The sequence below is a fragment of the Collinsella sp. AF33-16 genome, from assembly GCF_003475325.1.
Classification (GTDB): Bacteria; Actinomycetota; Coriobacteriia; order Coriobacteriales; family Coriobacteriaceae; genus Collinsella.
In genome coordinates, this window is record NZ_QRQC01000019.1 from 1 (window position 1) to 46,219 (window position 46,219).

Sequence of the window (46,219 nt, forward strand, 5' to 3'; positions counted from 1 at the left end):
CCGGGCTCAATATCGCCGGTGTCAAAGAGGGCGATTACTCAGGTTTAGCTATCTTTCCTTCCGGGGGACCGACAGTACGATTGTGGGCTGGAAAGAGGACTTTAACATGGCGTTCCGGTGTCCTGTGCCGGCCCAGGAATCCGCGGCGCGTTATGTAGACGAGGCGGCGGACGCGATTGACGGGCCGCTTTTGTGCGGAGGTCATTCCAAGGGTGGAAACCTTGCGGTGTACGGTGCGGCGATGTGCTCCGATGTCGCCCGTGAGCGAATCGAACGGGTGTATTCCCATGATGGTCCTGGCTTCGTCGAGGAGTTCCTGAACGGCAACGCCTTTGCCGATCTTTCCGGCCGCATCGATAAGACGCTACCTCGGTCGTCGATCTTTGGCATGATGTTCGAGACACAGGAGGACTATGCCATCGTTGAGAGCACCGAGTTCAGCCTGCTGCAGCACAATCCCTTTAGCTGGGTGGTTGATGGTCGCGACTTCGTGTACTGTGAGCGCCTGTCCGCCGGTGCTCGATACGTTGATGGCTCCATTCGCGAGATGCTGCTTGCAGTGGGGCCTGCCGAGCGCGAGCGTTTTGTAGATGCATTGTTCTCCGTGTTTGAGGCTACGGGTGCTGAGCGGTTTGCGGATATCGCTGGGAATCTGCGCGAGAGCCTGCCCGTGATGCTCCAGGCTGCGCAAGGTTTCGACAAGGATACGCGACGCTTTGTCTCGCAGACCATCGTGGCAATCCTTAAATGCGCGCTGCTGCCCAAACGACCCCAGATCGACATGTCCACTGCCGGTAAGAGTCTGGCAGAACAGCTCGAGGCTTGGCAGTCCGAGCTTCTGCGCTAGCCATTGGTGCAAAGCAACCTGTCCCCGATGCACCAATCTTCGATGCGCTCGGGAGGGCTCGACCGCTATACTGGTTCGTGCCGAAATCGATCTAGAACGGAATGCCGTATATGAAAATCAATCACGCGATTCTGCATATCCTGGACTTTGACTCTGCCGTCAACGTTATGAGCCAGCGCGAGCTCGATATCGAGAGTCGTACCGTGCGCAACTTCGTGACCACGCATCTGCGCCGCGCACGTACCTCGGCCGACAATAAACGCGCCACGTTTGCCGAGAACTCTGCGTTTGGCGGCGAGCTCAAGGGCTATTTCTTTGGCGAGCGCGAGTTCGTGGACCTGTCGCAGCAGATTGCGGAGTTTATCTCCTCCGAGCTCACCAAAGCCGAGAAAGCCGAGTCCACCGACGTGCTCGTGGCCGATTTTGACGACGATGAGGATGCCCGCTGGTTTGCCGTGATGCTGCTGGGCTCCAAGCAGGCTTTTATGCACGAAGTGGGCCGCGAGGAGGGAGAGGTGCGCAACGACATCGCGCGCCACTACGCCATTCTGCCGAACCCCTCGCAAAAGGTGCCGAGCTATGCCATCGTGCGTGCGAGCACCATGGAGATCGGTTACGTGGACAAGAAGCGCAAGATTGCCGGTGAGGACCGTATGCTTATCCCCGATGGCCTGCTGCAGTGCGACACGGGCGTATCAGGCAAGGAGGTCATCGACACCGTGACGCGTGTGGTCGAGGAAGTCGCCGAGGAGCACGGTGCCAATACGGCCGTGGCGCTCGCCAAGGTTAAGGCTGCCGTCGCCGAGAAAGTCGAGGATGACGAGGAGCTGCCGCCCTGGGATATCGTCGATGAGGTCTTTGAGGACGAACCGGTTATCAAGGAGAGCGTGCGCGCGGCACTGACTGAGGAGAAGGTGCCTGAGCGTGTGCCCGTGGAGCGCAAGCAGGTCGAACGCGCGGCCGTGCGCAACCACAAGATTCGTACCGATACGGGCATCGAGATCAGCTTTCCGGCCGAGATGGGCTCGAACTCCGAGTACATCGAGTTCGTCAACGAACCCAACGGCCTCATCTCCATCGAGCTCAAGAATATCGGCAGCATCGAGAATCGATAGCGGCTCGAGTAGATTGACCGTAACGAAAAGGCCAAAGCCCTTTGGGGCTTCGGCCTTCTTGGTAAAACCGCGTAACTATTAAAGCTGACGTAGTCCCTCTTCGAGGCCGGTCTTGCTGTCGGTTTTCTCATCGCGCATCTTGATGACGCGGGCGGGGACACCGGCCACGACGGCGCCGGCGGGGACGTCCTCGACGCATACGGCGCCGGCGGCAACGACAGCACCCTTGCCCACGCGCACGCCCTCCAGGACCACGGCGTTGGCGCCAATCATGACATCATCTTCGATGATGACGGGCGTGGCGCTCGCAGGCTCAACGACGCCTGCCAGTACGGTGCCGGCGCCGATATGGCAGTTCTTGCCCACGGTTGCGCGGCCGCCCAGGACGGCGCCCATATCAATCATAGAGCCCTCGCCGATAACGGAGCCGATGTTGATGATGGTGCCCATCATGATGACGGCGCGGTCGCCGATCTCGACGCGGTCGCGGATGATTGCGCCCGGCTCGATGCGGGCATTGATGCCCTTAAGGTCGAGCATGGGGACGGCGGAGTTGCGGCAGTCATTCTCGACGTCGTAGTAGTCGATGGAGTCGGCATTGGCATCGAGGATGACCTTGAGCTCATCCCAGTCACCAAAGACGGTCTTGCCACGACGACCGCCGTAGACGTGCGCATTGCCCCACTGGACCTTCATGCCCGGCTTTTCGCGCACGTACAGTTTGACGGGCGTTTTCTTGGGCGCGGTGGCGATGTAGTCGATAATCTCCTGTGCATCCATCTCGGCTGCGTTGCTCATTTGCTATCTCTCCTTTGGGCGGATTCGGTTGATACCTGGTTAGGCAAACATGACCTGGTCGAACGTATAGAAGCCGGGTTCACGGGCGACGAGCTTCTGCGCGGCTGCCAGGGCGCCGTTGACAAAGATCTGACGGCTCGTGGCGCGGTGGGTGAGCGTGACTTCCTCGTCCTGGCCAAAGAAACCCACCTCGTGCACACCGGCTACGGTGCCGCCGCGCAGCGAGTGCATGCCGATTTCCTTGGGGTCGCGCGCTCCGCACATGCCCTCGCGGCCATAGACGGGGTGGTAGCCTGCCTCGGGCTCGGCTTCGACGACGGCGTCGAGCAGCAGCTTTGCGGTGCCGCTGGGGGCATCGACTTTTTGGTTATGGTGCGTCTCGACGATTTCGCAGTCAAAGCCGGGCAGCTCGCGCGTGGCCTGTGCTACCAGATGACGCAGGGCTGCGATGCCGATGGAGTAATTGCCCGAGTGCATAACGCGGGCGTTCTGGCCCAGCTCACGCAGGCGGTCCATCTGCTCGGGGGTGTAGCCTGTGGTGCCCGAGACTAACGCCGCGCCCGTGCGCTCGACATAGGCGACGACGGCATCGAAGGTCACGACGTTCGAGAAGTCGATGATGACGTCGGCTGCCGGGGTGCTCTCGAGCTCGGACAGGTCAAAACCGATCTGGGCCACGATATCAAAAACGGGCTCTCCAGCGGCGTTGACAATGCCCTCGGCGGTAGTGTGGATGAGCGAGCCCATGCGGCCCGTTCCCATAATGACGGTCTTAATCAAGCAGACCAGCTCCCTTCAGAGCATCGGTAAGTGCGGCGCGCGTGTTATCGGCCATGGGGCACAGCGGCATGCGGTAGTTGGCTTCGATCATGCCCATCTGGGCGAGTGCCTCCTTGACGGGGATGGGGTTGACCTCGCTAAAGAGGGCATTGATGAGCGGCTGGCCGGCAATTTGGATATCGCGGGCGCGCTCCACGTCGCCGTCCAGATAGGCGCGGCACATGTCGTGCACGAGCTGCGGCTGAACATCGGCCCACACGCTGATGGTGCCCGAGGCGCCCAGGCTCATGAGCGGCACGGTGAGCGTGTCTTCGCCCGAGTACATACGGAAGTCGTCGGACAGCAGGTGGGCGATCTTGGCCGCGTAGGCGACGTTGCCCGAGGCTTCCTTAATACCCATGATGTTGGGGTGCGCGGCCAAGCGCTCTACGTTGCGCTCGCTGATGCCGCAGCCGCAGCGGCCGGGGATGTTGTACAGGATGCAGGGGATATCTACGGCATCGGCAACGGTCTTAAAGTGCTGGTAGATGCCCTCTTCATTAGACTTGTTGTAGTAGGGGGTAATGAGCAGCAGGCCGTCGGCGCCCAGGCCCTGATAGGTGAGCGACTTGGTGAGCATGGTTTGCGTGGAGTTGGAGCCCGAGCCGGCGATGACGGGGACGCGGCCTGCAACCTGCTTGACCACGGCGGCGACGACGGAGTTGTCCTCGTCATCGGTCATCGTGGCGCTCTCGCCGGTGGTGCCCAGGGTGAGGATGGCGTCGGTGCCATTTTGCAGGTGGAAATCGATAAGGCGCTCGAGTGCGTCAAAGTCGACGCTGCCGTCCTTTTTAAACGGCGTAACAAGGGCGACGATCGAGCCCTCGAGGTTGCGGATATCCATGTTCTTCTCCTTCGCTTCCGCGATCTGGATGCGTTTGTTCCATTGGACGGCGACGGCCAGGCGCTCGTCCTGAGCGCGACGACGAGCGCTTTCGGCGCGCGACTTGGCCAGCAGCTCTCGGCCGCTCGGCAACACGTCGAGCGTGGCAAAATAATCGCCCGGGCGCTCGGCGCGGCGGATAAGGTCGGCCGAGCCGTCGGGGCGCAGCAGCACCTCGGCGGAGCGCAGACGGCCGTTGTAGTTGTAGCCCATGGAGTAACCATGCGCGCCGGTATCGTGGATCACGAGCACATCACCCATGTCGACCCGCGGTAGCTCGCGGTCGATGGCGAACTTGTCGTTGTTCTCGCACAGATTGCCCGTAATGTCGTACGTGTTTGTGACAGGCGCCGCGGTCTTGTCGGAGCCACCCGGCTGGCCCATCACCGTAATGTGGTGGTAGGCGCCATACATGGCAGGGCGGATCAGATCGACGGCGCTTGCGTCGACACCGATATAGTCCTTGTAGATTTGCTTCTCGTGGATGGCCTTGGTGACCAGGCAGCCGTAGGGGCCCATCATAAAGCGGCCCATCTCGGTGCAGATTGCCACATCGCCCATGCCGGCGGGAACCAGAATCTCGTCGTAGGCCGCATGCACTCCTTCGCCGATGGCATGGATATCGTTGGCCTGCTGCTCGGGCAGGTAGGGGATGCCGACGCCGCCGGACAGATTGATAAAGGCGACGTGTGCGCCGGTCTCGCGCTCCAGGCGCACGGCAAGCTCAAAGAGGATGCGCGCGAGCTTGGGGTAGTAGTCGTTGGTGACGGTGTTGCTGGCAAGGAATGCGTGGATGCCAAAGTTTTCGGCGCCCTTGGCCTTGAGCGTGCGAAAGGCCTCGAAGAGCTGCTCGGTGGTCATGCCGTATTTGGAGTCGCCGGGGTTGTCCATGATGCCGTTGGAGAGCTGGAACAGACCGCCCGGATTAAAGCGGCAGCTGACCGTCTTGGGGATGGGGCCTGCGACGCGCTCAAAGAACTCGATGTGGCTGATGTCGTCAAAGTTGACGATGGCGCCCAGCTTGTCGGCGAGCTCAAAGTCCGCTGCCGGCGTGTCGTTGGATGAGAACATGATGTCGTGTCCCGTGATACCCAGCGAGCGGGCGATCATGAGCTCGGTATAGCTCGAGCAATCGCAGCCGCAGCCGTATTCGTTGAGAATGGAGATGAGCGCCGGGTTGGGATTGGCCTTGACGGCAAAGTATTCCTTAAAGCCCGGGTTCCATGCGAAGGCGTCGCGCACCTCTTGCATGTTGCGTCGGATGCCCGCCTCGTCATATAGATGAAATGGCGTGGGGAACTGCTCGACGATATGCTCGAGCGTCTTCTTGTCCACAAACGGCTGCTTGGCCGCATATGCCTCGTTGGGGGTTAATGCCATGTCCCGTAAACCTCGCTATCCAGACGGCGCCATCTGCGCATCGAATCCGCATAGCGTGGACCCAATGTCCGGATAGCGCTCCCGCATTGCTGCAGACAGTCCTGCGGGTGTTTCCCGCAGGCCCACCAGGTTGTTCGTGCCCGAAAAGCCCAGTTCGGCGGGTTTCGCCTCCCCACGGGGTCAAAGCCTGCCGGCTCACCCGCGGTTCTTCGTGCCCGCGCCTCTATCAAGTGGTAACGACCCTACCACGTTGCACTTTACCAAACAAGAGTATTCGTATATAACGTTTAAAAAATGCAGGGATATGCTGGAAATAAGGGTGTAGCAATCTTGCGGCACAATAGATAGCAGCCGACGCGCACCTACGAAAGGAACCAATATGGCCGAGCTCCAAGAACTCCGTCGCTACCGCCGCGACTTGCACAGGATCCCGGAGCTCGACTTCGATCTTCCGCAGACGATCGCCTATATCGAGGGCGTGTTGGCACCGCTCACCTGCGAGGTGACCCATCCGTGCCCCGGCTGCGTCTGCGCTTTCTTCGACGCTGGCGTTGGCGCCGCGCATGCCACGGCGATTCGCGCCGATATGGATGCGCTGCCCATTGCCGAGGCAACGGGGGCAGCGTTCGCTTCGACCCATCCCGGCAAGATGCATGCTTGCGGGCACGATGGACACATGGCCATGGCGCTTTCGGCGGCAACCTTTGTCGACCGTACGATCCGTGAGCAGCCGGGCGCCATTAAGCGCAATGTGCTCTTTGTGTTTCAGCCGGCCGAGGAGACGACTGGTGGTGCCAAGACGGTGTGCGAGAGCGGCGTGTTCGAGCGCTACGGGGTGGATCGCATCTTCGGCTTCCACGTGTGGCCCGATCTGCCCGCCGGCACGTTGGCGAGCTGCTCCGGTCCGTTGCTGGCGCGTTCGAGTGAGACACACATTCATATCCATGGCACGAGCATCCATATCGCTAAGACCTATGGCGTTCCGGTCGAGGAGTCGCACGATGCGGCGCTGGCGGCTGCCAAGTTCTTGGTTTCCGAGCGCGAGCTCATGGACGAGTTGGGTGTCGACGAGCCCTGCATTGGTAAGTTCGGCCTGCTGCAGGCCGGCACCGTCTGCAATGCGGTGGCGGGGGAGGCCCATGTTGCCGGCAGCCTACGTGTGTTTACGGACGACATGTTCGACCGTGCGCGTGAGGGCGTGCGCCGCGTGTTGGACGAGGCCTGCGCCGCAACAGGCTGTACGTACGACCTCGACTTTGCCGAGGGCTATCCGCCGGTCGATAACGACCCCGTGCTGTTCGCCCACATTGCGCCTGTCTTGTCCGAGCTGCAACTCGTGGATGAGCCTTTGCTGATTGCCGAGGACTTCGCTTTCTATCAGCGCCATCTGCCAGGTGTGTTCTTCCTCCTGGGTACGGGCGTGCCGGAGGGACAAGATAATCCGATCGATTCGGATGGCTGTCCCGCCTATGCCACGAGCGCCCTGCATACCGATACCATGCTCTTTGACGAGGAAATCCTACTCAAGGGCCTCGATGTCTACAAACGATTGCTTGTGATGGAGTGACGATGAGGCGACGTCGGCAATCTGCCGTATATAGTCCGGGTGGATGCGGGTGTGGTTTGCTGCTACTTCCGGTCATTGCTGTGAGCATTGGCGTGATGTTTGTGCTTGCTGGGCTGGCTGCGGCGGCACTCGTACTGTTTATCACTGCCATCGGCGTGACGATTTGGCTCTGCCGCAATCGCGGGCAACGCCGTGCCGACGGTAAAACCAATGTCGGCTGGGTCGTATTCCTGATCATTGCGTACCCGCTGAGTGTCAGCTACCTGGTGTTCTTTGCCCTGTTGATGATCAGTGCCTTTACCGGGAAATCCGTCACGGTGGGTTGATGCGCTGCCAGCAGACGGTCACGCAAAGTGCGTTTGCTCGGCGTCTGGATAGCTGCATTGGCCGTTTACCGCAACCTTAGCTCTCAGCTAATGAATTCAAATTCAATCCTTCCTACGATGTGCTGTGTGCCGGCACGGTAGCCGGATCGTAGGAAGGATGAATAATGGCAAAAGAGGGAAAGAAGCCGATCGGCAAGATTGTCCTAGGCGTCATCGTGGTGCTGGTTATCGTCGGTGCCGTGGGCTCTATGGGTGGCAATTCAACCGATTCGTCTGCGAGCGATTCGGCAAAATCTGCCGAGACGACACAGCAGGCTGAGGAGCAAAAAGAACCGCAAGAACCGTATACCATTGCTGACGAGGCTGAAGACACCTCCAATCAGTTTGCCTATAAGATCACGGGCACGCTGACCAATAACACGGACAAGGAAAAGAGCTACATTCAGATTGAGTATGTTCTGTATGATGCCGATGGCAACCAGGTTGGAACGGCTCTTGCAAACACCAATCTTCTGAAGGCGGGCGGCTCCTGGAAGTTCGAGGCGCTGGGTACGGTGTCTCCCGACCAGGTTGCTAGCTGGGAGCGTTCGGACGTAAGCGGTTTCTAGCATGTTGCATGCACTGGGGGAGGTGAAGTCGTATGCCCGATAAAAAGCTGACCGAGGAGTTGCTCAATGAGCTTCTCGATGCGCCGAACATCGATGGCTATATCAGGGAGCACGACTTTGCCGCCCCGTCGCTTTCGGACTACCTGAAGCAGCTGCTGCAGGAAAAGGGCTTGGAGCGTTCGCGCGTGGTGCGTATGGCCGACCTCAACGAGACCTTTGGCTATCAGATCTTTACTGGTTCGCGCAATCCGAGTCGCAATAAGGTGCTGCAGATTGCCTTTGCGATGGCGCTGACGCTCAAAGAGGCCAACCGTGCACTGACGGCTGCCGGGGTAAGCGTCCTCAACTGCAAGGATCGCCGTGATGCGATTATCATCTTTTGCATCGATCGCGGGTGCAGCCTCCAAAAGGTCAACGAGGAGCTGTATCGCTTTGGCGAGGAGACGGTGAGTTAGCGGCTGATATCTGAGCCGGCGGAGCTGCCGAACAACGATGCAAGCGAACGGGGCGCGGATGCCATGGGGTGTCTGCGCCCTGCGCTATGATGGAGGCTATGGATACTCAGACCACAACATATTCCGATGACGAGCTGACCGCAGCGCTTGCCGAACATCTGGCGTCGCTCGATCGCGACGACAGCTATCGCGTGGAGCGTGTACTTAAGCGCTCGTCCGTTGAAACAACCGAGCTCGTGTACTTTGAAGGAACCGGCGGTGGTTCGCTCGGCCCCTTTGTCCGTAAACGCATCGATGCTTCGGCTCAAATCGGCGGGGCATACGAGCGTCTGTTTGCCGCCCAGCGGGCAGGCAGGCGTTTTGAGCACCTGCCCAGAATCGTCGATTGTCGTCGTGTGGGCGACGAGCTCAACGTGGTTATGGAATACATCGAAGGGGAGACGCTCGGGGTGCTGGTGGACCGTCTGGGAGCCACCCCCGATTATGCGCGTGAATTGTATCCTGCCCTATGCGATGCCGTGGGCGAGCTCCACGCCGGTTTTGCAATGGCGGGGGAGACGTCGGCGCCGGTGATCCATCGCGACCTCAAACCGTCGAATATCATCGTGACGGGTGCGAACTGTACGCTCGATGAGGGCCTGACGTTTTCATCGCTGGTGATTATCGACTTGGGGATCGCGCGCGTATGGCGCGATGGCGCCGATGCCGACACCGTCAAGTTTGGCACGCGACCCTATGCGCCGCCCGAGCAGTATGGGTTTGGGCAGACGAGTGTGCGCAGCGACGTCTACGCACTTGGCGCCCTGTTGTTCTTCTGCTTGACGGGAATCGACCCTAAACCAGGGCTCGACATGCGCGAGCAATGCGAGGCGCGTGGCATTCCCACTCCACTTTCCGATGTCATCTGCATGTCGATGGCGCTCGACCCGGCTAAGCGTTTTGCGAGTGCGGAAGCGTTGGGACGGGCTACGCGCGCGGCATACGATCTGAGTCGCCCCGTGCGGCCTCCTGCGCCTGCGCCTGTCCGTACTCCGGCCTCGGAGACGGTGTTGACGCCCCAAGGGCTCCAGAACCCCGCAGGGCTTCCTAGGCCTGCCGCCTCCGCTGCATGCGGTCTGCTCTCTCGCGTTCCGGAGTCTCTGGGGCGCATTTGGAATACGCTTGTCTGCTTCTCGCTACTTGTGTTCTTTGCCGGAAGTCACTTTGCCGTCTTTCACCCCACGGGAGCAAACCAAGGCTACCCGACGTGGCTTCTCATAATCGAGTATTTTTTCTTTGTTGATGGCCTTATGGTGCTTATGCATTTTGCGCTGCTCGATAAGCGCCGTCTTCGTCGGCGATTCGTACTGCTCGACAGCTATCGCGGCAAGAAACTCGCGAAACTCTGGCTCAAGGCATTGGGTGTGCTGCTCCTATGCATGATCGTCATAGTCGCGGTTGCCAATGCGACCGGCGTCGTCGATACCTCCGCTACCTAAAAGAAAAGGGCCCCATTGGGGCCCTTTGCAGTTGCACCTAGATGCGGTTCATCTGAGTGGCGACTTTGTTGTACCAGTCCTGCCACGTGGGCGGGCAGTACTTTTTGGCCGCTGCCGGGGTAAGGGTGGAGCCGTAGTTGGCGCCCAGATAGGCAACGTGAGCGGAGATGCCCTCGCTCCAGCTGCCAAAGCTGCGCCAACCGCCGCCACGGGCACTCCAGCCCCAGGCGTTGTAAGAATTGGCGCAATAAGCACCCTTGGTGCTCTCGATGCAGGCGATGGCGGGGGACCAACGGGGGTCGACACCGGTATTCCAAGCGGCGACGGCAAAGTTATAGCCCTGGCCTGCCATGGGGGAGCCGGCGAGATAATTGTCGATGCGGCTCGTCCACTCATTAATGAACGAATCGTAATCGGAACTACCGGTATTGGAGTTGTTCACCGTGGTGTCTATGGTGGTGTTGGTGTTGGTGGCCTGGCTGCTGGAATTGCCGCCGCTTACGCCCTCGCCCGAGAGCTTCTCGGCGGCAGCGGCCTTATCGGCCTCAAGCTTGGCAAGCTCGGCGGCATTTTCCTGCTCGGCTTTTGCCTGTGCCTCGCTGCGGAGCTGCTGGGCCTGCGCCAGCGCATCCTCGGCGTTTTTCTGCTCTGCCTCAAGCTGTGACTTGGCCTGCTGGAGCTCGGCCTTGTTCTGCTCGAGTTCGGTTTGCATATTATTGAGCTCTTCGATCTCGTCGACGCTCGAGCTCGTGATCTGGTTGGTGTATTTGCAGGTCGTGATGAACTCACCCAGGCTCTGCGCATTGACCAGGAAGCTCACGATGGGATTGGTGCCTTTCTGATACTTGTACAGATCGCGCATGGCGGAGCTTGCCTTGGCCTGCTGCTCGGGAAGTTTAGCCTCGATTTCCTCGATGCTTGCCTCATTGGAGTCAATCTGCTTTTGCAGGTCATCGAGTTTGGTGCGGGCGTCGTTGTAGGCGCTCGTGGCGGCTTCGATCTTCTGCTGGGCTGCGGAAAGCTGGTCCTGCGTTGCCTGCGAGGCGGCATACGCCGCAACGGGGGAGAGCATCGGCGTGGCCGTCAGCGCAACGGCGAGCGCGGCGCTCGTGATGATACGAGCCGGCTTCGACGCAATGAGCGCTGCGGTGCGATGATTCGAATGCTGCATCCAGTCCCTCTGCAATCAATCGTAGGTTATGGTTCGAACGGTATTCTACTACTGCTTTCGACCTCAACTTGAACCTTAAAGGTTCCAAAGGGTCAAGTTGAACTTGAGGCTTTGGCTTTGACCTGCAGTTATGATGAATTGTTGAGAAACCATAGAGTTCAACTTTAACGTTACGGAACCCTGTCGAGAGGGTTTTTTTATCAAAAGTCGCCTCATGTGGGGTTTTGCAACTACAGGGTCCCATCACGGCGAGGGCGGATTTCATGCTGGACGATTACGTCGATTGCCATAGATACGGTGGAGCTTTGGGCGCCGGCGGCTTGGCACGCTAGAATAAATCAGTTGCGCAAAGACCGCCCCGTTGTGTGGGCAGTTCATGATAGGAAGTTTCCATGGCATTGCAGTTTACAGAGCGCGAGTTCATTCCCGTGCTGCTCGGTGGCGACATCAACGCCTATTCGGTGGCGCGCGCCTTCTATGAGGAGTACCAGGTCAAGAGTCTGGTCTTTGGCAAGTATCAGACGGGTCCCGCGTACCGCAGCCAGATTATCGACTACACGCCCAACGTGGATATCGATACCATGTCCGTGATGCTCAGGACCGTCAACGGCATTGCCCAAGCGCATGCCGATAAGACGATTGTCCTTGTGGGCTGTGGCGATAACTATGTTGCCCTCGTGGCTCAGGCCAAGGATGCCCATGAGTTGGCGGATAACATCGTCGCGCCTTACGCTCCCTATAGCATGCTTGAGCAGTGTCAGAAGAAGGAGATCTTCTACGAGCTGTGCGAGAAGCATGGCGTGCCCTATCCGCATACCTTTACCTTCACCATGGCGATGCTGAACGCCCAAGGCGAGGCGCCTGCCGAAGTGCTCGACCAGATCGATTTTCCCTACCCGATGATTCTGAAGCCTTCTGACGGCATCATGTGGTGGCAGCACGAGTTCGAGGGCCAGAAAAAGGCCTATGAGATTGCCGACCGTGCCGAGCTGGAACAGGTCATTCGTGACTCGTATGCCAGCGGCTACACCGACGACCTGATCTTGCAGGATCGCGTGCCCGGCAATGACGAGTACATGCGCGTGCTCACCAGTTATTCCGACCGCAACGGCAAGGTGCGCATGATGTGCCTGGGTCACGTGCTGCTCGAGGAGCATCAGCCTCACGGTGTCGGCAACCACGCCTGTATCATCACCGAGCCCAATGACGAGCTCATGGGCGGCGTGCGCAAGTTGCTCGAGGACCTTCACTTTGTGGGCTATTCCAACTTTGACGTTAAGTACGACGAGCGCGACGGCTCGTTTAAGTTCTTCGATTTCAACACGCGCCAAGGTCGCAGCAACTACTACGTCACTAACAGCGGCTTTAACGTTGCCAAGTATGTGGTGGACGAGTATGTGTTCAACCGCCCGTTTGAGCCGGAGTTTGTGACGGCGCAGGACGAGGCGCTGTGGATGGTCGTTCCCATGGGGGTCGTCGACAAGTACGTCAAGGATCCCGAGCTGCGCGCTAAGGTGCATCGCCTGGACAAGGAAGGCAAGGGCGCCGACCCTTCGTTTATGAAGGGCGACTTTGTCTTTAACCGCTGGCTGCGCATGTGGCACACCAAGCTGCGCCACTTTAAGCTGTTCAAGACGTATTACAAGTAGATGAGTGCGGCGCCCGTCCGGTTTACATCGGGCGGGCGCGGGTATGATACGCGCAATTGCGCAAGCGTCACCAAGGAGGCGGCGATGGAAAAGCTGGGAGTTATCGGCGGCATGGGCGCCGAGGCCACGTCGTATTACTACGACCAGGTGGTGCGCCATACGGCTGCTGCCTGCGATCAGGAACATATCGACATGGTGGTGCTCTCCAAGTCGACCATGCCCGACCGCACGCTTGCCATTAAGACCGGCGAGCATGCCAAGCTGCTGGCGACCATGAAAGAGTGTGCCCAGGCACTCGAGTCGCTGGGCTGTGCGCACATTGCCATTCCCTGCAACACGTCGCACTACTTCTACGACCAGATCCAGTCGTTTACGAAGGTGCCGATTATCCACATGCCGCGTGAGTCGGTGCGCTATGCCCTTGCGGGTGCGGTGATGGGGGAGTGCGAGTTCGACCCCAACCTGAGTATGCCGGCCGAGCCGGTGCACAAGATTGGCATTATGGGCACCGACGGAACCGTGGGCGCGGGCGTCTACGGCCGCGAATGCGAGGCTGCGGGTGTTGAGGTCGTCTATCCCAGCGAGAAACGTCAGAACGATGTGATGTCGCTTATCTACGATGATGTGAAGGCCGGACGTGAGCCCGATATGGATAAGTTCGACCGCGTGATGTGGGAGTTCGCCCGTAGCGGCTGCGACCGTGTCATTCTGGCCTGCACCGAGCTATCGGTGCTGCAGAAGTATCGAGAGATGCCCGAGATCACCCTCGATGCCATGGATGTCCTGGTGCGCGAATCCATCATCCGCAGCGGCGCTCCCTACCGCCTCTAGCTTCCGACCTGCCAAAAAAGGGACAGGTTAATTTTGGTAGATTTTATCTGGTGAAACAGTAAAGGCCTCGGCTCGTTTGGTGCGAGCCGAGGCCTTTTGCGTTGGGTGGTTGCTGTCGGTGGTGAACTAGAACAGGAAGCCGATGGCGATGAGGGCGATGCTGACGATGAGCACGGCGATGTCCAGGCCCTTGATGGGGTAGCGCTTGTACGAGCTGGCGCGTGTACGCAGATAGAAGCCGCGCTGTTCTGCCGCCAAGGCTGTGGCATCGGTCTTGCCCACGCTCGAGATGAGCAGTGGCACGCACAGTGGCAGCATGAGCTTAAGCTTCTTGATGGGGTTCTTGGTGTCGTACTCGACGCCGCGTGCGGTCTGCGCTTCCATGATGGCGTTCATCTCCTGACCAAACACCGGCACAAAGCGTAGCGCCGTGGTAAAGGTGAAGGCATAGCGATACGGCACGTGCAGCACCTCGACGCAGGCGTTGGCAAGGTCGTTGAGCTTGGTCACCATGAGCATGAGGATGAGTGGTAACGCCACGCCCAGCAGGCGCAGGCAGGCCTTCGATCCCGTGATGAGGCCCGTGTCGGTGATAAAGCCCCACACCACGTTGCCATCGCGCATAAAGGCTAGCTGGAGCACCAGCATGATAAGCGCGAGCGGAATCAGCAACTTGAGCAACGAGAACAGACGGTCGACGACACCGGCATAGGCGCCCAGTGCGAGGGTGAGTGCCAAAAAGCCCAACAGCGCCACGTAGGTGTCGGACAGGAAGATGCCGATGATGATGGCGGCGGCAAGGCCCAGTTTGACGACCGGGTTCAAGCGGTGCAGCAGTGTGTCGCCCGGCATGTAGTCGATGACGTTAACCACGGCGGACCATCTCCTTGGTAATGCGAACGACATCGGTGACCTCGCTCACCTGCGCAAAAGCGGGCGAGACGGAAGATGCCAGACGGCGCGAGAGTTCAATAACCTGGGGCGGCTCAACATAGGCACGCTGCATGAGATCGATGTTCGAGAATAGCTCGTGCGTGCGGCCGCGGTCGAGGATGCGACCGTCGGCCATTACCACAATGCGCTCGGCAAAATCCGAGACGACTTCCATATCGTGGCAGACCATGATAACGGCGCAGCCGCGCTCGGCCATGGTGCGCACCGTTTCCATGACGGTCATGCACTCGCGGTAATCAAGGCCGCTCGTGGGCTCGTCGAGCACGACGATCTTGGGCTCAACCACTACGACGGAGGCAAGCGCCACCATTTGTCGCTGGCCGCGCGAAAGCGAGAAAGGTGCCTCATCGGCAGGCAGGCCAAAGCGGTCGATAACGAGTCGAGCGCGACGCAGAGCCTCGGCACGGTCGATGCCGGCAAGCTCCAGGCCAAAAGCGACCTCGTCGAGTACGGTATCCTTGCAGATCTGGCGGTCGGGGTTTTGGAAGAGGGTTGCGACTTCGCGGGCGATGCGGCTCGTGGGAACGGCCGCGGTATCCAGTCCCGTGACGCGCACGCTGCCCGAGGCGGGCTTGAGCAGGCCTGTGAGCAGCTTGGTGAGCGTGGTCTTGCCGGCACCGTTTTGGCCGACGATGCCCACGAGCTCGCCGGGATAGAGCGTCAGGCTAAGGTCGTGTACGGCGGCGCCGCCATTGGGATAGGCAAACTCAACATGGTCGAAGGTGAGTACGGGTTCGGCGTCCTTGGCATGAGGGCGCAACGACGGTGCGTGCGGTGAGCCGGCGGGCGCCTGGGCTTCGCTGGCCGCGTGTGCGGGGTCGACGATGCCCGAAATCAGGCGCTCGGCCTCATCGACATCCAAGCAAGGGGTACCGCTTACCAGGCCATCGGCCTCGAGGCTATTGAAGATACGCGTGACGCGAGGGCAGTCGACGCCGATGGCACGGAGCTCGTCGGTATGCGCGAAGACCTCGTGTGGTTCGCCCTGCAGCGCGATTTCGCCATGGTTGAGCACGAGCACGCGGTTGCAGTACTCCGAGAGCAGGGCGACCTTTTGCTCAACGACGACGATGGTGATTCCAAGTGTGCGGTTTGCCTCACGCAGCGTCTCGAAGACCAACGTGGAGCTGGCGGGGTCGAGTGCCGCGGTGGGCTCGTCGAGAACCAAGACGCGCGGACGCATGGCGAGGATGGCGGCGATGGCTACCTTTTGCTTCTGTCCGCCCGAGAGGGTGGCGATCTCGCGGTCGCGCAGGTCGCTGATGCCGACGGTCTCGAGCGTTTCGCTCACGCGCTGCTCGATCTGGTCGTGGGGAACGCCAAAGTTCTCGAGGCCAAAGAGCATCTCGTCCTCGACGACCGAGGCGACCATCTGCGTGTCGATATCCTGCAGCACGCTGCCGACGATTTGCGACACGTCGGTGAGCGAGGCTTCGCAGGTGTCGTGGCCGTTAACCATGACGGACCCAAAGAACGTGCCGGTGTAGTGGTGGGGCACGGCACCCGACAGGCAAGCGGCAAGCGTGGACTTGCCGGCGCCCGAGGGCCCGATGATGCCGATGAAATCTCCCTTGTTCACGCTGAGCGAGATGTGGCTGAGCGCCTGCTCGGTCTGCGTGCCATAGGAGAACGAGACATCGTCGACGTTGATGATCGTTTCCATGGATACCTTTCATAGTCATTGGGGACGTTCTTTAATGACTGGTCGTTTAAGAACGTCCCCAAGAGCTAGTTGTTTGGGACAGTCTTTGTTGGTGGAGTGCGGAGACGGCTTTACGAGGGGCCCCAGGTTGGCGCGAAAGAGGAGCGAAGCGTACTTGGGTACGCGAGCGACGAATGAACGCCAAGATGGGGTGGCTCGTAAAGCCGAGCGGGTTAATTGAGCCTAAGGGCCTTCTGGATGGGCAAGTAGAGGGCACCGACCAGAATGGCGTTAAAGACGGCGGTCATGGCGACGACGGGCAGCATAGCGGCGGCGAGCTCGCCCACCACGCCGAGCATGGCCATCTTGATGACCATGAAGATGACGCCGGAGACAAAGGTGGTCAGGAAGGTTGCGACAATGGCGATCGCGGGCTTGACCTGACCGTTCTTGCCGGCGGCGTTGACGATGCCGGCCATGAGCATGGCGGCGATGCCCTCGGCGGCAAAATCGACGAACGGCGAAGTGGTGGTGATCTGGATCACGGCAGCCGAGATGAGGCCAATGACGAGCGCCTGGCCGATGTTGGGGCGAATGACCAGGATGGTGAGGCAGAAGGCCGAGATGATAAACTCGGGGCTGATCATGCCGCCCGAGATGCCCGAGATGGCCTTGCCGACGGTGAAGTTGAGGATGAAGCCGGCGGCGAGCAGGATGGCGAGCAGGACGAGGGCGCGGACATCGAGTTTGCCGCGGTCGGCGGTCTGGACGGTGCGGGGTTGGGCGGCGGTGGTGTTCTGAGACATGGTGAAAATCCTTTCGGAATGGGAGTGCAAGAGAAAAGCGGAGGCGCGTGATGCGAATGCGATCGGGCTCGAGATAGAAAAAGGCCCCCGGTCGAAACCGGAGGCCTTCCAATCACCTAGAGCGCAAAAACAGGCGTGAGGGACTCACTGTCGACCGATCGTATTCGCATCACGCCACCACCAGTTGTTGAGAGACTTCATCGTGTTCTTCATGTTGGTGGCTCCTTTCGTGATGCCGTGGCGCGGTCGCACCTAGTTGCTGTTGCGCTGCACTATAGCACAGCGAAGTGTGTGCGGGGAAATCTTTTTTAAAAAGATTTCAGGCGGGTTTCCCGCCGGTCAAAAGAGCGGGCTGAGCGGGCGAGGCTGCCATTGCTGCCTTGCCCGCTCAGCTAAGACGTTACTCCTTATTGCGACGGTAGAGGAAGTAACCGCCCGCGGAGATGACGGCAACGCCAGTGATGGCGAATGCAGCCACCACGCGGCCATCAAAACGATCACCGGTGGTGGGCAGGCCGCCCTTGGTGTTCGTCTTGTTGGTGGTTACCGTGGTCGTGGTGTCCGACTTGCCAGGCTTCTCGGGCTTGGTGGTGGGCTGCTCGGGCTTAGCGGGCTGCTCGGGGGTACCGGGCTGCTCGGGAGTGCCGGGCTGATCCGGGGTGACCGGGTCGGTGGCAAGGGCGTCCTTGGCGTAGGTGATGGACTCCTTGAGGCCGTTGGTCTCGGTATTCAGGTCGCTCGGGGTGAAGGGCTGGTCAAAGTTTCCTGCCTTCTGATAGGCGCGCATCTCCTGGAGCAGAGCCTTGCACTTCTTGTAGGTGTTCTCGGTAGCAGCATTGCCGGCCTTGTTGGCCAGGGCGGTGCGGCCCTCGGTGGTCGTTTCGGCCAGCATGGCGGCGTCAACTTCCTTGTTCTGCTCGATGAGCTCATTCTGGAGCGCGTCGAGGTAGGCGCGGACACCGACGCCAAGGGTGTCAGGGTTTTCAAAGCAGAGAGTGCTGATGTCCATGAGGACGTAGTTGATGGAGTTCTCCGGCTCCTCGTTGTTTACGATGTCTGCCTCATCGCAGTGATCGAAGGAGACGGTCTGATCGCTGAAGTACGGGCTGACCTCAGTCATCAGAGCGGAGTAGAAGGGGATGGCGACGGAGTACGCGGCGCGGGAGAGCATCTCCCACTGGATGGTAGCGACTTCGGGATCAAGGCCGCGACGAATCTGGAAGAGGTTGATCTCGGTGTTGGTTTCGGTGCCGATGGCGTAGGCGCCGTCGGTGTTTGCGTTGAGGCCGGGAACCTTCTCGCCACGGTTGCCAAACGCGCGAATCATCTCAAAGGTGTTCCAGTTGGACTTACCGGGTTGGAAGAATAGCGGCTGCATTTCATTTACCATAGCGCCAACTTTAGCGCGCGGTTTTTTACTGGTGTCCTTTTTGATTTCATAGTCGGTGCCCTCGGCAAGCGGTGCGTCGAAGTAGGCACGGCCCTGGACATAGCGTGTCCAAGAATGCATGGCCTTTTCGCTAATTTCTTCACCATAGGTCTGGGCAACGTCGAACTGGCCATCGTCAAAGTACTTAGCAAAGCCCTTTTCCACGGGCATGGACTCGATGCCCTCGGAGTGGAGGCAGTTTGCACCGTCGTTGAGATTGACCTTGTAGTTGAGGTTGCCGATGTTGGGGTTGAGCGACGCGACGTCATCGGTGAGCTTCATGGCTATCCACTGGTGGCCGGAAAGCGCGGCGAACAGCCAGGTCTCGTTGTTATCGGCGATGATGAGCTGATCGTTGCCGCAGGCGCCCTGCTCGTCGATGATTTTGCCGAGGAGCTCGACACCCTCACGTGCCGTAGCGCTTTCGCCCAAGATGACGCTGCCGTAGCTATACTCGCCAATGCCAGTGTCGGTAAGGGGATCAGCCGCCTTAGCGTCTGCATTCATGTATGTGGTCAGCGTGGCGGAGCAGGATACACCTTTCTCATTGATGCCCGCTTCGGAGTAGGCATCCCAGCGTCCGTGCCACTGCGAAGGATGGTCGCGCACGTAACTATAGCGATACGTGGTATTGGGCGAGGTGTATGCGAATTCGGACTCGTCTGAGCCGTAGATATGGCCGGGACCATGTGAGGGTTCGATGCCGAAGTGCTTGAGATAGCGCTTGCCAAAGTCCTCGGCGCGGCCGTAGTACGTGTTGCCGTCGGCTGTTAGGTCTTTGCCCATGTACATCTGCGTGCAGGCGAGCGCAGAGGTCGGCATGGACATGATGGTTGCAGCTCCAAAGGCGAGGCCTATGCCTAGCTTCTTGAGCGCGTTGACGGGGTGAGTTTTCCTCATTTTCCCTCCCAGCGTGCGAAAGCCCTCTGTCGCCAGAGGGCTTCAGCCAATAAAGACACCCCATTAGCGTAACGAATTGGAAACAATATTCATCTATGAAAGAAACCTACTCGATAAGCGTGATGAAATATGCGATGAGCGGTTAATTGTACTCAGTTTGTAGCTTTACTTTAATAAAGACGCCCTGCAATTACTGTAGACGAATAAAGTAGCTGGGAATGCCCGAAATGAAAATCCCCCGCTGTTTGGCAAATGCATAAACAGCGGGAGAGTCGATAACTGGATGAATATCATACCAATGTGGATTTACTTCTTTCGGCGGTGAATCACGTTGATGGCGTAACCGACGAGCATGGCCAAGACGATGACAATAAAGCCGATCAGGGGATTGTCGTTCATAGGGTCCTCCTATTTTCCGAGCGGGGAGAATTCGTCGACGATGAGGTCGAGGCATTGCGGAAGCGCGCGGGCTCCAAAGACGCCCGAATTGCTGGAGATAATCTCGCCATCGAACTGCATGCCCAGTGACGGGGTGCAGGTGATCTTGGCTTCCTTGGTCTGGATGATCTTGAACTGTGGGCGCCCGAGTACCTTACCGGCGGGGTCAAGCGCAGCGGTGATCACAGTAGGCAGCAGCTGAACGGTGCGCACGGGTTCGATGACCGCGATGTCGACCATGCCGTCGTTCATGCGGCAATCGGGGAACAGGTTGATGTCGTTTTGGATGACCGAGGTGTTGCCGGCCATGCAGCAGATGCCATCGAGCTCCTCGACAATGCCGTCATGCTCGATGGTAAAGTGCGCCACCGTGGGGTTGGGCGTGGCGAGCGCGGAGAGGAAGTAGGCGATCTCGCCGATGTCGTTTTTGGTGGGGGCGGCCTTCATCATGATCTCGGCGTCGAAGCCCGAGCCGGCGATGATGATAAAGCCGTGGCGCTTCTCGTTGCCGTTCTCGTCGAGCCAAAAGAGCTCGCCCATGTCCACTTTGACCGTGCGACCGGCGCGGCAGGCCTTGGCAAGTGCCGCTGCCTCGGGGGCATTACCGATGTTGTTAAAGAACAGGCAGGCTGTGCCGGAGGGGAAGACGAGCGTGGGGACGCCGCATCCGCGCATTTGGTCGAGTACGTTGGAGACGGTGCCGTCGCCGCCCGAAATCACCACGCGATCAAACTCGCGCACGTCTGCCACGGCGTCTTCGGGTTCCATGCCATCGCCGATAAAACGCATCACGACCTCGTCGCCGCCCTGCGCGAGGGCGTGCGTGAATGCGTAGATTTCATCTGAGCTGGGGCCCGATGCCGGGTTGTGGATGATAAGGCAGCGCATACTTACGTTCCCGTTCTGTGACTAACCGAGTATAGTTGTAAGGCAATGCCGATATCCTACCCGTGTTTTTCGGGCCTAACCTTATTCGATGGGTTGATATGTACATTTCCACACATCAGGCTCTACTCGACTTTTGTCAGCGCGCCCGTGAGTTTGACACGATTGCCGTCGATACCGAGTTTTTGCGCGAGCGCACGTTCCATCCGCGCCTGTGCCTGGTCCAGATTGCCACTCCTGCCGAGAGCGTCGCGGTTGATCCGCTGGTGATCGACGACCTGTCTCCCTTGGCCGAACTCATGGCCGACGAGAGCGTGACCAAGGTGTTCCATGCTTGCTCGCAGGACATGGAAGTTATGCTTCATACCGTAGGCGTGTTGCCGCGTCCGATTTTTGACACGCAGGTGGCCGCCGCCTTTTTAGGCGAGCGCCAGCAGATTTCCTACGGCGCGCTCGTGCAGACGTTTTGCGGCGTCTCGCTGCCCAAGACTGAGTCGCTGACCGACTGGTCGCGTCGCCCGCTGACCGATAAGCAGATTGAGTACGCGATCGATGACGTCAAGTACCTGATCGTCGCCTATACCGAGATGATGAGCCGTCTGCGCGAGCTGGGCCGCGTGGACTGGGTACTCGACGAGTTGCGCCCGCTGGCTGACGAGTCGCACTATCGCGCCGATCGCCACGAGGCGTTCCGCAAGGTCAAGCGCATCAATTCGTGCAGCCGTCACCAGCTGGGTATCGCGCGCGAGCTCGCCGCCTGGCGCGAGGACCGCGCCGAGCGCCGTAACATCCCGCGCAAGTGGGTCATGTCCGACGACACGCTGCTTGCGCTCGTTAAGCGCAATCCCGTCCGCGTTGAGGAGTTCCGTAGCATTCGCGGTACCGACCAGCTGGGGGAGCGCGACGTGGACGGTGCGCTCATGGCCATCAAGCGCGGCGCGAGCTGCCCGCACGATCGCCTGCCGCTCATGGTGCGCGGACACCGTCAGATCTCGCCGGAGCTGGAGAGCGTGACGGACCTGATGTATGCGCTCATCCGCCTGGTTGCCGAGCGCTCGGGGGTGGCGACCTCGGTCATTGCCTCGCGCGATGACCTGGCCGATTACATCGAGCATCCTGAGCAAAGCCCCCTGCGCGAAGGCTGGCGTTTTGAGCTTGTGGGTTCGCGCCTGGACGATCTGCTTTCCGGCAATATGGGGCTCACCGTGAAGGACGGAAAGATTGAGTTGTTATAGGTATATAGTTACGCGGTTTTACCAAACCGCGTAACAGCTCGACGCTGCAAACGGCCGAGAGCGAGCAATCTGACGTTCAATCGTCGCTCGCGTACCAAAGTACGCGTCGCTTCTCTTTCACGTCACCTTGCTCGCTCTCGGCCGTTTTCGCTGACAATGCCTAAACATCGATGCTGACTTGCCTGCTGGGCGAGTGGGTAGAATGCCTCCAACGTGTAACTCGATTTGGAGGAATTCGCATGCCCTATTACTATGGATATGGCTTTGGCATCGACCCGCTGTACCTGCTGGTTGTTCTTGTCTGCACGGTGCTTGGCCTTGCTGCGCAGAGCTATATCAATTCGACGTACAAGACGTGGTCCAAGGTTCGCTCGGACGGCGACACGGGTGCCACGGTCGCTCGCCGCATGCTCGACGCCAACGGCTGCAATGCCGTGGGTATCAAGGGCGTCGCTGGTGAGCTTACCGACCATTACAACCCGCAGGACAATAACCTGTATCTGTCGGATTCCAACCGTTCGGGCGGCTCGGTCGCAAGCGTTGCTGTCGCTTGTCACGAGGCAGGCCATGCCGCGCAGCGTCAAAGCGGCTATGCCATGATGAAGGTACGTACCGCCCTCGTGCCGGTCGTCAACTTTACCCAGAACACCTGGACCATCGTGCTGCTCATGGGCCTGTTTATGAACATCGCGGGACTCACGACCATCGCGCTGATCTTCTTCTCGTTTAGCGTGCTGTTCCAGCTCGTTACGCTGCCGGTCGAGATTGATGCCAGCCGCCGCGCCGTGGCGTACATCGAGCAGTCGGGCATGAGCTCCAAGCAGGTCAACGGTGCCAAGAAGGTGCTGACGGCCGCCGCGCTTACCTATGTGGCTGCGGCGCTCACCTCGATTATTCAGCTGCTCTATCTTATGGCTCGCTACAACAGAAACTCCAACCGATAACAAATTGGGTCGCTGGGCGCCGCGGGAATTTGTGTCCCCGCGGCGCTGTACTATGTGTTGGACTTGAATTTGCGCAGGGCCAGAGCCTTTGTGCACGATGACGAAAGGAGGCTGCGTGGCAGGCTGGAATCTAACCGGCAATAGCGTTTCCGCCGAGTTCGACGGTTCGGACGAGCAAGAGCGTAAAGAGCTCAGCGTGAGCCAGGCGGTAGAGATCGCCGCCGGTGCGCTCGATGCCATTCCGCAGCTGAGTGTCCTGGGCGAGGTCACGGGTTTCCGTGGTCCCAATGCCCGAAGCGGCCACTGCTACTTCCAGATTAAAGACGACTCGGCCGCCGTCGACTGCATCATCTGGAAGGGCGCCTATCTCAAGCGTACCTTCGATCTGCGTGACGGCATGCAGGTGAGCTTTAAGGGCAGCTTCAATCTCTATAAGGCCACGGGCCGCATGAGCTTTGTCGCTCGCTCGTTTTCGCTGGCGGGGGAGGGTCTGCTGCGTCAACAGGTGGCGCAGTTGGCCGAAAAGCTACGCCGCGAGGGACTGATGGACGAGTCCCGCAAACGCCGCATCCCGGTGTTTTGCTCACGCGTGGCGGTCGTCACCTCGCTTTCCGGTGCGGTAATCGACGACGTCAAGCGTACGCTGCGCCGTCGCAACCCGCTCGTCGAGCTTGTCTGCGTGGGCGCCAAGGTTCAAGGCGAGGGTGCGCCGGCCGAGCTCATTGATGGCTTGCGCCGCGCCGCTTCCATTACGCCGGCGCCCGACTGTATTTTGCTGGTGCGCGGCGGCGGCTCCTTTGAGGACCTCATGACCTTTAATGACGAGGAGCTTGCCCGCGCGGTGGCGGCTTGTCCTGTGCCCGTGGTGACCGGCATTGGCCATGAGCCCGATACCTCGATTTGCGACATGGTGAGCGACCGACGCGCCTCCACGCCCACGGCGGCGGCAGAATCGGTGGCGCCGGCTATGACGGAGTTGGCCGATGTGCTCGAGGCGCGCCATCAGCGTCTGGGTGCCGCGATGGCATCGATGATTGGGTCGGCCCAGGTCGACCTGGAGATGCTCGATCAGCGCGGTCGCCGTGCCTGGGATACCTATACGGCTCGCTTGGGTGATGCGCTCGATGCCGCTGCGTGTCGCCCGTGCCTCAACGACCCCACATTTATGGTCGAGCGTCGCGAATCGGAGCTTGCACTGACTGCCGATCGCCTGTCGGGCGCCATAGTACGCTCGGTCGGGACATTCCGCTCCAACTTTGAGCGCTTGCCCGAGCGTCTGATTACAAGCACCTCGGGGCTCGATGGTAAGCGCCATGCGCTCACGCTTGCGAGTTCCCGCCTAGAGCATCAAGGGCGCACGATGCTCAGCAAGCCAGCGTCCGACCTGAGCCGTGCGGCAGCGTCGCTCGATGCCCTGTCGCCGCTCAAAGTGCTTGCTCGCGGCTATTCCATCGCGTACAGCGATGATGGTGTGGCTACGAGTGCCAAGACCTTTAAGCCTGGCGACGCCATTCGCGTGCGCATGGCAGACGGCAACGTGGCAGCAACGGTCGATACGGTCGAGTAGACCGCGTTTCGCAGTGATAGACCCTTAGGAAAGGAAACAGATATGGCAGAGAAGACCCCGGTCGAGCAGCTTACGTACAAGCAGGCCTCGCAGGAGCTGGAGCTCATCATCCGCAGCCTGGAGTCGGGCGATATGGAGCTTGAGGAGTCGCTCGAGAGCTACACCCGCGGCGTCGAGCTCCTCAAAAGCCTGCGCACCCGCCTGTCCGATGCCGAGCAGAAGGTCTCGGTGCTCCTTAAGGACGTCGACGGCAACGATGTGCTCGCCGACGGCGAGGCCGCCAACACCGATGATAACCTTTCGTTCTAAGCATCTCGACCAAATATAATTACCTTGGTCTGTAAGAAAGGAACCAGCTATGTGCGATTGCATCTTCTGTAAAATTGCCAACCACGAGATCCCCTCGACCGTTGTCTATGAGGACGACCAGGTCATCGCCTTCGACGACCTCAACCCGCAGGCGCCGGTCCACACGCTCGTGATCCCTAAGAAGCACTACAGCGACATCGCCGACAACGTACCCGCCGAGACCATGGGCGCCATAGCTCACGCCATCCAGGAGGTCGCCAAGGCCAAGGGTCTGGAGGACGGTTTCCGCGTCATCTCCAACAAGGGCGTCAACGCCGGCCAGACCGTCATGCACTTCCACATGCACGTCCTCGGCGGCAAAAACCTGGGCGAGAACCTCATCTGAGGACGCGTAGCCCGTCGACTTGGCTGCCTTTGGAGTAATCTATGCAGCTTTCTCAACTCGAATACCTTCAAGCGGTAGCGAACTATGGCGGCGTGCGCAAAGCAGCTCGCGCCGTTCATGTGAGTCCGCAGGCCGTTTCGTCGGCAATCAAAAAGTTGGAATCTGAGTATCAGATTGTTTTGCTCGACCGATCGGCGGGGGAGGCTGTTTTGTCTCCGGCGGGCAGAGAGCTCGCACGTCGCGCACGTATGATCCTGGCACAAGTCGACGATCTCAAAAAGTACGTTCAATCGAGGGGCGGCGGCGTTTCGCCCGATGGCCACTTTCGTCTTTACGCCCCCTGCCTTCATGGGCGGGGGCGCCTTTTTGCCGAAAGCTGGTATGACTCGTTTGAACGCTCGCACCCTCAGATTCACCTTGATGTGTGGCATCAGCCAACGGCTACATGCTTTGAATCACTTGTGCTTGGCATTTCGGATGCGGCTATCTCATTCGAGGAACCACGGGACAGCGTCCTTTCTTCAAAATATTTGGGTGAAAAGGAGCTCAAGGTTCTTTCATGCCCAGCGGGTCATCAATCTGTGGGCGCCATGACCATTCGCGAGTTACTGGGCGGCAGGCTCGCTGTTCCCATTAATTTGTCACCCTGTCTCAATGCAATCAATCAATGTCCCGAAGCCCAGCTCGTCAATTTTCGCTTCCGTGATGTTGAATACGGAAACAGGGCGCAGACTGAGTTTCTTCAAGCCGGGGGATTGATATTGAGTTTTTCTGGCTCTTCTCTCGCATCAGATGTATTGGAAGTGAGCGAGTGCTCCATTGAAGGTTCGCGTGATGTAACCTTGCCTATCTACTTTTGCTATCGGCAAAATTCCTGGACTGATCGACACCAGACGGTTTTTCTGCACCTATTGCGTCATCTTGCTTCGTGAGATTAATTGGCTTCGAGGCATCAAGTGATTATTGACGCCTTGTAACACATAGCTGACAGCTTTGCCCTCATGCTTTTCCAAGATTCCGATTTAGATTGCTGACTCTTGGAGGGCGGAGCATGAAAAACCGTACGGTTTTGCTTTATATGACGTTCGTTTTTCTGTCGAACTTTAGCACCATTTTGTATTTTCTGACGGTTTACCTTGAATTCGTCGGATTCTCGATGGTGGCGATTTCTAGCATGATGATTGCATATCAAGTGAGCAAGTTCATCCTTGAAGTTCCCACTGGCTATATTGCTGATAGGTTTGGACGAAAGACAAGCGGTCTCGTTGGCGTCGTGGGAATGCTTGGATACTACGCCGCCCTGCTTCTCGTCCGTTCTCCCCTGCTTTTAATCGGTGCGTTCGCTCTCAAGGGTTTTGCCGTTGCGTGTGTGAGCGGATCCATCGAAGCGATTTACATTGACAGCGTCTCTCAGGACCAGCTCGTAAGACTTAATGTCGTTGAGCGATTTGTTTTCTATGCCTCTTATGCCATCTCCGCTTGCGTGGGCGGTTTCATTTCGTCCGTCGGTGCATATCTCATTGGTCTTTCGGCAGATATCATCGCAATGGTGTTGACGTTGGTTGTCGTTGTCTGCATTCCTGAAATGCGAAGAGGAGGCACTGCGACGACACCTGAACATGGGATTAGCCCGAAGATGATCGGTACCGCTATTGCGGGTAATGGCATTCTTCGTTCAGCGTTCATCATGGACTGTTCTCAGGCATTTGCTTTTGTCGCCCTGGAAGACTTTTTCTCACTGCTGCTTGCGGGTCGCGGAATGAATGCCGTCGCTTCGGGTGTGACCATTGCGGTCCAGCTCCTTGCCTCGGCCTCCATGGGACTTATTGTGCCCTGTGCGATTGCTCATGTCGACAAGGGCCGCTTTGCGCGTATTTGCGGCATCGTTCGCTTAGTATTGACAGCTTTGTTTTTGATCCCCCTTACTCCGGCTAATTTGCTGCCCGTGTTCTATGTGCTGCAGACGGTTGCGTACTCGTTATTTGCTCCAATTAAATACTCAATTTTTCAAAAGGCAGCCGATTCTTCGATGCGCTGTTCACTGATTTCGGTTCAAAGCCAGATGGTGGCGGTGGGTGCCGTTCTTTTCTATCTGCTCAACGCTGTGTTGAGTAGCGTTGCGGGCATTCGAGTCGTATTGCTTGTCGCGCTCGGGATTTCTTCCCTTGTGTATATCCCCGCGCTATTTCGTCTTACAAGCCAAAGGTCATGAGTATTTGGGCACCGATAACTTATATATCAACGCAATAAACCCGAGCGCGAGGGCGTTTGGGTTTATTATTGAAGCGTATGTAACCTGGCGGCGCCACACCGCCTGTTAGTAGGGAGACACATGAACGTTCTGGTCGTCAACGCAGGATCTTCGACCCTTAAGTATCAGGTCATCGATACCAAGTCCCACAAGGTGTCCGCAAAGGGCTCCTGCGAGCGCGTCTGTTTTACCGGCGGTACCTTCACCCACGCTGCCAACGGCTCCAAGAAGGTGACCGAGAACATCGAGTTCCCCGACCACAAGGTCGCCATCGAGGTCGTCCTGAAGGACCTCGAGGCCAACGGCGTCAAGATCGAGGGTATCGGCCACCGTATCGTTCAGGGCGGTTGGTACTTCGGTGATTCCTCCCTCGTCGACGAGGACGTCCTCGCCAAGATCCGCGAGGTTGCTCCGCTCGCCCCGCTGCACAATAACCCCGAGGCCAACGTTATCGAGTACTGCCTGGAGCAGTATCCCGACCTGCCCAACGTCACGGTCTATGACACCGCTTTCCACTTCAACATGCCCGAGGTCGCCAAGACTTACGCTCTGCCCAAGGATGTTTGCGACAAGCTGCACATTCGTAAGTACGGCGCCCACGGCACCAGCTACCGCTACATCTCCAAGAAGGTCGCCGAGATGACCAACGGCGGGGCCCGCAAGGTCGTCGTGTGCCACATCGGTTCCGGTGCCTCCCTGTGCGCCATCGAGGACGGCAAGTGCATGGACACCACCATGGGTCTCACCCCGCTTGACGGCGTCATGATGGGCACCCGCTGTGGCTCCATCGACCCGGCTACCGTGTGCTACCTGCAGCGCGAGGGCGGCTACACCTTCGACGAGGTTGACGAGATGATGAACAAGAAGTCCGGCCTTTTGGCTGTGACCGGTGGCAAGACCAACGATTGCCGCAATGTCGAGGAGCTCGCTGCCGCTGGCGACCCCGAGGCTCAGCTCGCCTTCGATATGTTCGTCTACAAGATTGCCGCCAAGGCTGCCGAGATGGCCACTTCTATGTGCGGTATGGACACCCTGGTCTTTACCGCCGGCATCGGCGAGCACGCTCCGGCCGTCCGCGCCGGCGTTGCCGACCGCCTGGCCTTTATGGGCGTCAAGATGGATCATGCCCGCAACGCCCTGCGTGGTGACGGCGCTTGGTGCCTGTCTGCCAAGGATTCCAAGGTCAAGATTTTCGTCATCCCCACGGACGAGGAGTTCATGATCGCTTCCGACGTCGAGCGCATCGTCAACGGCAAGTAATTGCAAGAGGGGAGGGGCTGGACGACCGAGCGCCGTTCAGCCCCTCTTTCGTCTCGTTGAGCGATATGCCTGATAGCTATTTATCAAGTTGTGATAACTTCTTATTAACATGCGGCCGCCTTAAGGGGTCTGCGCCGACCGTATCGCACTGCAAAGGAGTCTCATGAACGTACTTGTTGTCAACGCCGGCAGCTCGAGCCTTAAATATCAGCTTTTGGATACCGATACCCGCGAGGTTTTCGCCAAGGGCAACTGCGAGCGTATCGGCTCGGACATGGGCATCTTTGGCCACTCCGAGAACGGTGGTGCCAAGCAGACCGAGGAGATTCCTTTTCCCGATCATCGCTGCGCCATTGCGCGCGTGCTCGAGGAGCTCGAGAAGACCGACTTTACGATCGATGGCATCGGCCACCGTATCGTTCAGGGTGGCTGGCACTTCGATGATTCCGCGGTCGTCGACGATGAGGTCATGGCTAAGATCCTCGAGGTTGCTCCGCTCGCCCCGCTGCACAATTACGGCGAGGCCGCGGCAATCGAATATTGCCGCGAGAAGTATCCGGAGCTGCCCAACGTGGCCGTCTTCGACACCTCGTTCCACATGACCATGCCCGAGGTCGCCTACACCTACGCGCTGCCCAAGGACGTGTGCGACAAGTACCACGTGCGCAAGTACGGTGCCCACGGCACGAGTCACCGCTATGAGTGGATGATGGCCAAGGAGATCCTGGGCTCGCGCTGCCACCGCCTGCTCTCGTGCCATTTGGGCAACGGCGCCTCGCTTGCCGCCATCGAGGACGGTGTATGCCGCGATACCACGATGGGCCTCACGCCGCTCGACGGCCTGATGATGGGCACCCGTTGTGGTTCCATTGACCCGGCTACCGTGTGCTACCTGCAGCGCGAGGGCGGCTACAGCTACCAGGAAGTCGATGACATGATGAACAAGCAGTCTGGTCTGCTTGCCATCTCGGGCATCTCCAACGACGCCCGTGACATCCGTACGCGCGCCTCCGAGGGCGACGAGCGCTGCCTGCTCGCCTTCGATATGTTCGCCTACAAGGCCATGCAGCAGGCCGGCTCCATGATCGCTTCCATGGCGGGCGTCGACACCATTACCTTTACCGCCGGCATCGGCGAGAATGACTGGTCGATCCGCAAGGCCTTCTGCGACTGCTTCGAGTGGCTGGGCGTGCGCATCGACAACAACAAGAACCGCGAGGCCGTGGGCAACGGTCCGCAGGTCATCAGCGCCGCCGGTTCCGCCGTCACGGTCATGGTCATCCCCACCGACGAGGAATACATGATCGCCCACGACGTCGAGCGTCTGACCGCGAATAACTAGTGCGTTCGCTTGCGATTGAACGAAAGGCCTCCTGAGCAGCAGCTCAGGAGGCCTTTTTGCTAGCAGGCGGAAATTCCAGTCCCAAAGTGATCATCACCAGTAACGCCTGCGCTCCCAGCAACGACACCCATCCATTCAGATCCTCAGCCCCAGCTCGTAGCCAAGCCGCCGTCCACTCCAGATGCTCTGAATGCTTCGTAGCAGTAGAAGGCCGTACGGGCTAACCCCTGAAAACATTCCGCAGACCAGAAACGCCCCCGTTCGTAGCTCCGAAGGAGCAGAACGGGGGCGTTTCATTGGTCGAGGACGTTTTCAGGGGTTAGCCCGTACGGCCTTCGGGCGAGTGCGTCCGCTACTCAGCCATCTGAGCCTGGACGGCGGTGATGGCTACGACACCCACGATGTCGTCGGCAGAGCAGCCGCGCGAAAGGTCGTTAACCGGCTTGGCGATGCCCTGCAGGATGGGGCCGTAAGCGTCGGCGCCGGCGAAGCGCTGGACCAGCTTGTAGCCGATGTTGCCGGCCTCGAGATCGGGGAACACAAGCACGTTGGCCTTGCCGGCAACGGAGGAGCCGGGGGCCTTGAGCTGGGCGACGGTGGGAACGATGGCGGCGTCGAGCTGCAGGTCGCCATCGATGGCGAGCTCGGGAGCCCTCTCCTTGCAGAACTTAACGGCCTCCTGGACCTTCTTGGCGACCTCGCCGCCGGCGGAGCCCATGGTGGAGTAGGAGAGCATGGCCACGTGCGGCTCGACGCTGCCCATAAAGGTGGACCAGGAGTGAGCGGAGGCGATGGCGATCTCGGATAGCTCGTCGGAGGACGGGTTGATGTTGAGGCCGCAGTCGGCGAAGATCAGCGTACCGTCGGTGCCGAACTGCGGGGTGTCGGTGCACATCACGAAGAAGGCCGAGACCAGCTTGGTACCCGGGGCGGTCTTAAGGATCTGCAGCGCGGGGCGCAGGGTGTCGGCGGTGGAGTGGCAGGCGCCGGAGACCAGGCCGTCGGCGTCACCCATCTTGACCATCATGGTGCCAAAGTAGGTGGCGTCCATCACCTGGGCGCGAGCCTGCTCGATGGTGACGCCCTTCTTGGCGCGGAGCTCGGCAAACTTCTGCGCGTACTCCTCGTGCTTCTCGGCATTGCGCGGATCGATGACGGTGGCGCCGGGAACGTTGATCTCGTCGGGGTTGCCCAGGATGACGATTTTTGCCAGGCCCTCCTCGATGATCTTGGTGGCCGCGACGATGGTGCGCGGATCCTCGCCCTCGGGCAGGACGATCGTCTTAAGGTCGGCCTTGGCGGCAGACTTCATACGGTTAAGGAAATCGCTCATGTTACTCCTTACAAGCGTTTCACTAAGCTCCAGGCGCCCGGCTGTTCACGAATAAACCCGCTGCTAGCGGGTTTACCTTTCAAATTTGTACGCCGCGGTGCTTGAGCTTTCCTTGTGTGGCAAGCTCATTATAGGACGCATTAGCGCTATAATCGCTCTGATAAATATGTCTCGAAGAATGTTCGAGAAAAGCCCAGCTAACGAGCCCGTGGCTTTTGACAAGGAGTATCGATGCAGATTACCTCAGGCCTGCCTGAAGGCTTTAACGCCGGCGCGTACGACATGATTGTCGTCGGTGCTGGATATGCCGGTGCCGTTTGCGCCCGCCGTCTTGCCGAGACCATCGGCTATCGTGTTGCCGTTTTGGAGCGCCGTAGCCACATTGCGGGCAATGCCTATGACTGCACTGACGAGGCCGGAATCCTGATCCACGAGTACGGTCCGCATATCTATCACACCTTTAACGAGCGCGTGCACAATTTCCTGTCGCGCTTTACCAAGTGGACGGATTATCAGCACAAGGTGCTCGCCAACATCAACGGCACCCTTATGCCCGTGCCCTTCAACCACGCGAGTCTCAAGCTCGCCTTTGGTGACGAGCGCGGCGAGGAGCTGTATCAGAAGCTCGTGGAGACCTTTGGCAAGGATGTCAAGGTGCCCATTATGGAGCTGCGTAAGAAGAACGACCCCGACTTGGCCGAGGTCGCTGATTACGTCTACGAGAACGTCTTTTTGCATTACACCATGAAGCAGTGGGGCCAGACGCCCGACCAGATCGATCCCTCGATCACCGGTCGCGTTCCCGTCTTTGTGGGCGACGATGACCGCTATTTCCCGCAGGCTCCCTTCCAGGGTATGCCGCAGGACGGCTACACGGCGCTGTTCGAGCATATGCTCGACCACGACCTGATCGACGTGTTCTGCGACGTGGACGCCCGCGATCTCTTTGAGATCGACGAGACCACCGTCAAGATCGGCGGCAAGGTCTACGGCGGCGAGATCGTCTATACCGGTCCGCTCGATGAGCTGTTCGACCTTGACCTGGGCGCTCTTCCGTACCGCACGCTCGATATGAAGTTCGAGACGCTTGATATGGACCAGTTCCAGCCCGTGGGCACCGTCAACTACACCACGAGCGAGGACTACACGCGTATCACCGAGTTCAAGAACATGACCGGTCAGGTTTTGCCCGGCAAGACCACCATCATGAAGGAGTACTCCAAGGCCTATACGCCCGGCTCGGGCGAGACGCCGTATTACGCCATTCTTGAGCCCGAGAACCGTGAGCTCTATGAGCGCTATCTTGAGCGCGTCCAGAACCTGACAAACTTCCACCCGGTGGGTCGTCTGGCCGAGTATCGTTACTACGATATGGATGCCGTGACCAATTCCGCCCTCGATCTTTCGGATGAGATTATCGCCTGCCATGCATAAAGTCATAACATTCGGTATTCCCTCGTATAACGCCGCTAAGGACATGGACCATTGCATTACCTCCATCTTGGAGGGGAGCAATTATGCCACCGATATCGAGATTATCGTGGTGGACGACGGCTCCAAGGATGAGACGGCCGCCAAGGCCGACGAGTGGGAGGCCCGTTATCCTGGAATCATCCGCGCGGTGCACCAGGAGAATGGCGGCCACGGTATTGCCGTCCTTTCGGGTCTGCGCGAGGCGCAGGGCACCTACTACAAGGTTGTCGACTCGGACGACTGGCTTGACGGCGCTGCCCTTTCGACCATGCTGTCGATTCTGCGCGGCTTTGAAGAGCGCGACCAGCGCGTTGACCTGTTTATCTCGAACTACGTGTACGAGAAGGTTTACGAGGGTACGCATACGGCTATTGGTTACAAGTTTGCCCTGCCTCGAAAAAAGATCTTTACCTGGGACCAGATCGGCCATTTCCGCCTGGACCAGAATCTGCTCATGCACAGCCTGTGCTATCGCACGGATGCGCTGCGCGAGTCCAACCTTCCCATGCCGCCGCACACGTTCTATGTGGACAACATCTACGCCTACGTGCCGCTGCCGCGTTGCAAGACCATGTACTACGCCGACATCGACCTCTATCGCTACTTTATCGGTCGCGAGGGCCAGAGTGTCAACGAGGCCACGATGGTCAAGCGTCTGGACCAGCAGTTCCGTGTTACGCGTATCATGATGGAGTCGTACCACCTGTACAGCGATGTCGAGTCGTCGCGTCTGCGTTCGTACATGATGGGCTACTTCACCATGATGATGGCGATCTGCTCGGTGCTTACCAAGCTATCCGATGAGGATTTCGCCGATGAGCGCCTGAAGACGCTATGGAGCGATTTAAAGGCCTACGACGAGCGCATGTATCGTCGTGCTCGCTACGGCGTGGTCGGCTTCTTTACCAATCTGCGTGGCCGCGCTGGCGACAAAACCACACTCGGCCTATACCGTCTTGCCTCAAAGATCTTCAAATTCAACTAGCTGCTGAGTAATCGCTGCTGATAGGTTGACTGGGCCCCTTGGCCTTTAGTTTGCTACTGCGAACAGTCCTGCTCGCACGGAAAGCACATTAAGTGCTTTCCGGCTCGTGCGGAACTTGTATCAAACTAAAGGCCAAGGGGCCTCTGCTATAAGAATCGATTGTCAGGTTATTTGAATTTGAAGATCTTCGACGCGCGGTACATAGGGGCCTGGGTTGAAAAGAATCTGGTTGGTAGGTTGCCCGGTGGGGCTTGGTTATGTTTGTCGCGAGTTCCGCACGAGCCGAAGAGCACTTAATGTGCTCTTCGTGCGAGCCAGGACTGTAGAGCAGCAAACATAACCAAGCCCCACCGGGCAACCGGTCAGGTTAGGCTACTTCGCGGCGCCGGGGATGCCGTGGGAGGTTTTGGCGGTTTTGGCTCCGTTTACGATGGCGGTTTGCAAAGCCCTTACGGCGAGCATGCCCAGCAGGTCTAGGGGAACGACGGCGCTTGCCTGGGCGCCCAGTTTGCCGCTGGCGAGGGTGTAGATGGTGTCGCCATCGTTGGTAGTGTGCGTGGGACGGATGGCGTGTGCGTAGGCGTCTGCGGCCATCTGAGAGACCTTGGTGGCTTGTGCCTTAGTGAGTTCCACGTTGGTGACGATGCAGCTGATGGTGGTGTTGGTGCGGTCGAGCGGCATCTGCATGGATCCGGCGGCGGCAAAGGCTGCGAGTTCCATGTCGACGATCTGGTCGCTATCGGCTGCGGCACGCATACCGGCGACCCACTCGCCGGTGAAGGGGTCGACAACGTTGCCGCAGGCGTTGACCGAGACCACGGCGCCCACCTTGATGGGGCCGAGCGCCACGGCGGCAGCGCCAAGGCCGGCCTTCATGCAGGTGGCGGGGCCCATGAGCTTACCCACGGTAGCGCCCGTGCCGACGCCTACGTTGCCCTGTTCGAGCTTGGTGGGGGTGTGGTCGAGCGCCTCGCGCACGGCGGCGATGCCGGCCTCAATGTCGGGGCGAACGGTGGGGTCGCCAAAGGCAAGGTCGAAGATACAGCTGGAGCACACGATGGGCACCTGCGTGGGGCCGACGGGCAGACCAATGCCGCGGCTCTCGAGTTCGCGGGCCACGCCGCTTGCAGCCTCGAGGCCAAAGGCCGATCCGCCCGAAAGGCAGACGGCGTGGACCTTATCGACGGTGTTTTCGGGACGCAGCAGGTCGGTCTCACGCGAAGCGGGGGCGCCACCACGTACGTCAACGCCACCGGTGGCACCCTCGGGCGCCACGATTACGGTGCAGCCGGTGCCAGCCTCCTCGTCCGTATAGTTGCCAAAGCAAAAGCCATCGACATTGCAAACATCGATGGCTTCGAGCAGTGTGTCCATGTGTTCTCCTATCGGTTTTCCGCCGGGCCTTATGCCCGGTCGGGATCCGTACGGTACGGCAAAATTGTAGGCGCTGGGGGATACCCAGCGCCAGATGCAATTACGAGAGTTTTTGAATCGCGCGTGCGACGCGAGCGATGGGCAAGCCCACCACGTTATAGAAGTCGCCCGATATATCATGCACGAGCATGCGTCCTCCTGTGCCCTGAATGCCGTAGGCGCCGGCCTTGTCCATGGGCTCACCCGAGGCAACATAGCGCTCGATCTGCTCTTCGGTAAGCTCATAGAACGTCACGTCGGTCACATCGACAAACGACAGGCTCTCGGCGGCATGCGGAGCTGTAGCGTCGCCGGCTTTAACGATGCAGACGCCGGTTGCGACCTGGTGCGTGCGGCCCGAAAGCTCGCGGAGCATGGTGCGCGCCTCGTCCCCGTCTGCCGGCTTGCCCAAAATTTGGCCGTCAAAGGTGACAATAGTATCGGCCGCGACGGTCAGTTCGTTGGGCTCGGCATGCTCGGCGGCAACGGCGGCGGCTTTGGCACGCGCCAAGCGCTCGACGAGTGTAAGCGGAGCTTCGCCATCAAAAGGCGTTTCGTCGATATCTGCGGGAATCACGCGAATGTCATAGCCCGCCTCGCGCATCAACTCGATGCGGCGCGGTGATTGCGAAGCCAAAATCATAGCTGAATGCCCTCGGCGACCTTCTCGACGGCCTTGTCGCCGGCGAGCGTGCGCAGCAGCTCAAGCGCAAAGGGGAGCGACTGGGCCATGCCGCTGGCGGTGATGATGTTGCCGTCTTGCGTAACCTTCTCGCCGGTATAGGCGCCTTCGGGGAAGCTTTTTTCAAAGCCAGGGAAGCACGTGGCGTGGCGCCCCTCGAGTAGGTCGAGCTCGCCCAGGATAAACGGGGCGGCGCAGATGGCGGCAACGTGCTTGGTCGCGGCGAACTCGCAGACCACGTCGCAGACGCGCTGATCGGCACGCAGGTTGGTGGCACCGGGCAAGCCGCCGGGCAGCACGACGCAGTCGTACTCGTCAAAGTTGATCTCATCAAAGAGCGCATCGCAGGTCACGGGGATCTGCAGCGAGCTTACGACCTCACGTGTGGGCATAATCGAGACGAGCGTGGCACGCACACCGCCGCGACGCATGACATCGACCATGGTCAAGCATTCAATAGTTTCAAAGCCATCGGCGGCGAGAACGGCAACGCTGGGCATGAGGGTTCCTTTCATAGGCGGCATACAATTAGCCGTCTTATACCCCGAAGACCTCCGCTTGCCACGCTCGATTTCCCAATGTTTAAAATAGCCCCGTCCGAATTAGCTACCCCCACCCATCCTCAACAATCTCAATCTGTAACATCCATCGACCAAAACTAGCCCCAACTGTTACAGATCGAGACAGTCCCCAACAGCACCGCCTCGTTCGGAGAACGACCGCCACAGGACGGCGGGCAGAGGCTCACTTTTTTCCTCGGTTTTTCTTGACGGAATCTCACCTGTTGTAGTACTTTGTCCCAGTCTAAAAACGCGTGGACTTTTCTGGGCGCTAGCCACCTTTTTGCCACGCAACCGAGCAGTCGGTTGCGTGGCTTTTTTCGTCTTGGCAGCAGGTGCCACATGCACCGCCAGAAGACCGCACGAGCCCACCTTCCGACTGCAGGGAACAGACGCACGAGACGTGCGTCTGCAAGACAGCAGACGGAAGGGAGCCTAATGGCAGGAACAAACACAATCAAGCAACAGGCCGCCGGGGCAGGAGCCACGGGCGCGGGACAGGCCAAGGCGGCGCTCCAGGTCTTTGCGGGCGGCGCCTGCTACGGCGCGATGGCCACGACCTACAAGCTCGCCTACGCCGCGGGCTTCACCTCGGCGCAGGTGGTGGCGAGCCAAGCGTGGCTCGGCTGCCTCTTCTTCGCCCTCGCCACGCTCGCAGGGCACGCACTCGGGCACCGCTGGCAGCGCGTGGGCTGGAAGCTCGCCCTCAAGCTCATGGGCCTGGGAGCCCTCACCTGCCTCACCTCAATCCTCTACTGCTACGCCATGAGCGTGCTGCCCGCCCCGGTGGCGCTCACGCTCCTCTTCCAGTTCACGTGGCTGGGGCTCGTGTGGCAGACCGTCATGACGCGCCGGCCGCCGAGGCCCCTCCAAGTGGCCTCCGCCCTGGCCATCGTCTTCGGGACGGTGTTCGCGAGCGGCGTTTACAAGACCGGCATCACCGGGTACGACCCCGTGGCCCTGCTCTGCGCGCTGGGGGCGGCCGTGTCCTGCTCCCTCTTTGTCACCCTCTCCGGCAAGGTCGAGGCCCCCTGTTCGTCCGAGCAGCGCGGCGTCATCGTGTGCGCGGGCTCCGTGGTCATGTCGCTCACGGTGTGCCCGAACTACGTCGTCTCGGGCGTCCTCGCCCAGGGCATCCTGCCCTTTGCCGTCATCGCCGGCTTCTTTGGCATGCTCTGCCCGGTCTTGCTCTTCGGCATGGGCTCTCCGCACCTGCCCGCGGGTCTCTCCACTGTCATGGCCGCCGCGGAACTCCCCGCCGGCCTGCTCATCGCCATGATCGTCCTCGGCGAGCCGCTCGGCGTCGTCGAGTGGCTGGGCGTCGCCATCATCCTCGCCGGCGTGTGCCTGGCACAGGTCCCCTCCCTGCTTGGAGGCCGGGAGGCACGTCGCGCCGCCGCAGGACAAGCCGTCAGCTAGTCACCCCTTCACGGGCGGCCCGCGCGCATCAGGGAAAGGGCCACGGGCCCGGCGCGTGAGGTCGCAAGGACGTTATAAAGCGTCCCCGCAGAGGTGGGGGCGCCAGAGAGAAGGAGGCACCATGCCATTTCCAAAAGGGTTCCTTTGGGGAGGAGCCACCGCTGCTAACCAATGCGAGGGAGGTTATGACGAGGGCGGCCGCGGCCTTGCCAATGTCGACGTCATCCCACACGGGTCGGAGCGCAACGACGTAAGTCGCGGCCTGAGGCGCATGCTCGACTTTGAGCCCGGGTACTACTACCCGGCCCAGACGGGCATCGACTTCTACCACCACTACCGCGAGGACATAGCCCTCTTCGCGGAGATGGGCTTTAAGGTCTTTCGCCTCTCCATCGCCTGGAGCCGCATCTTCCCCAATGGCGACGAGGAGGAGCCCAACGAGGCCGGGCTCGCCTTCTACGAGGACGTGTTCCGCTGCTGCCGCGAGCACAGGATCGAGCCCCTCGTGACCATCACGCACTTCGACTGCCCCATCCACCTCGTCAAGAAGTACGGCGCCTGGCGAAACCGCGCCCTCATCGAGCTCTACAAGCGGCTCGTGAAGGTGCTCTTCAACCGCTACCGCGGCCTCGTGCATTGGTGGATCACGTTCAACGAGATGAACATGATCTTGCACCGTCCCTTCATGGGTGCCGGCCTCGTCCTCGAGCCCGGGGAGAATGCCCGCGAGGCCGAGTACCGCGCCGCGCACAACGAGCTCGTGGCGAGCGCCTGGGCCACCAAGATCGCCCACGAGGTCGACCCGGAGAACAAGGTAGGCTGCATGCTCGCCGCGGGAAGCTACTACCCCTACTCCTGTCGTCCCGAGGACGTCCGTGCAGCGCAGGTCAAGAACCAGGAGGACCTCTTCTTCGTGGACGTGCAGGCACGCGGGCACTACCCCGGCTACGCGCTCAAGATGCTCGAGCGCGAGGGCATCGACGTGGGCATGACCGCCGAGGACGAGCGCATCCTTGCGGAGAACACCGTCGACTTCATCTCGTTTAGCTACTACTCCTCGCGCTGTACCGCGGGCGACCCCGATTCCGTGGGCGGCGTCGCCGAGGGCAACGCCTTCGCCGGCGTAGAGAACCCCTACGTGCGCACGAGCGACTGGGGCTGGGTCATCGACCCGCTGGGGTTCCGCATCACGATCAACGACCTCTGGGACCGCTACCAGAAGCCACTCTTTGTGGTGGAGAACGGCCTCGGCGCCTATGACGAGGTGCTTCCCGACGGCACGATCGAGGATGACTACCGCATCGCCTACCTGCGCGAGCACATCGAGGCCATGCGCGACGCTATCGAGCAGGACGGCGTCGAGATGCTCGGCTACACCACCTGGGGGCCGATCGACCTCGTGAGCGCGGGCTCCGGCGAGATGGAGAAGCGCTACGGCTTCATCTACGTGGACCGCGACAACCTGGGCAACGGCACGCTCGAGCGCAGGCGCAAGAAGAGCTTCTACTGGTATCAACAGGCCATCGCCACCAACGGAGGCGACCTGGGCTAACCACCCGGGCAATATCACTAAGGAGAAAATAATGGCAGAAAAATACGACGACCTGGCCAGATCCATACTCGAGAACGTAGGCGGCGCCGAGAACGTCGCCAGCGTCGCGCACTGCATCACGCGCGTGCGCTTCAAACTCAAGGACGAGTCCCGCGCCAACACGGCCAAGATCGAGGCCCTCAAGGGCGTCATCCAGGTCATCCAGGCCAACGGCCAGTACCAGGTGGTCGTGGGCAACATCGTCGAGGACGTCTACGACGCGGTCCTGGAGGCCGGCAACTTCTCGGGCGGCGCAAGCGCCGACGACGAGCCCCAAGGCGATAAGACCGTTGCCTCCGTCATCATCGACCTCATCTCTGGCATCTTCCAGCCCATCCTGGGACCGCTTGCCGCCGCAGGCATCATGAAGGGACTGCTTGCCCTCATCACCTACTTCGTCCCGGCCTTTGCAAACGACGGCCTCTACACGCTGCTCTACACCGTTGCTGACGGCTTCTTCTACTTCCTTCCCGTCGCCCTGGCGTTCAGTGCCGCGCGCAAGTTCCGCATGAACGAGTTCACCGGCGTGGCAATCGGCGTGGCGCTCCTCTACCCGACGATGGTCGCCCTGACCTCGGGCGAGGCGCTCGGCAGCATCGACCTCGGCGTGGCCGGCACGTTCTCGTGGTACGCCACCGCCCTCGGGCTCCCCATCATCATGCCCGTGTCCGGCTACGTGAGCTCGGTGATCCCCGTCCTTCTCATGGTGTGGTTCGGCTCTATCCTTGAGTGCTGGCTCAAGAGCTGGATGCCGGCTGCGCTCAAGATGTTCCTTGTCCCGCTCGCCACGATGACGGTCTCCATCGTCTTGGGCTACCTCATCATCGGCCCGGTGGCCACCCTCATCACCAACCTGCTGAGCGCGGCGTTCTCGTTCATCTTCCAGCTCCCCGTGGTTGGTTCCGTCCTGGGCAGCGCCCTAGTCGGCGGACTGTGGATGTGCCTCGTCATCTTCGGCTTCCACTGGAGCCTCATCCCCATCTCCATCATGAACCTGAACACCCTCGGCCACGATAGCGTGCTCGCCGCCACCATCGGCCACGGGTTCGCACTCGGAGCGGTCATCTTTGCCATGTACCTCAGAAACAAGGACGAGCGCTTCCGCGGCATCGCCCTTCCCGCGATGATTTCCGCCTTCTTCTTCGGCGTCACCGAGCCGGGCATCTACGGCATCGCCCTCCCCAACAAGCGCGCGTTCGTCGTGGCATGCTTGAGCTCCGCCGTGGGAGGCGCCATCGTGGGAATGACGGGCGCCCTCATGTACATCTCGGGCGGCCTCGGCGTCTTCAACCTGCTCAACTTCATCGACGGGACCCCTGGTGGCGCCGGGATCTCCCACATGATCTACGCGATCATCGCCGCACTCGTCTCTGCCGTTCTGGCCTTTGTTATCGAGTTCATCACCTACCGACCCAACGACGACGAGGAAGGCGCCCGCTAGCTTGCGCCCTCCTCAATCAGCTCTATGTAATTGAGGAGCAGTTGAGGTGGGTGAAGGCCGAGGGCGATCAAGGTGGCCGCCCTCGGCCCGGGACAACCTGCCAGAAGGCGTTTAGCTTTCTCGGGCGGCGCTGAAATGAACTGCGCCCCGAAACTTAGACGGGTCAATTAGCGGCCTATGCCGCACATGGGGACTGATTCCGGAACTCCTCCGGGGTCAGTCCCTTTTGCTTAACCTGCCTCCTCTTGTTCCAGTGAACGGTGTAGGCGTGGAGGTCCCGCTTGAACTCCTCGAAGCTCCGCCACGACCGGTTCCTGTAGAACTCGTCCTTCAGGCGCCCGGGCAGCAGCTCCGTCGCAAGAGCTCGCCCTCGCGCGCCGCCGGCCCCGGCCGGGTCCGGGCGCCCTTCGGCCTTCGGTGCGCCCGTATCCCCTGTCGCAAAACTCTGCTGCAAGAGTCCTCAGCGTGGCGTCGTGTCCGACTTTCCCGTCCATAAAGAAGCCCCCCATTTCTAATGTCCAAGAAATGAGGGGGCGGTTCAATTTCGGGACGGGGATTAAATAATCATTCAGAACAAATTATTTTATTCCCGTCCCAGAAAAATCATCGGGCGTGGTCTTGGGCAAACGGTCTAGTTACGCTTGAGGTGGACGACGGTTTCGCAGTGGAAGGTTTGCGGGAACAGGTCGACCGGTGTGATCTTGACGGGGGAGAAGGTGCCTTCCTCGACAAAGCGCTTAAGGTCGCGCGCCAGGGTGGCAGGGTCGCAGCTCACATAGGCCACGTCGCGTGCGCTCGTGCTGGCGATGAGGTCGATGGCCTCGGGTGCCAAGCCTGCGCGCGGCGGGTCGACCACCAGGACATCGGCGTCCTGGTCGGGGAACTCGCGTACGGCATCGCCGCCGATGACGTCGACGTTATCGAGTTTGTTGATCTCTAGGTTACGGCGCAGGTCGCGTACGGCCGGTCCGTAGGCCTCGACAGCGGCAACAAAGTCGCAGCGGCGGGCGAGCGGCAGGGTAAAGGTTCCGGCGCCGCAATACAGGTCTACGGCAAGTTCGTCTTCCTGCGGGTCGAGCGCCTTCATGACAAGCTCGATCAAAATCTCGGCACCCTTGGTGTTGACCTGGAAAAACGACGGGGCCGAAAGGCGCATCTGGCCGTCGGCGATGTTCTCGGTCCAGGAGCCCTCGCCGGCGAGCATCTCAACCTTGGAGACGCGGCGGGCCTTCTTCTCACCCTTGCTCATAACGCGCACTATGCTCGTGGGGTGTGCGGCGTCTGCCAGCACGCGCGAGACCTGCGAGCGCGGAAACGAGCCCGTGGGCGTCCAGAGCGCGACTTCGAGCGCCTTGGTGCGACGCGAGGCGCGAATGCCCACGCGCTCCAGGCCTAGGTCGTGGCTGCCGCTCAGATAGTTGAGCGCGCCGACGACCGACTTGAGCGCCTTGGGAAAACGTTTATCGAACAGCGGACACGAATCGACGGTCACGATCTTGCTTGGATCGACGCCGTGCATGCCAAGACGAACGCGGCCGTTGACGACGGTCGGTTCGAGCTCGATTTTATTGCGGTAGCCCCAGTCGTCCTTGGTGTGGCGGATGGGCTGCGCCAGCTCGTCGACTTGCTCAGGGGTGAACTTGCCGATGCGCTCGAGCGTGGAGCGCAGGTTTTGCTCCTTGGCGGCAAGCTGAGCGGTGCGAGAGAGATTGCCCCACGAGCAGCCGCCGCAAATGCCAACGAAGGGGCAGGGAGGCTGGATGCGATCGGGGCTCGGCTCCAGAATCTCGGTGGCGCGGGCGCGCATATACGATTTGCCGTCCTGCACGATCTCGGCCTCGACGGTGTCGCCCGCCACGGCGCCCTGCACAAATACGGCCTTGCCGTTGTCGGCATGCGCCAGACCATCGGCGCCATACGTCATCGATTCTATGGTGAGCTTCATATTCCTGCCCGTCATTCTCGTTGTTGTCCGCAACCATGGTAGCAGGGAAAAGCGCCCCGCATCTGAGGCATTCCTCAAATACGGGGCGCTTCTACAAACGTCTATTTCGTCTTGCCGGTAATGAGCGTCTTAAGGCCTAAGCCGATTAGGCCCAGGCCCATGCGCACGCGGCTGGGGCGATGGCGCTCGATGGCCTTGGTCTTGCCGGCGGGTTTCTCGCGGCGGGCGCTTGCCTGGGGTGTGGGCTTGGCGGTCTGCGGCTGAGGCTCGGGCTCGGGCTCCAGGTCAGGCTCGATGACGGTCGCCTGGACCTTCTGTACCTTAGGGGCTGCCGGCTGTGGCTCGGGCTTGGGGTCCAGAGCAGGTGCGGATTCCGGTTTTGCCTTGGCGGTGGGTTCCGGGGTTGCGGCTGCGGCCTCGGCGTTGCGATAAGCGCGCTCCAACAGGAACTCCTGCGAGTTAAAGGGCTTCTCACCCTCTGTTCGCTCTACGGGAATCCAGGTGCCGTCGCTCGTCAGGCTACGTGCCTTCACGTTGTCGCGCAGCTGCACGCCCATGTACTCGTGCACCAGCGCGCGGCAGGTGGGGTCGAGCACGGGGAAGGCGATCTCTACGCGATGCTCGGTGTTGCGTGTCATCATGTCGGCAGAACTCAGGTAGATCATGTCCGAGTCCACGCCGAAGGCATAGACACGCGCGTGCTCCAAGAAACGTCCGACGATAGAACGTACGTGCACGTTTTCGGTCTTGCCCGCAATGTTGGGCTTCAGGCATGAGATGCCGCGGATGATCATGTCCACGCGCACGCCGGCACACGATGCCTCGGAGATCTTGTCGATGACCTCGCGGTCGGTCAGCGAGTTGAGCTTAAAGAACACGCGGGCGGGCTCGCCGGCGAGCGCACGTTGTATCTCGCGGTCCAGACCGCGCATGATGAGCGGCTTAAGGCCGACGGGCGCCACGCCCAAAAAGCGGTAGTCGCCGCGCAGGTTGCCCAGCGACAGGTTGCGGAAGAACAGGTTGGCGTCTTCGCCGATGCCGGGATGGGCGGTCATGAGCATAAAGTCGCTGTAGAGCTTGGCCGTCTTCTCGTTAAAGTTACCGGTGCCCAAAAGCGTGAGTCGAGTGAGCGCCATGCCCTCGCGATAGGTGAGCTGGCAGATCTTTGAGTGGCATTTAAAGCCCTCGGAGCCATAGATGACGGTGCAGCCCGCTTCTTCCAGACGCTCTGCCCACTCGATGTTGTTTTGCTCGTCAAAGCGCGCACGGAGCTCCATGAGCACCGTGACCTCTTTGCCGTTCTCGGCGGCGTCGATGAGCGACTCGCACAGGCGGCTCTGCTTGGCCACGCGGTAGAGCGTGATGCGCAGCGAGATGCACTCGGGGTCGTATGCGGCCTCGTGTACCAGGTCCAGGAACGGATTCATGGCCTCGTAGGGGTAAAAGAGCAGCTTATCGCCCTGCAGCACCTGCTCGCGAATGGAGCGGGACATGTCGATGGTGGGGTTGGGCTGCGGCTTAAACGGCGTAAAGAGGAGCTCGTTGCGCAGGTGTTCGGGAATTTTGCCCTCGATGCCAAAGACGTAGCCCAGGTTGAGCGGGATATCGCAGGTAAAAACCGAGCGGCGCGAAAGCTCGAGCGCTTTGCGGATGGTCTTGAGCGTCGCCTTCTCGAGCGAACCGGAGACGGCAAGCACCACCGGCTGCAGGCGCAAGCGCTTTTTGAGGATGCGCTTCATGTGCTGGCGGTAATCCTCTTCCTCCTCGACGCCCTCGCCGTCCGGGTCGATATCGGCATTGCGGGTGACGCGGATCAGAGCGCGGTCGAGCGGCTTATAGGAGCCAAAGCAGCTGTCCAGGCAGGCAAGGATGACGTCCTCGAGCAAGATGTAGGAGTAGGTGCCGGTGGGCGAGGGAATCTCGACCACGCGGTTCATCGAGGCGGGAATCTCGATAAGGCCCAGCAGGCTCTCCTCGTCCGTAACGCCGTCCAGACCGCAGGCCAGATAGAGCGCGCCGTTGCGCAGGTTGGGGAAGGGGTGGCGCGGGTCAATGACCAGCGGCGAGATGACCGGCGACACGTAGGCCTGGAAGTAGCGGGTGACAAAGGTGCGCTCCTCGGGCGTAAGCGAATCGATACGAGCGCGGTGAACGCCCAGGGCGTCGAGTTTGCCCTCGATGCTCTTGAAGATGGTCTCCCAGCGGGTAAGGAGCCCGGGCATTTCGGCCATGACGGCATCGACCTGTTCGGAGGCGGTCATATTGCTCTTGTTGTCGACAGGCTGTTTTTTGAGCTCTGCCAGGTCGGACAGGCCGCCCACGCGCACCATGAGAAACTCGTCGAGGTTGGACTCGAAGATCGACACGAACTTTAGGCGCTCAAACAGCGGAACGGTCTCGTCGAATGCCTCGTCAAGTACGCGGTTGTCAAAGCGCAGCCAGCTAAGCTCTCGGTTTTGCGTATACGAAAAATCACGCGGCGGCTTGCGCAACTTGGCGGCCTTTTGCTTCTTTTCGATTTTGCTCGGCATATGCATCTGTCCGTTCAGTCCCCGCAGGGGACGATAGCCCAACTCTATTTACTATTGTCTCAATTTAGTCGCCCGCTGGCACGGACGTATCGCGCGAACGGTATCTTTACCTACTTCTTACGATGCCCGGCCATAGAACTAACGCTCGCGACACTAATGCTAGCGTTCAATATTCTCACTCAACTGATAAGGATGCGTGAATAAGAATGATGGCAAGCTGAATATCATCGAATTCGGTCCAAAACGTGGGCTAGCTTCATTTATATACATAAAATCGTTTTACCTATGCAATTCTGAATCATGGATTTATAGATGCGATGGGGGATAATTTATAGGAAAAAGAGCGTTTACCTTTGAAAAGGTACTTTAGAGCGCCGAAGTGCATCATGGGGGAATCACATGCGATATACCGTTCATCGCACTTTGTTGACCGTTCGGGGGCGAGGTGGAATGCGGGTGGAATTTGGATATAACTAGAGCTGTCAGCAAGCAGCGCCCGTTACGGAAGGGCGCTGATAGATTCGGCCGAAAGGCCCGAAAGAAAGGTAGGAGGCCATGACGAAAGGTCTGCA

At 59.8% G+C, this 46,219-nt stretch carries 39 protein-coding genes and 1 riboswitch; of the genes, 23 read left to right on the forward strand and 16 right to left on the reverse strand.

The genetic code is table 11. The features are described 5' to 3' along the window. Together DWZ52_RS07825 and DWZ52_RS07830 are read left to right on the forward strand one after the other, a co-directional pair. Positions 1–847, forward strand: an 847-nt coding sequence (locus DWZ52_RS07825) for an Mbeg1-like protein (RefSeq protein WP_118385286.1), incomplete at its 5' end; no start/stop codon positions are given. A 110-nt stretch (positions 848–957) separates the two neighbouring features. Further along, the gene (locus tag DWZ52_RS07830; RefSeq protein WP_022094136.1) at positions 958–1,962 is read left to right on the forward strand and encodes a nucleoid-associated protein; all 1,005 of its coding nucleotides are present in this window, start codon (positions 958–960) and stop codon (positions 1,960–1,962) included. Between the two features lie 78 nt (positions 1,963–2,040). Here DWZ52_RS07830 and dapD read toward each other — a convergent pair whose 3' ends face one another. The 3 genes from dapD to dapA are packed head-to-tail and all read right to left on the reverse strand — an operon-like array spanning position 2,041 to position 5,842. Then, positions 2,041–2,760: a 2,3,4,5-tetrahydropyridine-2,6-dicarboxylate N-acetyltransferase gene (gene dapD / locus DWZ52_RS07835; RefSeq protein ID WP_118066067.1), complete on the reverse strand. Its 720-nt coding sequence runs from the start codon at positions 2,758–2,760 to the stop codon at positions 2,041–2,043. A 39-nt stretch (positions 2,761–2,799) separates the two neighbouring features. After that, complete coding sequence (dapB, locus tag DWZ52_RS07840) at positions 2,800–3,540, reverse strand: 4-hydroxy-tetrahydrodipicolinate reductase (protein ID WP_233545886.1); 741 nt, start codon at positions 3,538–3,540, stop codon at positions 2,800–2,802. After that, positions 3,533–5,842: a 4-hydroxy-tetrahydrodipicolinate synthase gene (dapA, locus tag DWZ52_RS10130; protein WP_118328650.1), complete on the reverse strand. Its 2,310-nt coding sequence runs from the start codon at positions 5,840–5,842 to the stop codon at positions 3,533–3,535. The genes dapB and dapA overlap by 8 nt, the downstream gene beginning before the upstream one ends. A 65-nt stretch (positions 5,843–5,907) precedes the next feature. Further along, positions 5,908–6,076, reverse strand: a riboswitch (Lysine riboswitch). Between the two features lie 145 nt (positions 6,077–6,221). Between dapA and DWZ52_RS07850 the strand changes: the two genes are divergently transcribed. From DWZ52_RS07850 to DWZ52_RS07870, 5 genes are all read left to right on the forward strand, one after another. Next, a complete protein-coding gene (locus DWZ52_RS07850) occupies positions 6,222–7,409 on the forward strand; it encodes an N-acetyldiaminopimelate deacetylase (RefSeq protein WP_118385269.1) in 1,188 nt (395 codons plus the stop codon). Between the two features lie 56 nt (positions 7,410–7,465). Continuing rightward, complete coding sequence (locus DWZ52_RS07855) at positions 7,466–7,735, forward strand: hypothetical protein (RefSeq protein WP_117583917.1); 270 nt, start codon at positions 7,466–7,468, stop codon at positions 7,733–7,735. A 164-nt stretch (positions 7,736–7,899) separates the two neighbouring features. Then, positions 7,900–8,343: an FxLYD domain-containing protein gene (locus DWZ52_RS07860; RefSeq protein ID WP_118385270.1), complete on the forward strand. Its 444-nt coding sequence runs from the start codon at positions 7,900–7,902 to the stop codon at positions 8,341–8,343. A 32-nt stretch (positions 8,344–8,375) separates the two neighbouring features. Then, complete coding sequence (locus DWZ52_RS07865; protein ID WP_117583918.1) at positions 8,376–8,798, forward strand: XRE family transcriptional regulator; 423 nt, start codon at positions 8,376–8,378, stop codon at positions 8,796–8,798. A gap of 98 nt (positions 8,799–8,896) precedes the next feature. Next, positions 8,897–10,276, forward strand: coding sequence for a protein kinase (locus DWZ52_RS07870; protein WP_158572431.1), 1,380 nt, complete (start codon positions 8,897–8,899; stop codon positions 10,274–10,276). Between the two features lie 37 nt (positions 10,277–10,313). Here DWZ52_RS07870 and DWZ52_RS07875 read toward each other — a convergent pair whose 3' ends face one another. After that, a complete protein-coding gene (locus DWZ52_RS07875) occupies positions 10,314–11,447 on the reverse strand; it encodes a glucosaminidase domain-containing protein (protein WP_118385272.1) in 1,134 nt (377 codons plus the stop codon). 392 nt (positions 11,448–11,839) lie between these two features. On the opposite strand from DWZ52_RS07875, the gene DWZ52_RS07880 reads away from it, so the two are divergent. Beyond that, entirely contained in the window at positions 11,840–13,096 is a 1,257-nt protein-coding gene (locus tag DWZ52_RS07880; RefSeq protein WP_117779280.1) for an ATP-grasp domain-containing protein, read from the forward strand. A gap of 84 nt (positions 13,097–13,180) precedes the next feature. Next, on the forward strand, positions 13,181–13,927 hold the full coding sequence (locus DWZ52_RS07885; RefSeq protein WP_055287235.1) for an aspartate/glutamate racemase family protein: 747 nt from the start codon (positions 13,181–13,183) through the stop codon (positions 13,925–13,927). A 126-nt stretch (positions 13,928–14,053) separates the two neighbouring features. On the opposite strand, the gene DWZ52_RS07890 is transcribed toward DWZ52_RS07885, so the two are convergent. The 5 genes from DWZ52_RS07890 to DWZ52_RS07910 all read right to left on the reverse strand — a co-directional run bounded on the left by DWZ52_RS07890 (position 14,054) and on the right by DWZ52_RS07910 (position 20,984). Further along, positions 14,054–14,800 (reverse strand): energy-coupling factor transporter transmembrane protein EcfT, encoded by a 747-nt coding sequence (locus DWZ52_RS07890; RefSeq protein WP_117786650.1) that lies wholly within the window; start codon positions 14,798–14,800, stop codon positions 14,054–14,056. Then, a complete protein-coding gene (locus DWZ52_RS07895) occupies positions 14,793–16,544 on the reverse strand; it encodes an ABC transporter ATP-binding protein (RefSeq protein ID WP_118385273.1) in 1,752 nt (583 codons plus the stop codon). The genes DWZ52_RS07890 and DWZ52_RS07895 overlap by 8 nt, the downstream gene beginning before the upstream one ends. Before the next feature lie 212 nt (positions 16,545–16,756). Beyond that, positions 16,757–17,329 (reverse strand): hypothetical protein, encoded by a 573-nt coding sequence (locus DWZ52_RS07900; protein WP_118385274.1) that lies wholly within the window; start codon positions 17,327–17,329, stop codon positions 16,757–16,759. A 400-nt stretch (positions 17,330–17,729) separates the two neighbouring features. Next, a complete protein-coding gene (locus DWZ52_RS10270) occupies positions 17,730–19,658 on the reverse strand; it encodes a C69 family dipeptidase (RefSeq protein ID WP_118385275.1) in 1,929 nt (642 codons plus the stop codon). Between the two features lie 408 nt (positions 19,659–20,066). Then, positions 20,067–20,984: a diacylglycerol kinase family protein gene (locus tag DWZ52_RS07910; protein ID WP_117637502.1), complete on the reverse strand. Its 918-nt coding sequence runs from the start codon at positions 20,982–20,984 to the stop codon at positions 20,067–20,069. A gap of 98 nt (positions 20,985–21,082) precedes the next feature. Here DWZ52_RS07910 and rnd point away from each other — a divergent pair, with 98 nt between their 5' ends. The 9 genes from rnd to DWZ52_RS07955 all read left to right on the forward strand — a co-directional run bounded on the left by rnd (position 21,083) and on the right by DWZ52_RS07955 (position 30,274). Beyond that, positions 21,083–22,216, forward strand: coding sequence for a ribonuclease D (gene rnd, locus DWZ52_RS07915; RefSeq protein ID WP_118385276.1), 1,134 nt, complete (start codon positions 21,083–21,085; stop codon positions 22,214–22,216). A 239-nt stretch (positions 22,217–22,455) separates the two neighbouring features. Continuing rightward, complete coding sequence (locus tag DWZ52_RS07920) at positions 22,456–23,160, forward strand: zinc metallopeptidase (protein WP_089573079.1); 705 nt, start codon at positions 22,456–22,458, stop codon at positions 23,158–23,160. 115 nt (positions 23,161–23,275) lie between these two features. Beyond that, positions 23,276–24,727, forward strand: coding sequence for an exodeoxyribonuclease VII large subunit (gene xseA, locus DWZ52_RS07925; RefSeq protein ID WP_370448280.1), 1,452 nt, complete (start codon positions 23,276–23,278; stop codon positions 24,725–24,727). A 42-nt stretch (positions 24,728–24,769) separates the two neighbouring features. Continuing rightward, positions 24,770–25,036 carry an exodeoxyribonuclease VII small subunit gene (xseB, locus tag DWZ52_RS07930; protein WP_006234311.1) on the forward strand — a complete coding sequence of 89 codons (267 nt, stop codon included), beginning with the start codon at positions 24,770–24,772 and terminating at the stop codon, positions 25,034–25,036. Between the two features lie 49 nt (positions 25,037–25,085). Then, positions 25,086–25,421 carry a histidine triad nucleotide-binding protein gene (locus DWZ52_RS07935; protein ID WP_117564389.1) on the forward strand — a complete coding sequence of 112 codons (336 nt, stop codon included), beginning with the start codon at positions 25,086–25,088 and terminating at the stop codon, positions 25,419–25,421. A gap of 41 nt (positions 25,422–25,462) precedes the next feature. Then, positions 25,463–26,353 (forward strand): LysR family transcriptional regulator, encoded by an 891-nt coding sequence (locus tag DWZ52_RS07940; RefSeq protein ID WP_118094537.1) that lies wholly within the window; start codon positions 25,463–25,465, stop codon positions 26,351–26,353. Between the two features lie 119 nt (positions 26,354–26,472). After that, on the forward strand, positions 26,473–27,633 hold the full coding sequence (locus tag DWZ52_RS07945) for an MFS transporter (RefSeq protein WP_118385277.1): 1,161 nt from the start codon (positions 26,473–26,475) through the stop codon (positions 27,631–27,633). Positions 27,634–27,753: 120 nt separating this feature from the next. Continuing rightward, complete coding sequence (locus DWZ52_RS07950) at positions 27,754–28,932, forward strand: acetate/propionate family kinase (protein WP_117583927.1); 1,179 nt, start codon at positions 27,754–27,756, stop codon at positions 28,930–28,932. A gap of 163 nt (positions 28,933–29,095) precedes the next feature. After that, complete coding sequence (locus DWZ52_RS07955) at positions 29,096–30,274, forward strand: acetate/propionate family kinase (protein ID WP_117564386.1); 1,179 nt, start codon at positions 29,096–29,098, stop codon at positions 30,272–30,274. A gap of 352 nt (positions 30,275–30,626) precedes the next feature. Here DWZ52_RS07955 and pta read toward each other — a convergent pair whose 3' ends face one another. After that, positions 30,627–31,607: a phosphate acetyltransferase gene (gene pta, locus DWZ52_RS07960; RefSeq protein ID WP_118385278.1), complete on the reverse strand. Its 981-nt coding sequence runs from the start codon at positions 31,605–31,607 to the stop codon at positions 30,627–30,629. 231 nt (positions 31,608–31,838) lie between these two features. Between pta and glf the strand changes: the two genes are divergently transcribed. Beyond that, complete coding sequence (gene glf / locus DWZ52_RS07965) at positions 31,839–33,041, forward strand: UDP-galactopyranose mutase (RefSeq protein WP_117735753.1); 1,203 nt, start codon at positions 31,839–31,841, stop codon at positions 33,039–33,041. Then, on the forward strand, positions 33,034–34,065 hold the full coding sequence (locus DWZ52_RS07970) for a glycosyltransferase family 2 protein (protein ID WP_118385279.1): 1,032 nt from the start codon (positions 33,034–33,036) through the stop codon (positions 34,063–34,065). The genes glf and DWZ52_RS07970 overlap by 8 nt, the downstream gene beginning before the upstream one ends. A gap of 372 nt (positions 34,066–34,437) precedes the next feature. Here DWZ52_RS07970 and DWZ52_RS07975 read toward each other — a convergent pair whose 3' ends face one another. The 3 genes from DWZ52_RS07975 to DWZ52_RS07985 all read right to left on the reverse strand — a co-directional run bounded on the left by DWZ52_RS07975 (position 34,438) and on the right by DWZ52_RS07985 (position 36,660). Then, complete coding sequence (locus DWZ52_RS07975; RefSeq protein WP_118385280.1) at positions 34,438–35,439, reverse strand: P1 family peptidase; 1,002 nt, start codon at positions 35,437–35,439, stop codon at positions 34,438–34,440. 100 nt (positions 35,440–35,539) lie between these two features. Beyond that, entirely contained in the window at positions 35,540–36,121 is a 582-nt protein-coding gene (locus DWZ52_RS07980) for a nucleoside triphosphate pyrophosphatase (protein WP_117564381.1), read from the reverse strand. Beyond that, complete coding sequence (locus DWZ52_RS07985) at positions 36,118–36,660, reverse strand: DJ-1 family glyoxalase III (RefSeq protein WP_055287259.1); 543 nt, start codon at positions 36,658–36,660, stop codon at positions 36,118–36,120. The genes DWZ52_RS07980 and DWZ52_RS07985 overlap by 4 nt, the downstream gene beginning before the upstream one ends. Before the next feature lie 498 nt (positions 36,661–37,158). Here DWZ52_RS07985 and DWZ52_RS07990 point away from each other — a divergent pair, with 498 nt between their 5' ends. The 3 genes from DWZ52_RS07990 to DWZ52_RS08000 all read left to right on the forward strand — a co-directional run bounded on the left by DWZ52_RS07990 (position 37,159) and on the right by DWZ52_RS08000 (position 41,171). After that, positions 37,159–38,139, forward strand: a complete 981-nt coding sequence (locus DWZ52_RS07990; RefSeq protein ID WP_118385281.1) for an EamA family transporter — start codon at positions 37,159–37,161, stop codon at positions 38,137–38,139. Between the two features lie 121 nt (positions 38,140–38,260). Then, the gene (locus tag DWZ52_RS07995; protein ID WP_118385282.1) at positions 38,261–39,691 is read left to right on the forward strand and encodes a 6-phospho-beta-glucosidase; all 1,431 of its coding nucleotides are present in this window, start codon (positions 38,261–38,263) and stop codon (positions 39,689–39,691) included. 31 nt (positions 39,692–39,722) lie between these two features. Next, a complete protein-coding gene (locus DWZ52_RS08000) occupies positions 39,723–41,171 on the forward strand; it encodes a PTS transporter subunit EIIC (RefSeq protein ID WP_118385283.1) in 1,449 nt (482 codons plus the stop codon). A gap of 175 nt (positions 41,172–41,346) precedes the next feature. Here the strand turns inward: DWZ52_RS08000 and DWZ52_RS10275 are convergent, their stop codons facing one another. From DWZ52_RS10275 to ppk1, 3 genes are all read right to left on the reverse strand, one after another. Further along, positions 41,347–41,625: an IS3 family transposase gene (locus DWZ52_RS10275; RefSeq protein WP_199411543.1), complete on the reverse strand. Its 279-nt coding sequence runs from the start codon at positions 41,623–41,625 to the stop codon at positions 41,347–41,349. A 177-nt stretch (positions 41,626–41,802) separates the two neighbouring features. Then, a complete protein-coding gene (gene rlmD, locus DWZ52_RS08010) occupies positions 41,803–43,131 on the reverse strand; it encodes a 23S rRNA (uracil(1939)-C(5))-methyltransferase RlmD (protein ID WP_118385284.1) in 1,329 nt (442 codons plus the stop codon). Positions 43,132–43,217: 86 nt separating this feature from the next. Then, a complete protein-coding gene (gene ppk1, locus DWZ52_RS08015; RefSeq protein WP_233547292.1) occupies positions 43,218–45,647 on the reverse strand; it encodes a polyphosphate kinase 1 in 2,430 nt (809 codons plus the stop codon). Positions 45,648–46,219: the final 572 nt, after the last annotated feature.

What these genes read in the sequence shown, in the direction of transcription:
- DWZ52_RS07860 (WP_118385270.1), top strand. Translation starts at nt 7,900, where the DNA reads ATGGCAAAAGAGGGAAAGAAGCCGATCGGCAAGATTGTCCTAGGCGTC.
- DWZ52_RS07910 (WP_117637502.1), bottom strand. Translation starts at nt 20,984, where the DNA reads ATGCGCTGCCTTATCATCCACAACCCGGCATCGGGCCCCAGCTCAGAT.
- DWZ52_RS07850 (WP_118385269.1), top strand. Translation starts at nt 6,222, where the DNA reads ATGGCCGAGCTCCAAGAACTCCGTCGCTACCGCCGCGACTTGCACAGG.
- DWZ52_RS07990 (WP_118385281.1), top strand. Translation starts at nt 37,159, where the DNA reads ATGGCAGGAACAAACACAATCAAGCAACAGGCCGCCGGGGCAGGAGCC.
- DWZ52_RS07970 (WP_118385279.1), top strand. Translation starts at nt 33,034, where the DNA reads ATGCATAAAGTCATAACATTCGGTATTCCCTCGTATAACGCCGCTAAG.
- dapA (WP_118328650.1), bottom strand. Translation starts at nt 5,842, where the DNA reads ATGGCATTAACCCCCAACGAGGCATATGCGGCCAAGCAGCCGTTTGTG.
- DWZ52_RS10270 (WP_118385275.1), bottom strand. Translation starts at nt 19,658, where the DNA reads ATGAGGAAAACTCACCCCGTCAACGCGCTCAAGAAGCTAGGCATAGGC.
- DWZ52_RS07980 (WP_117564381.1), bottom strand. Translation starts at nt 36,121, where the DNA reads ATGATTTTGGCTTCGCAATCACCGCGCCGCATCGAGTTGATGCGCGAG.
- DWZ52_RS08000 (WP_118385283.1), top strand. Translation starts at nt 39,723, where the DNA reads ATGGCAGAAAAATACGACGACCTGGCCAGATCCATACTCGAGAACGTA.
- DWZ52_RS07895 (WP_118385273.1), bottom strand. Translation starts at nt 16,544, where the DNA reads ATGGAAACGATCATCAACGTCGACGATGTCTCGTTCTCCTATGGCACG.
- DWZ52_RS07945 (WP_118385277.1), top strand. Translation starts at nt 26,473, where the DNA reads ATGAAAAACCGTACGGTTTTGCTTTATATGACGTTCGTTTTTCTGTCG.
- DWZ52_RS07865 (WP_117583918.1), top strand. Translation starts at nt 8,376, where the DNA reads ATGCCCGATAAAAAGCTGACCGAGGAGTTGCTCAATGAGCTTCTCGAT.
- DWZ52_RS07995 (WP_118385282.1), top strand. Translation starts at nt 38,261, where the DNA reads ATGCCATTTCCAAAAGGGTTCCTTTGGGGAGGAGCCACCGCTGCTAAC.
- glf (WP_117735753.1), top strand. Translation starts at nt 31,839, where the DNA reads ATGCAGATTACCTCAGGCCTGCCTGAAGGCTTTAACGCCGGCGCGTAC.
- DWZ52_RS07935 (WP_117564389.1), top strand. Translation starts at nt 25,086, where the DNA reads ATGTGCGATTGCATCTTCTGTAAAATTGCCAACCACGAGATCCCCTCG.
- DWZ52_RS07885 (WP_055287235.1), top strand. Translation starts at nt 13,181, where the DNA reads ATGGAAAAGCTGGGAGTTATCGGCGGCATGGGCGCCGAGGCCACGTCG.
- DWZ52_RS07985 (WP_055287259.1), bottom strand. Translation starts at nt 36,660, where the DNA reads ATGCCCAGCGTTGCCGTTCTCGCCGCCGATGGCTTTGAAACTATTGAA.
- rlmD (WP_118385284.1), bottom strand. Translation starts at nt 43,131, where the DNA reads ATGACGGGCAGGAATATGAAGCTCACCATAGAATCGATGACGTATGGC.
- DWZ52_RS07880 (WP_117779280.1), top strand. Translation starts at nt 11,840, where the DNA reads ATGGCATTGCAGTTTACAGAGCGCGAGTTCATTCCCGTGCTGCTCGGT.
- ppk1 (WP_233547292.1), bottom strand. Translation starts at nt 45,647, where the DNA reads ATGCCGAGCAAAATCGAAAAGAAGCAAAAGGCCGCCAAGTTGCGCAAG.
- DWZ52_RS07975 (WP_118385280.1), bottom strand. Translation starts at nt 35,439, where the DNA reads ATGGACACACTGCTCGAAGCCATCGATGTTTGCAATGTCGATGGCTTT.
- DWZ52_RS07920 (WP_089573079.1), top strand. Translation starts at nt 22,456, where the DNA reads ATGCCCTATTACTATGGATATGGCTTTGGCATCGACCCGCTGTACCTG.
- DWZ52_RS07875 (WP_118385272.1), bottom strand. Translation starts at nt 11,447, where the DNA reads ATGCAGCATTCGAATCATCGCACCGCAGCGCTCATTGCGTCGAAGCCG.
- DWZ52_RS07955 (WP_117564386.1), top strand. Translation starts at nt 29,096, where the DNA reads ATGAACGTACTTGTTGTCAACGCCGGCAGCTCGAGCCTTAAATATCAG.
- xseB (WP_006234311.1), top strand. Translation starts at nt 24,770, where the DNA reads ATGGCAGAGAAGACCCCGGTCGAGCAGCTTACGTACAAGCAGGCCTCG.
- pta (WP_118385278.1), bottom strand. Translation starts at nt 31,607, where the DNA reads ATGAGCGATTTCCTTAACCGTATGAAGTCTGCCGCCAAGGCCGACCTT.
- dapD (WP_118066067.1), bottom strand. Translation starts at nt 2,760, where the DNA reads ATGAGCAACGCAGCCGAGATGGATGCACAGGAGATTATCGACTACATC.
- rnd (WP_118385276.1), top strand. Translation starts at nt 21,083, where the DNA reads ATGTACATTTCCACACATCAGGCTCTACTCGACTTTTGTCAGCGCGCC.
- DWZ52_RS07830 (WP_022094136.1), top strand. Translation starts at nt 958, where the DNA reads ATGAAAATCAATCACGCGATTCTGCATATCCTGGACTTTGACTCTGCC.
- DWZ52_RS07940 (WP_118094537.1), top strand. Translation starts at nt 25,463, where the DNA reads ATGCAGCTTTCTCAACTCGAATACCTTCAAGCGGTAGCGAACTATGGC.
- DWZ52_RS07950 (WP_117583927.1), top strand. Translation starts at nt 27,754, where the DNA reads ATGAACGTTCTGGTCGTCAACGCAGGATCTTCGACCCTTAAGTATCAG.
- DWZ52_RS07900 (WP_118385274.1), bottom strand. Translation starts at nt 17,329, where the DNA reads ATGTCTCAGAACACCACCGCCGCCCAACCCCGCACCGTCCAGACCGCC.
- DWZ52_RS07870 (WP_158572431.1), top strand. Translation starts at nt 8,897, where the DNA reads ATGGATACTCAGACCACAACATATTCCGATGACGAGCTGACCGCAGCG.